Here is a 57,671-nt window from a genome sequence, read left to right on the forward strand (position 1 = left end):
CCAGCGTTCGTCCTGAGCCAAGATCAAACTCTCCATAAAAGTTTGGTTATAATGGACACCAATCCATTATTTATTTCTTAGCTTCAAAAATTGACCTCAGGAGGATAAGTCTTCCTCGTTCAGAACCTAGTCTGACTCAGACTTCTTACCTCTGACATCTTCATATTACATACTGGTTGTTTTGTTCAGTTTTCAAAGAGCAAATTTATCACGTCGCTTTTTTCCGCGACAAGATTCAATTATATCACCTTAAGCAATCCATGTCAACAGCTTTTATCTTTCGACATTTCGTCTGCTCAAATTGGCGACTTTATTATAATACCACAGTCACTAACTGAAAGTCAATAAAAATAATTCAGTTTATGTCGGTAGTTCGTGACGCATCTTTTTGCGACGTTTTTTACTTTATCATGGTTCTATAGCAAAGTCAACGGTAAATATACCGAATCTGAACATACTGCTGTCCTGCATTATCAGCTATTTATATATACCCCGCAGCTTTATCAGAACATTATTTTCCTGTTTATGACTAAAGGAAACAATAAATCTTATAAGCTCATTCCTTCTCGCTTTTTTCGTTTCAGCATAATAACTTATCTAACTCCAGCCCTAAAGGCAGCTGTTTTGGGCAGTGGTAGTTTACCCCCCCCCGCCCAAAAACAGTGCCAACATCAGCCTACTATATAGTAATTATGCAAAACCCCAGCTTAATGTTACTGCTCACCAAGGGAATATTTTTGTTCATAGAGACCAGTAACTTTCGATTTCTCTTTTACAGATCGAATTATTTTTTTATCCAGTAAGTACGAGAAAATAGCTGCTAGATCCAGCGAATAGGATTCCACCATAGGCACTGATTTTAATTCTGCGTAGGACCATCCACTATCCCTTGTTCGTAAAATATTTAATAAATGCTTTACTGAAGACGCCGATCTGGAGCTAATTATAAAATCCATCGCAATCAGCATAAGTTTAACTCGTTTTTCCATCTCTTCTTTACTATCAATAAACTCTTCATATAATTTATATACTTCCAGATCAATTTGTCTTACCTGCCTCCATACCGTTACCTCCGGGTAGTACCCTTGTTCAATAACAGCAAGCCTGGCCAGGTAGTGGAGTGAGTAAAGAATTTTACTGTACGTATCCTTATATTCACTCAGTTCAAATAAATACTTTGCTTCATGATAACTTTTGACCAGTTTGCCAAATTCAATGGTTTTGCGTAATTCCCTTTTATTTACAGGAAAATCACGTAGCTGGTTTTTCAGTTGGAAGACATACCCATCTTTATCCAATACTGCTTTTCCGTAAATAATCCACTCCACCGCCCGGCGATAACCACTTGTATCAATCCAGTTCATCAGCAATCCTTCATTTACAACGTGCAATGCAATTGATTTTCCTTCCATGTTATAATGCTTTGTATACCAGCTTTTATTTATATTTTTTACGATGATTAAAAGTATGACGTCAAAACTGTCTGTAACAGGACTATTCGGTTCTGTTTTTTCCATAATTAATATACCCAATGTATTTAAATCACTCGCATATTCCTCATATAAAGGCTGCAGATGATGATCCATTATAGAACTCCTCCAAATTATCGGTCAATTTCCTACTAAATATCTTGTCTTTAATATATTTCGTTACAATTAGATGAAATCCTGTTTATGTAACAAAATTTTAATAAAAATATGCTATACTACATAATGAAATAGGTAAGGAGGGCCAATATGGCACAACTAGTTTATTCCAGTAAAATTAATAAAATAAGAACCTTTGCCCTGCTGCTGATTTTTGGCGGAATTCTGCTAATGTACGGTGGGCTGCTAAGCCGCGGCACTGACTGGTTAATGTTTACGCTCTTTGCACTTGGAGTTTTAATGGTGCTACTCAGCTGTGTTGTATATTTATTTATTGGTACGCTTTCTCTTAAAGCCGTGCCCATCGTTTGTCCAAGCTGTGAAAAACCGACCAAAATGCTCGGACGTGTCGATGCCTGTATGCACTGCAAGCAGACATTAACACTTGATAAAGACCTGGAAGGCAAAGAGTTCGATGAAAAATATAATAAACGGCGTTACAGCAAAGAAAAAAAGAACAGTGAGAAGCAATAGAAAATCAAGATTCCTCACGACTATGGTTCACTTATTCATCCGATCAAAAAATCCGTATCATTCAGTACGGATTTTTTGATTTATTATTTGTAATGATAAAGTATTACTACCTGCCAAAAAAGAGGGATGAAAATGATATTAGTAATCGACAATTATGATTCCTTCACCTATAACCTCGTCCAATATATTCGGCAATTAGACAAAGAGGTGTTCATCAAGCGAAATACGGAAGTAACCATGGAAAAAATCGAACAAATGAAGCCGTCCCATATTCTGCTTTCACCGGGGCCTGGTCACCCTAATGGAGCAGGATTTAGCTTGAAAGTTGTAGAACATTTCCACAAAAGCATTCCAATACTTGGTGTTTGCCTTGGCCATCAAATCATTGCCCAATACTTCGGTGCGGATATTATAAAAGCAAAACAGCCAATGCACGGGATTGTTTCTGCCATTCAGCACGATGGAAAAGGCATTTTCCAATCCATTAAAAGTCCGTTGTCCGTTACTAGGTATCATTCGCTGATTGCAGATACGAAAACTTTTCCCGATTGTTTAGAAATCAGTGCTGTGTCTGTTGATGGTGAAATAATGGGCTTTCGGCATAAAGCGTACCCTGTAGAAGGGATTCAGGCTCACCCGGAAGCCATTTTAACGGAGCATGGTCTTGATTTATTAATGAATTTTTTTATGCAGAAAGGGATGAATAAAAATGCATCCGATGCTACATTTTGATTTCGTTGATGAAAAGGGAGAGAAACGACCTTTCTTATTTAAAAACCCGGCAGCTATTATAATTGCAGAAACAACAGAGGAAGTACTGCCAGCCTTAAAAAAGGTTCAGGATGCCGTTGATCAAGGGTATTATGCTGCTGGCTATCTTTCCTATGAAGCTGCTCCTGCGTTCGATCCGGCCTTTAACGTACATAAGGCTAAATTCATGCCGCTATTATGGTTTGGTATTTTTAAACAGCCTTCCCCTGAAATGATTGAAGGTGGGAAAAGCTTCCACACAACAGACTGGATTGCACAAACAAGAATTGATGAATATTACCAGCATATAAACCGTATTAAACAAGCAATTGAAACGGGAGATACATACCAGGTTAATTATACGATTCGCATGCTGTCCAATTTTAGCGGTGACCCAAAATCGTATTATAGCCAACTGGCAAAGAAACAGGCAGCAAATTACAGTGCCTATCTTGATATCGGCGATTTTTCCATATTATCTGCGTCTCCCGAACTGTTCTTTCATTTAAAGGATCAAAAGTTGATGACAAAGCCGATGAAAGGCACGGCAGGAAGGGGCGCAACACTGGAAGCTGACAGGGACAACGCAGCATGGCTTTATCATTCGGAAAAAAACCGGGCAGAAAATGTAATGATTGTAGATATGCTTCGAAATGACTTAGGGATGATCGCTAAGCCCGGAACAGTAGAAGTACCAAAGCTGTTTTCCATTGAAGCATATCCAACCGTATATCAAATGACATCCACTGTAACTGCAGAAATTCCTGATAAAATAGATTTAGCCGCTATCTTCAAGGCTTTGTTTCCGTGCGCTTCCATTACCGGCGCCCCGAAAATAAGTACAATGAACATCATTCACCAGCTGGAAAATAGTCCGCGCGAAGTATACTGCGGGGCGATAGGATTTATTACTCCTGAACAGGAAGCAATTTTCAACGTCCCAATTCGCACTGTCGTGATTAATCATAAAACGAATATTGCTCAGTACGGTGTAGGTGGTGGTATTACCTGGAATTCCGATAACGAAGAGGAATATGAGGAAATTTTAACAAAAGCCAAAGTACTGCAGGGAAGGTGTTCTGATTTCCATTTATTGGAAACCATTGGCTGTTACGATGGAAAATACCTTCTTTTAAAGGAGCATATGGAAAGATTAAAACAATCGGCCAGGTACTTTCAATTTCCAGTTAATATAGAAGAAATAGAAAAAAAGCTGTTTAATTTCAGAAAGAACCATAAAGTTGGCAGCTGGAGAGTTCGTTTGCTGCTGGCAAAGGACGGAAAAATAACGATTGAAGGACAGGGAATCACATCACATCAGACTGTCGCAAAAACAGCGCTTGCAAGAACTCCAGTCAATAGAAATGATATTTTTCTTTATCATAAAACAACCAATCGGGACATGTATAAGGAAAAATTACAGGAGCATGAAGATAAATTTGATGTTTTGCTATGGAATGAGGATGAGGAATTAACCGAATTTACGATGGGCAATGTGGTAGTTGAGGTGGATGGAGCACTTTTCACTCCTCCGCTTTCCTGTGGTTTATTGGATGGAACCTATAGACGCGCCTTATTGGAAAAAGGAATGATCAGAGAAGAAATCATTAAAGTCAGCCAGCTGCCCGCATGCTCGAAGGTCTGGTTTATTAACAGTGTTCGTGAATGGATACCTGTAGAAGTAGAATAAAAATCAAAAATCCAAATGTCTTAAGCATTTGGATTTTTGATGGCAAATAAAGTGAAACTTCATTCAGTGGGGATTTTCTTTTTATCCCCACTGAATGTTAGTTGAACGAATCGGGCCGTTACTGGCTGTTGGATCTCCCACTTAAAATTTTCATGTTTCCTTCATTACTTGAAGTGGGAGTCTTACGACGCACAGGACGTGCTAGTGCCGACAACGCCACAATTCTTTATGATGGGACGAGGAACTACTGTCCCGTAGTCCCAGGACGTGGCGTTTTTGTCGGCCAGCCAGTTACACTGCGATAAATTAATTATTGCGTTGGTGTTGCTGCCAGCTGGCATTCCTCGCATTTCCCGTAAACTTCCATACGGTGATAACTGACATCAAACCCTGTTACCTGTTCAGCCAAGGACTCCACCTCATCAAGCGGGGGATAATGAAAATCCACAACCTTGCCGCATAAATCACAAATAATATGATAATGTTGTTCTGTATTGCAATCAAACCGGCTGGAGGAATCTCCATAGGTCAATTCTCTTACAAGTCCGATTTCACGAAGTACACGCAAATTATTATATACTGTCGCCACACTCATATTCGGGAATTTCCCCTCAAGTGCTTTATATATTTCATCGGCTGTTGGATGTACCATAGAATTCAAAAGATATTCAAGTACCGCATGGCGCTGTGGTGTAATCCGGACGCCTGATTCTTTTAAGGTGTCCATGGCTTCCTGTAAACTTTTTTCAGACATCGTCATCCACCTCTCTTCCCAGATTTTATACTATATCATTAAAGTTATTATTTTATAATATTTATAATTAGTGTACGTCCTATATGTGATGTATGTCAAATAAAGTATTTTATCCAGAAAGGAAGAACGGGAACGGTTTGCCGGGCTTGAGTAAATGAGCAGATAGATTGGAAGTCATTTACATAACCTCAGATATCCGCTATCAATGGTCGTTCTTCCTGACCCAACTGCTTATTGACAAATCTTGCGGCAACAAATAAAAAGTCGGACAACCGGTTTAAATAAGAAACAACCAGCGGATTCACCTCCTCCACACCTAACGCGGTACGCTCTGCCCGTCTTGCCACAGTTCTTGAAGCATGCAGTGCACTTGCAGCACTGTGCCCGGATGGCAGAATAAATTGTTTTAACGGTTCCAGTTCTTGATCCCATTCATCAATCTGGCTTTCCAATTCCTCAATATGCTCTTTTTTTAGTTTCCAGGCAACCTCTTTATCCGTTGGTGTAGCAAGCTCTGCACCTACATGAAAAAGTATCGTCTGTACACGGTGCATTTTTTCGAGAAAATTATCCTTTCCTTCAAAAATTTCGTTGTTTAAAAAGCTGAGCCCCCAGCCTATCATGGAGTTCACTTCATCACATGTCCCGTAAGCCTCCACGCGAACATCATTTTTTGCAACCCTTCTGCCATAAACGAGTGATGTTTGTCCTTTATCTCCTGCTCTTGTATAAATTCTTGCCATAATTAGTACCCCCTCGATGTATTAATTTTATTGATAAAATCATCTTTTCCTGAATGGTATACTTGCAGGTTTTTCTCAAAAATAGCTAGCGCCCGTCTGACATAATGTTTGGACATCCCTGATAAATGAGGTGTAATCGTGATATTTACTTCCTTCCAAAATGGATGATCTTCAGAGAGTGGTTCTTCTTCAAACACATCCAATATGGCATGTGCTATTTCACCCTCTTGTATCGCCTTTAACAGATCACCGCTTTTCACCAAGTCCCCTCTTCCCATGTTTAGAAAGATTGCATGGTTCGGCATCTGCTCGAAATATCCATATTTAAATAACCCTTCCGTTTCTTTCGTGCTCGGCAACACAGAAACAACAAGATCAGCATGCGGCACGAGACTTTCCAAATCTTTTGTCTGGTGATTTTCATCAAAATGAGTGACAGGTTTTCCGCTTTTAGAGACGCCTACTGTTGTAACGCCAAAAGCCTGGGCAAGCCGTGCTGTCTCCTGGCCGATCGCACCTGTCCCAAGCACAAGCATTGTTTTCCCTTTCAGTTCCTGCATGCGTATGCTTCGATCCCAAATTTGTTCCTGCTGATTATTTAATAATGTTTTTGTCTCGCGAAGCACTTGAAGCAGCATAGAAATCGCATATTCAGCCATCGGTGTTTTATGAATCCCGCGTGCATTAGTCACATATATTCCTCTTTCAGCAATCTCTTTAAACGGCATTGTTTCCATTCCTGCCGATAAAACCATAATCCATTTCAGCTTTGCTGCATTCGTTATAAGTTCAGCGTGAAGGTCCTCTCCATATGTAACAAGCACTTCCGTTTGATGTATATAGGCTTTGGCTGCATCCATATTATTGCAAAAAACAAATTGCTTATCCGGATATTTTTCTTGTAAAGCATTTTTATGTTTTTGTGAAATCCTTGCAGAAAAAAGTATCACGATGATCCCCTCCCTGTTTACTCTCTTTTTTCTATCATAAAGGTTTTTCTCCTGAATGAACAATAGGAAGGTATATTAAAATTGATATTATGCACTTTAATTATTTGCACGCTTACTGAGGCTTTGAATATTCACTATGATTTTCTCCTGTCTTTAAGTCAGTGAAACTCAAATCTCCTATGAGGATGTTGATTAGTAATGGAATTCTTTCAAATTTATACTTCTTCAGTGATCTTCCGGTAGCTGTTATTGTTCTGGCTGTTCTCCTTCCCGATGGCTCAGGATATGGATAAGGAGGGAGTGAAGTTATTAACCGAGAAGGATTTGACAATGTCCGGAACTTCCACATAGTGAATGAACGATTTTTCCTGCCCGTACAGATTTCTCGATGAAAAATCGGCCTTCCTTCTTTTTTTAAAATCAATATAGAAATGTATAGAAACAAAGGTGACAGGAGCAAAATCAGTAGAATACCAAGCAATATATCTGATAGTCTTCTCATAGATGGTCTCCATTTATGCTGTGCAGTCGAGCGGTACTCTCTTTCATATTTGTTTTCCAGTAAATCCATTTCTCACTCTCCACTTCCAGTTGTCCCTTTTTACTAAAACTTATTCAACAGAAGCGAATATATTACCCCAGATGTTAAAACCTTACATCTCAGTCAGACAATTAATATAACGGGAGATGATAAACTATATTGAAAGGTAAATCTTTTTAATCTAAACTGATAAGAAGCATCTGCAGTGAAACTAACTAGTAACTACGTGCACTTCCGATTTTCTTAGATAGTCTATTTATGGAAAGTACGGCAACGGGTAACAATATCAAAAACAGACGCTTAAGGAGTGAAGGCAATTGAGTAAAACAGCAATCATTGACTGGCTAGAGAAAAATAAACATACTTACACTGCCATGGCACAGGATATTTGGGATAACCCGCAACTCGCTTATGAGGAAGAGTATGCAAGCGGGAAACAGAAGATTGCTTTGAAAGAAGCGGGGTTTTCCATTCAAGAGAAGATAAACGGCCTCGATACCGCCTTTATCGCTGAATACGGACAAGGTGCGCCAATCATTGGGATCCTTGGTGAATTTGATGCACTTCCAGGTCTTTCTCAAAAACCGAGACCGGAAAAACAGGAATTGATAAAAGACGGTCCCGGACACGGCTGCGGCCATAACTTGCTTGGAACTGCAGGTGTGGAAGCAGTTATCGCACTGAAGGAAAAAATGGAGGCCGATCACATGGAGGGAACGATCCGGTATTACGGTTGTCCCGCCGAGGAGGTACTATCCGGAAAAACCTTCATGGCCAAGGCAGGCGTTTTTAATGACCTTGATTGTGCCTTAACCTGGCATCCGATGACAGGCAATGCTGCCATGTATAAGCGCATGCAGTCCATGGTTTCAGTCAAGTTCCATTTTAAAGGAAAACCGGCCCATGCCGCTGCCTCACCGGAAGCAGGAAGAAGTGCCCTTGATAGTGTGGAAATTATGAACATTGGCGTAAACTATTTGCGTGAGCATGTACCCGATGGCACGCGCATGCATTACACGATTACCGATGGAGGACAGGCTCCTAACATCGTACCGGAAACATCAACTGTGTGGTATTTCCTGCGGGCGAGCTCGAAGGAAGAAGTGGAAAAGATTTTCCGAAGAGTAAAAGACATCGCCAAAGGGTCTGCCCTGATCAATGACACTGAAGTGGAATCAGAGATGTTGGCATTCCCTTATGAGACCCTGCCAAATGACCCGTTAAATGAATTAATGTACCAAAACATGCTAGAAAGCAAGCCGCTTGTTTATACAGAAGAAGAACAACGTTTTGCAGAGGAACTTGCCAAAACATTGCCGAGTGCTGGTAAACCTGTGGAAGAATTGCTGCGAACTTCCATTTCCTTTAAACCTTATAAGGCAGCTTCTATGCCAGGATCGAGCGATGTAGGAGATGTGAGCTGGATTGCACCGATGGGAATGATTACCACAACATGCGCACCTAAAGGGACAGCCTTACACTCCTGGCAGGCAACCGCTTCATTCGGCACGGAAATTGGTTACAAAGGAATGCACCTTGCCGCAAGCAGCATGGCACTATCTGCTTATGATGTGCTTATAAATACAGATAACATTCTGGAAAAAGCACAGGAAACTTTTGATGAATTGCGTGACGGGAAGGTATATGAGGCTGGGATTTAACAGTATTCTTTTTATATGTATTTAGGGTTCACGCAGATAGGCAAGAAGACAGCCTTCCAAAGACTGTCTTCTCACCCACTCACCTTAAACTCCCGATAATTGCTCCCGAATATATTCAAGTGCTTCTTCCACATGACCTTTCACTCGGACTTTGCGGAACTCTTTTTGCAGTTTACCTTCTTTATCAATAATAAACGTGGAACGCTCAATGCCATAATACTCTTTACCGAAGTTCTTTTTCAGCTTCCAAACACCAAAGTCTTCCGCCACCTTATGATCCTCATCCGCTAACAGCAGAAACGGCAGATCATGTTTATCAATAAATTTCTGATGACTTTCCACCGGGTCCGGGCTGATACCAATAATTACGGCATCCACTTCCCCGAATTTTTCATGGGAATCACGGAAATCACATGCCTCTGTTGTACATCCTGGTGTCATATCTTTTGGGTAAAAATAGAGAACAACATGCTTTCCTTTAAAATCAGACAAGCTCACGTCTTCCCCATCCTGGTTTTTAAGTGTAAAGTCTTTTACTTCTTTCCCTGGTTCAACTGTCATCTTGATCCCTCCAAAAAATCTTTACAATTACTATAGCATATAGCGTGAGTTGAATCATTCATTTCCGCTTTGCCGTCCACGCTGTACTATACGTAATACAAAGGCTGTCGGCAAAATATATCCAATTAGCGCCTGAATCACAGCAATAAATCTGCCGATTCCGATGGGTGTTATATCGCCGTAGCCAATCGTCAACATGGTTACACCACTGAAATACATGGAATGAATGATGGATCCCAAAATATTGACCTGTCTCAATTCACCATGTTCGACGAGAATGATACCCTGAAAAGAAAGTATAAAATAAATGAGTCCGAAGCCGACAATAACAATAACAAAAATGATCACAAGTGAATAAAACAGTTCCAATGAAAATCGGCTGTCCCGCATTTCCACCCGGAATTTCCCACCGCGAATAAATTCAATAAGACTTTTTATTACGACAAAAGCTATTCCAATAAGGATAAGCCAAGGAATGATAAGCATAATATCCCCTTCATTTTTATTCTCTTAATTAACTATATGCCGAATGTAGTACAAGCTTGTCATTTATTTTTTTATTCTTTACGATAAAATAGATACGCATGGGAATAAAATGAGGGAGGCATTATTTAAATGGATTTTACGAAATCAGAGGCATTACATAAAGAAGCATTGGATCATATAGTCGGTGGTGTTAATTCTCCTTCACGATCTTATAAAGCAGTGGGCGGCGGAGCACCTGTATATATGGAGCGCGGTCAAGGTGCTTACTTTTGGGATGTGGACGGACATAAATATATTGATTACCTGGCAGCATACGGACCAATCATTACCGGGCATGCCCACCCGCATATTGCCAAGGCGATTGCCGGGGCGGCTGAAACAGGCGTATTATATGGAGCGCCAACCAGATTGGAAAATAAATTTGCGAAAATGTTAAAGGAGGCCATCCCTTCTTTAGAAAAGGTTCGCTTTGTAAATTCCGGCACGGAAGCGGTAATGACAACGGTACGTGTAGCAAGAGCCTATACGGATCGAACGAAAATCATCAAATTTTCCGGATCCTACCACGGTCATTTTGATGCTGTGCTGGTTGAAGCTGGGTCAGGGCCAGCGACTTTGGGAACGCCTGATTCAGCCGGGATCCCACGTTCCGTTGCCGAGGATGCAATTACGGTACCATTTAATAATATCGAAGCTTTCAAAGTTGCCATGGATAAATGGGGAGATCAGATTGCTGCAGTATTAGTAGAACCAATTGTTGGAAACTTTGGCATCGTCACACCAACAGAAGGTTTTTTACAGGCGGTAAATGATATTACACATGATGCCGGAGCACTCGTTATTTACGATGAAGTGATTAGTGCATTTCGATTTACCTACGGGAGTGCACAGCAGGTGTATGGAGTTGAACCAGACATGACTGCAATGGGGAAAATTATTGGTGGTGGCCTACCGATTGGCGCCTATGGCGGACGTAAAGATATTATGGAACAAGTTGCACCACTTGGACCGGCATACCAGGCCGGAACCATGGCCGGAAACCCAGCTTCCATGGCAGCTGGCATTGCTTGTCTGGAAGTTTTAAAGGAAGATGGTGTTTACGAAAAACTGGATCAGCTTGGGGAACAGCTTGAAAAAGGTATTTTGGAAAAAGCAGATAAATATGATGTTCCAATTATAGTAAATCGTTTATGCGGTGCTTTAACAGTGTATTTTGCCTCAGGCACGATAAGTAATTATGAAGATGCCGAAGCAAGTGATGGCCAAACTTTTGCTGTATTTTTTAAAAACATGCTGAACCAGGGAATTAATTTAGCACCATCCAAATATGAGGCATGGTTTTTAACGACGGAACATACCGAAGCGGATATCAATCAGACGATTGAAGCTGTTGGGCAGGCTTTTGAAACGATAAATTAGTGGATTAAACTAAAATAGGTCTCTGTACATTCTTCATAAATGTGCAGAGACCTTATTCTTGCTTTGCTATTAGTCATCATCCAAATGCTGAACCTGGTATAAATCGTAATAATTCCCTCTCTGTTTCATCAATTCATCGTGTGTTCCTAATTCCACGATTTCTCCGTTTTCAATCAAAACGATCCGGTCTGCATGTGTAATTGTGGCAAGCCGGTGTGCTACGATAAATGTTGTGCGTGTGGAAGCTAGTTTCTCAAGTGCTTCCTGAATCATATGCTCACTCTCCAGATCCAGCGCAGAGGTAGCTTCATCAAAAATCAATATCGGCGGATTTTTTAAGAAGACTCTTGCTATAGCAATCCGCTGTTTTTGACCACCGGATAACTTTACCCCGCGCTCTCCAACAAGTGTGTCATAGCCATCCGACATTTCCTGAATAAAGTCATGGGCATTCGCTAGCTTGGCTGCTTCTACCACTTCCTGATCTGTAGCATCCGGGTTCCCCATCCGAATATTCATGGCAACTGATTCACTGAACAGAATATTATCCTGCAGAACCATTCCAATATTATTGCGGAGCGACCTTGCTTTTATATTTCGAATATCCTGCCCATCCACTTTTATCGATCCGCCGCTCACATCATAAAAACGTGGTATAAGACTGATTAATGTGGATTTTCCTCCGCCACTCATCCCGACAAAAGCAATCGTCTCCCCTTCTTTTACATCCAGATTGACATTTTTTAATACCTGTTTTTCTTCATCATAACGGAACGAAACATTTTGCATCGAGATAGAGCCATTCACTCGCTTTAACTCTTTAGCATCTTCTTTATCTGTCACATCATATTTTTCATTAGCGAATTCAAACACACGGTCAATAGAAGCAATTGACTGCACAAGTACTGTCGAAGAGTTGATCAGTCTGCGGAGCGGGCTGTACACCCTTTCCATATAACCGACAAATGCAACCATTGTACCCAATGTGAGATTTTCATTAATAACATGATAGCCTGCAAATGCAATTACAAGTAATGGGGCAAGATCTGTAATTGTATTTGTAACTGCAAAAGTTTTTGCATTCCAACTTGTATGATCAAGTGCCTTTGTTAAAAAGTTACTATTCCTTCCCTCAAATTGTTCCTGTTCGTAATCCTCTAATGCAAAGCTTCTTGTCACCGGCACTCCTTGAACCCGCTCATGTAAATGGCCTTGCACTTCAGCCAGCGCTTGAGAACGCTGCCTTGTCAAATCTCGCAGCCTTCCATAGAAATATTTTATGGAAAAACCGTAGAAAGGAAATAAAATAATAGCTACAATGGTCAGCCAAAAGTCCATCGTCAGCATAATAATGATTGCAATTACTATCGTTACCAGATCCAACCACACATTCATGAGACCGGTTATTACAAAATTCTTCGTTTGTTCGACATCATGTATTACCCGGGAAATAATTTCGCCGGTTTTTGTCCTCGAATAAAAATTCAAGCTTAATTTTTGAATATGATCAAACAGCCGGTCTCTTATATCATAAAGAATTGTATTTCCAACCCATTGTGCCAGGTATTGTCGAAAGTATTCAATGGGCGGACGTAATAAAAGAAAGACAACAAATGCACTTCCCATCAGCCAAAACAGCTGGGAAATCTTTTCGTCATTTGTCATTCCTTCTGCTCCAATGATGTTATCGATGACAAATTTCAAAATTAATGGCATCATCAATGGAATACCAAATTTTAAAACACCTATCATCACTGTCCAAAATATTTTCCATTTATACGGTTTTACAAATTGCATATACTGTCTAATACTGCTCATAATTGATCTTCCTTAAATTATATTTAAAAAGAAAACCCCTGCTGCACTATCATGCAACAAGGCGATTTCTCTGTACATTACTTGTAAAATACGCATTAGCGATAGGTTAAATATCGTTCATACCATTGATCTACAAAGTCCGGGGAAAATGGCCCCTGTCTTTGCCGGATCCATCTCATCAAATAATCGACGTTATTATGCAAAATACGGTCCAGTATTTTTGGATAATTCATCATAATTTTATGTTCTTCATACTCATCCTCGTCCAATAATTCAAACGTCATATCAGGAAAAACCTTTACGTCAAGATCGTAATCAATATATTTTAAGGCTTCCTCGTCATAAACAAATGGTGAACTGATATTACAGTAATAATAAATTCCGTCATTCCGGAGCATTCCAATGATGTTAAACCAGTGTTTCGCATGAAAATAACAAATGGAAGGCTCCCTGGTTACCCATGATCTTTTATCACTTTCCAGTACCAATGTTTTGTCATTTGCTCCGATAACTACTGTTTCCGTACCTTTTAACACAAGCGTCTCCTTCCACAGGCGATGGAACTTTCCATTGTGTTTGTAGCTTTGTATTTGAATTCTTGACCCTGCTTTCGGAGCAGCCATACTATCTTCCTTTCTATAAAATCCGCCAGCAAATTCACTAACCATTATAATGCTAATCCTAAAAAACATAAAGTATTACGAAAATAATGTGCAAGTTTTGCCCTATTTTGGTCTAACACATGCGTTATTTATCCACGACTCACAGCAATTAAAAAAGAGCTTCCTGGAAGACAGGAAACTCTTTTTGTATTTGGGGTTAAAGATGTTACTTTTTGTTTTGCTGTGATTTTTGATTTTGCTTTCTAACTTCCTGAGCGTTAGTTTGTTCAGCTCCAAACTCAGTACCATACTGTCCTTGGCCTTGGGCCGCTTGTTGGTTTTGCTGTCTTACTTTTTGAGCATCCGTTTTCGAAGCTGGATTTTGGTTTTGGTTTTGTTGCTTAGCCATCAATATCACCTCCGCAGTAGTTAATTTGTCCACTTTGCTCATTGTTATCCCGACTTGTTAAAGTAATTGTCAGGCAATTTATTCCATATTCGAATAAAAAACCGGGATTCAACACAAATTATGAACGTAATATTTTTTTGGAGGTTGAAAATAATGAAGACAGCAAGAAGGGATTTCACCGAGTTGTCCATGATGAGCAAAACCGATTGGAACAAAGAGGAATTGGATTATTTTCAACATGCCCTATCCCAGTTATTACCATATGTGAACCCAGAAGGATTAAGCATATTGCATGAAATTAATGAAGAAAGACAAAACCGGAGATGAAAATCTTCCATTAACTGATAACTCCTGACTGCACCAAAAAAGCTCCCATTTTAAAGGGAGCCCTATACATTATTCCTGGATGTACTTCATCATCTTCTGATGGGAGACAGGAAAAGGATATTCTTCCAGTTTTTCCTTATCCACAAAAAATACACTATCCTTTTTTACTGCTGTTTCTTCCGTGGTCGCTTCATAAATATCCAATTGCCAGATCAGATGGGTAAAAACATGATTCAACTTTCCGAGCTTTTTTTTCATCTGAGCTCGTATACCATAATTTTTATATATCCAGTCATCCGCCTGTTTCAGATCCACCTCTGAATCAGGAATCATCGGAAATTGCCACAGATTGGCGAGCAATCCTTTTTCCGGCCGTTTTTCAATCAGGTATTCATTTTTTTCGTTTCCAATTAGCAATACAGCATAGGATATTTCCCGCTGTTTCTTTGCTTTTGCTTTCACAGGCAGTTCTTCTTCCCTGCCTTGAGCAAATGCTTCACAATGAGCTTGTACCGGACAGAGCAGACAGCCAGGGGAACGCGGTGTACAGACTAAGGCACCCAATTCCATTACAGCCTGATTAAAGGAAGCTGGATCTTCCTTGCTTATTACTTCCCGGACTTTTTCATCAAATAGCTTTTTCGTTTTTGTCAGGGATATATCTTCCTCGATCAGCAACAGACGGGAGAAAACACGCATGACATTCCCATCAATTGCTGGTACAGGCTGGTTATAGGCAATGGATAAAATGGCTCCTTTCGTATAGGGACCAATTCCTTTTAAATCTCCCAGTTCTTTTTCATTTTCAGGCACATTTCCGCCATAGGAAGAAACTACCTCACGTATCGCGTTTTGCAGATTTCTAGCGCGGGAATAGTACCCAAGGCCTTCCCAGGCTTTCAAAACATCCTGTTCCTCTGCTTCTGCCAGTACTTCTGGCGTCGGGAACTTTTCAATAAATCGCTGAAAATACGGGATGACTGTATCAACCTTTGTTTGCTGAAGCATAATTTCAGAGACCCAGATTTTATACGGATCTTGATCTTCACGCCAAGGCAATTCCCGTTTATTTTCATGATACCATTCGAGTAAATCCTGCTGGAAAGCGAAAGTGTTCATATTATCTAAACTTTTATATCTGATAAAATCACATCCTGTATGGTACAATAAAGTAACAATAAAATACTTTTGATAACCCAGTTTTTATTCATATAATTTCAAATATCTTTATATACACTGTAACTTGAAACTAAGGAGGACCTTAATTTATGGATACTGGTACCCACATTGTCATGGGTGTTGCCCTCGGAGGTTTGGCAACATTGGATCCAGTAGTGCACCAGGACCCTACCCTCTTCCACGCTGTTTTAGTCGGAACAATTGTAGGTTCTCACGCACCGGACTTTGATACGGTGATGAAATTAAAAAATAATGCAACTTATATCCGTCACCATCGCGGCATAAGCCATTCTATACCTGCAGTTATATTTTGGGGGATTTTCATTGCAAGCATCATTTATATGTTTGTACCCCAAGTCAATTTTCTGCATTTATGGCTGTGGACTGCATTGGCAGTGATTATACATGTGTTTGTTGATATATTTAACGCATACGGCACACAGGCATATCGGCCTTTTACCCATAAGTGGATAGCCCATGGTTTTATTAACACGTTTGACCCATATATATTTATTCTGCATATCGCAGGAATTGGCGCTTGGGTGCTTGGTGCAAGCCCTGGATATACCTGGCTGACCATATATACGGTTATTGCATTATACTATATTAAACGGTATATGGATAAAAGAGAAATCACGAAAAAAATTATAGATTTTTTTCCCAATACGAAACAAATTGCAACATCCCCGACGATTAAGCAAAACTACTGGCGGGTTGCAATCACCACCGGGGAAAAATTTTATGTAGGCACAGTGGCAAATGGCCATATTGAAATTGTTGACGAATTTAATAGGGTGCCTTTACCCGATTCAGAAATAATGGAGGTAGCAAAAACAGACAAAAATATTAAAGCATTTTTAGCTTTTTCTCCTGTTTACCGTTGGGAAATAAATGATTTTGACGATTTCACAGAAGTTCGTTTCATTGATTTACGCTATCGCTCCAAAGGACATTACCCATTTGTTGCCGTAGTTCAAATTGATGATAATATGCGCATCATGAGTTCCTACACAGGCTGGATTTTCTCCGAACAAAAACTGCAAAATAAATTGTATGTTGAAGAAAGTCCCGTATAAGGCGATAAGTAAACGCGCGTGTTAAAAGAGCCTGGGACAAAACCTGAGGAAACACTGAAAAGACGGAAAATCTACTATGGTAGCTCCGGAAATATACGTAGACTCCGGCGGGAGAAAAGGCATCGGTGAGACCCCGGAGTGCGACAGCACAAGGAGGCTCACCAGCCGCCCGCGGCAAAGAAGACACACTGAAAGCCACCAAAGGGAGTTTGAAGTGATGTCGTACTTGTTCCCGTGGTGAAAGCGCAGTATATTTCCGGAGCGGTTTTTAAGTTCCAGTTTAGTGATACTCGGATTTTTGTTTACTTCAATTGTCCTGTCCCGGCCTCTTTTCGGGGTGCTGTAAGCAATACTGCGCTGATTCAGTTATTTGTAAAGTTCCATCCTGCAGATTTCGGGGCAGCGGCTGATTTCAGGATTCAAGTATTGATTCAGCGTTTCCGGAAATAACACGGTTCCTGCATTTCATTGGTCGAACTGTTCGTTGTTTCCAAAATATGGAACAATAAAAGAAGCGTCCCTTTGTTTCACTTTTTGTCTCCAAGCAGGGAGATGGGGATGGCTTCTGTTTTTTCGTATTGTTCGTTTAATAGGTTGATGCGGTTGCCCCAGGCAAAGACGCCGTTGATATAATCTATTTTGAAGTTCATACCGGGTTCCATTTTGAGTTCATATGTTTCGCCGGCTTTAAAGTCATCCGGGTTTAATGTATATGCAATGGCGACTTGCATTTTGCGTTCATTTACTGCTACTTCGGATATGTTGCCCACCCGTTCCGCTTTCATGGCCTTGTCTTTGAGTATGCTAATTTCTTCATGAAGCTGCTCAATGGAGTAGTCGCTATATCGAAAATAATTACTGTTATTATTCATCATGGTCCCTCTCTTTCCTATTCATTTTACCAATTGTTTCGGGAAATGAAAATGATGAAAATCATAGATGCTCATCAAGAAATTTTTCAATGACTTCAAATGAAAATCCTTTTCTGTAAAGTCCCTCTTTTATTTTCTGGCGCAATTCAAATCCTTCCAGCTTCTGCCCGTGCTTCCTTAGCAACTTTTCGCCTTGATACACCGTATTTTCCCATTCTGAGTCATCGTCTTTTTCCTCTTCTATATTCATGAACACATCTTTCACCACATCCTGGGTAAACCCTTTTTGCATCAAATTCGCCCGTAGCTTGTCCACTCGCTGTCTGAATGAGTCTTTTTTACTTTGGCTGAGCTTTTTCTCCACCCAATTGGCAGCTTTTTCATATTGATCCCCATAGCTGAATAGCTGAATGGCTTCACTAGCAATAGATTCGGAAACACCTTTATCAATAAGTTCTTTTTTAATCAGCAGCGGCCCCTTTGCTGCTGTATTTATTCTTGATGTAACAAACAAATTGGCAAACTGCTTATCATCAATTAATTTTTCCTTTATTAATTTCTCTATAATTACCGGAATTTGTTCCTCATCTACTTCTTTTTTCAACAAATAATCATGTATTTCTTTTTTTGTACGCATTCGGTAGCTTAAAAATGTGATAGCAAGGGTATACGACTTATGTAATGTATCTTTTTGGATGAGTGTGGAAACCATCGTGTCATCGAGCTCAAGGTTCTTCCTTAGTCTGTATTCAACGAGAACCGCTTCATCTACACTGAAGCCATACTTTTCACCTTGACCATCATCTAAAAAGATATTATAACGATTCTTATATTTCTTTTGTGTAGTGATCCTGGTTATTCGAGCCAAAGTTTCTCACCCCTTTCCCTTATAACTATAGCTTAAAAATAACCAGGACACTACTATAAGAATCGTTTTGCTGCATATAATAAATAGGATATAATTGTATTTATGAACATTCACAATAACTATGGACGGTAAGGAGGCAAGTGCAGGAAAAGATAACCTGCGCGAATAAGATGAATATATTAATAACCGGCGGCACGGGTTTTGTCGGCAAAAACCTCACTAAAGTGCTTCATGAAAATAATCACCATACGTACGTGCTCACAAGATCACCAGCGTCTCAAACAAATACGGAAAATTCCACTTTTATCAGTTATGATTACCCTGTCGATAAACTCCCCAAAATTAATGCAATTGTTAACTTGGCCGGGGAATCCATTTTTGGCTATTGGACAAAAAAGAAAAAAGAAGCGATTATCACGAGTCGGATTACCATTACGCGTAAGCTCATCAAAATGGTTGAGCGGATGGATGAAAAGCCCGAAGTATTTATAAATGGCTCTGCAGTAGGCTATTATGGCGTGGCAGAGGATATGGTTTTTACAGAGGAGACGAAGCAGGCTGGAAATGATTTTCTAGCTAAAGTAGCTGTAGAATGGGAACGTATCGCAAAGCAGGTGGAGAAATTTGGGGTTCGTACTGTTTTTACCCGATTTGGTGTCATTTTAGGTGACGGAGGTGCCTTGCCCCTCATGCGACTTCCCGTCAAAATGTTTGCTGGCGGAAAAATCGGAAACGGGCAGCAATGGCTGACTTGGGTGTATGTAAAAGATGTGGTCGACCTCATTCAATTTTGTATTGAAAATGATCACATCGAAGGTCCGGTAAATGTGACTGCACCAAATCCAAAAAGGAATAAGGATTTTATGAAAACCATGGCAAAGGTGCTCCGCCGCCCTTACTGGTTTACCACCCCTTCCATGTTTATTACACTGGCAACCGGCGAGATGAGTCAGCTTATTACAAAAGGGCAATATGTGCTGCCGCAAAAAGCATTGGATCATAACTTTACATTTGCTTATCCCGAATTGAGAGGTGCCTTGGAGGATATTGAAGACCAGTGGTGATTAGGTAAAAAAAATTATCCTGATTTAATTGTATAAATCTTAATCCTTGGTAAAAACTATGTGAAAAAGAAAAGGGTGAGATTTTTTGAAAAAAGACCAGCGAGAAAAATTTTTATCCAAGACACAGGAAGTTCTCTATCAAAAAGAATTTAAGCATGCAGATCGTGTTTATAATAAACTTTCCACGAAAGGAAACCGCAGTTAACTACTTCGGTTTCTTTTTTCTGGTAATGAATCAGCTTATTTCTCTCCATTTTTCCAGCATGTCTTTCGCATCTGTTTTTGCCTCTATTTTATAAGCTCCAAATCCATAACCAAGCTGTATATCAACTGATTCCAATAATACTGCGACCTGCCATATATCTATTTTTTTTACGTTCCACAAATAAATGATCATGGTGCGGTGATCCAGCACCTCGATTTCAAACGCATCTTTATAAAAAATAGAACGGAGAAGTCTGCTTTTCGTTAAGCTTGAAATGGTTGGATGATACAACATCATGCAACTTACCATATGCTTGTTCCTCGCTTTCTGTTCTTTATAGGTACATTTTACTATATGTTCGTATAAAGAACAATCAGTCCCCCCTTTCCCCATGATGTCGTGTTAGGATTAATTGTACTTAAATAAGGAATTCAATCCTAATCTTTCTATAAGAGTGTGATCATAAATGAGTTTGGAGAAATTATCATATAATATTAAATTTTTTCGTGATCAGCTTGGGTTAACCCAACAGGAACTCGCCGATGAAATAAATGTTTCCCGATCAAACGTTGCAAAATGGGAAAGTAACACTGCCCTTCCTGATGCGAAGTCCTTACTCAATTTGAGCCGCTTATTTCATGTATCTATTGATCACCTTACCGGAAACTATTCATTCCGCGAAGATCTGCTGAAAGACTTCAAACGAATTTATAGTTCAGAAACCATTTCCTTTGAAGACGAAGTAGCAGAACTTATTGAATATATTATGATGCACCCGCACTTCAAAGAAGACATCCATCGTTTGAAAAATCTACCGATGAAGAAACAGCTATACATACATAAGGTGCTGGAAAATATGATTGATCCGTTAGATCATTTATAATCCATCAGGGAATTATTAATATATTCTACTGATGGATTTTATTTTGTCCATTAAACCTCTTCCCCAATAATGCAATAAGATAAATTTATACCATTAATCGAAAACCGGCTATCGACCAGATTTTTTTGGTTATATGAAACATATCCACTCGCTTATCCGTATATTTTTTAAATGTTAAAAAGGAGGCGGTCACAATGGAAACCCTGCAGGAAATTAACTGGCAGCTTATTGCCCCATTATTTGTCATTCAGGCAATTCTTTTGCTTGTTGCCATCATCGACTGGGCAAAAACAGATGAATTCCGCGGACCAAAATGGATGTGGTTTTTCATTATTGTATTTGGAACAGTGATTGGTCCGATTATCTATTTTATTTTTGGAAGGGGGCAACGCTAACATGGCTTTATTATCCGTTACAAATCTATCAAAAAAATATGACAAGCATCTTGCTGTGAACAATGTGAGCTTTGAATTTCAATCCGGGTCTTGTATTGCGTTAATTGGACCAAATGGCGCTGGGAAAACAACGATATTACGTATATTAGCAGGTTTGCTGCAGCCTAGTTCAGGAAGTGTGAAATTGAATCAAATAAATGGGAATAGGGATATACGTCAGCACATTGGTTATCTTCCGCAGTACCCTGTTTTTTTTACATGGATGACAGGTAGGGAGTTTCTGCTCTACAGTGGTCAGCTGGCTAATTTATCAAAAGAAAAAGCGGCGGCTGAAGCGGATAAACTACTTGAAAAAGTTAGTATTGCGGAGGCTGGAAATAAGCGGATTGCTAAATATTCAGGGGGGATGAAACAGCGGCTCGGCATTGCTCAGGCTATCATACATAAACCAAAACTATTAATATTGGATGAACCGGTTTCTTCCCTTGATCCAATTGGACGACGAGAAGTACTTACTTTAATGGAGGAATTGAAGGCGGAAATGACCATTCTTTTTTCCACCCATATTTTAACGGATGCAGATGAAGTAAGTGATGAACTCCTGTTACTCCACGAGGGTGAAATAGTGGAAGCTGGTTCGATAGATAAACTACGCCAAAAATATCAGACAGCAGCAATTGAACTGGCGTTTACACATAATACAGCATTTTATCAGGATAAGATTTTGCGTCTGGATTCCATCACGAATTGCTATACAGAACGGGAAACTTTACATATAACAGCAACAGATATTTCCGCAGCTCGTCAGGAAATATTAAAAGCTGCAGCGGAAGAAAATTGGCCTTTAACAAGCTTTACACTGCATCGCGCTTCCCTGGAAGACATGTTTATGAAGGCGGTGAAACAGTAATGCAATGGACAACACTTTTTAACAAAGAAATAATGGAAAACTGGAGAAATAAGAAGTGGTTATGGGTACCGCTCGTGTTTATTTTATTTGCTATTATTGATCCGCTCTCCAACTATTATATGCCGCTGATCATCGAATCTATTGGCGGAATGCCGGATGGCACCGTTATTGAACTGCCGGAATTCGCTCCGGCTGAAGTGATATTAATGATACTCGGACAGCTTAGCAGTTTAGGGGTGCTGGTGGTCGTTCTTATGTCAATGGGTGTGATTGCCGGGGAAAGAAAAAGCGGGGTAATCGAATTAATTTTGGTTAAACCGGTATCCCACGCTCATTATATTACTGCCAAATGGGCTGCACTGCTTGCACTTGTCTGGGCAGCGCTAATTATCGGAATTACAGCTGGCTGGTATTATACTGTCATTTTATTCGGGGGGCTTCCGGTTATTTCTCTATTGCAAGTTATCTTCTTTTATGGACTGTGGCTCACATTGGTTGTAACGATCGTGACTTTTTATAATGCCGTGGTGAAAACCCCTGGTCTTGTCGCTTTTTTATCCATTGCAACGATCATGGTTATGAGTGTTTTAACGCAAGTTTTTGGACGTTATCTGGAATGGAGCCCAAATAATTTATCCAGCCATATTTTTGAATCACTAATGATGGAGCAGGTCACCGGCGATTTGATCGCAACAGGGTTTGTCACAATTGGATTAATTACTATTTTATTGATGGGATCTATCATTTTATTTAGAAGAAATTCGCTTGTAGAGTAGATGAAAAAGGGTTAGAGAATAAAATGACTTCTCCAACCCTATTTTCTTACCTTACCTCTATCCGTTTTATAAACAAGAAAGAAAGCAAGTAAAGAATCAAACCGATACCGAACACTTGATAAAATATTCCGATCTCAAATGCAGCAAATAGCTCCTGGAAAAAATCAAAGATCCAGCCTCTGGCTACAGCAACAAGCAATAAAACTGCCAGAACACCGAGCACACTTCCGGACCCAAGAAGCCCAAAGCGATGGATAAGCAGCCTGATCAAAAGCATGACCATAAAAGCAAAGAACATCATTGTTGTATCAATAATCATTCTCGTATACCAATTGTTTTCCAGGAAATGGGCGAAATGGAGAAAAGTAAAAATATCAATTCCGGCAAATGCATTAAATGCCTCTACAAGCTCCTGCAGTACTGTTCCAAACAACGATTTCGCCACGGATATAACAAAGATAAAAATTCCGATGGCAATGAACATATTTTTTCGTGTTGCACCCATTTTTATAGAAAACGGCATGAAGTCTCTAACCGTTAAATAGCCTACGATTGCTGCATAAACATACATCGGGATGTTCAGGAAAAAAATAAAATTTGTCTCTCCATCTACTCCGGTTAAAAAATAGGCAAATGCAAGCGCTGAAACCAAAATCCCTAATAAAATTGTCCAGAAAATCATTAAAGAATAACGAAGATCCATAATAAAAAAGTATAATAGCCCTTTAAGTTGTCTGCCCATTAATTATGCCCCCTCCTTTTGAGTTAAATGAATCATCAGTTCCTGGATTGGTATTCCTTCAGCCTGTAGTCCATGGACTTCCGCTTCCTGCTGATTGCCATAAACATATGCTGTCATCATACCGGCCAGCTCTTTTTTATCAATCACTTCTTTGTTTTTAATAAATTCCTCGACCGCTTCTTTCTTCCCGCTTACTGCGCACGTATTATTCCGTAAATTTTCCGCTTCTTCCTGTAAAACAAGATGGCCCTCCTGCAAAATCAGAACCTCTTCAAACATCAGACTCACTTCATCAATTAAATGTGTGGATAAAATAATCATCCTGTTTTCTTCTTCATATTCTTCCAATAATATTTCATAGAATTTTTTACGGGCAGCTGCGTCCAATCCGATATATGGTTCATCAAAAATAGTAATCGGAGCTTTGCTTGCAAGTCCTGCGATAATGCCAAGCGACGACTCCATCCCTTTGGAGAGTGTTTTCACCTTCGCATTCATATTCAGGTTGTATACTTTGATTAAATGCTCTGCAAGCTTTTGGTCCCATGTCGGATAAAAATAAGAATAGATTTTTAATACATTCTTTACCTTCAAATCCCTTTTAAAGTTATGACCTTCTTTAATCAGGCAAATGGACTCGGTAAGTTTTTGGTTATCAAATGGTTTTTCGTCATTGATTAAAATGTCTCCTTCTGAACCTAAGATGTTCCCAGCTAAAATGTCCATAAAGGTCGTTTTTCCGGCACCATTCCGGCCAAGAAGCCCAAATATTTTTTTCCCTTCCAATGTGAAAGATACATTTTGCAATGCGTAATTTTGCCCATATTTCCTCGTCAGGTTTTTTACTTCAATTTTCATTTGGTTCATCCTCCCTCTCCACCATTTCCAGCAGTTCCGTTTTACTGATGTACAGCTTTCCCGCTTCTTCTTTTAACGGCAATACATAGTTTTGATAAAAGCTTTCTTTTCTCTTTTCAATTAAAATGTCCTTCGCATCCTCCGTAACAAACATGCCAACACCCCTTCGTTTCATAAGAATAGATTCTGCAACAAGCTCGTTAATTCCTTTAGCCGCTGTAGCAGGATTGATTTTGTAGTAAGCAGCAAGTTCATTAGTCGATGGCACCCGGTCATCAGGTTTGAGCGAGTCATTGATGATCTGGTCCTCGATCTGTTCTTTAATTTGAAGGAAGATGGGCTTACTTTCATCAAGCATATTTTTCATGAAATCACCTTTATCAATTAGTTGGTTAATCACTTATGTAACTAACCATATAACAAGTGAACATTTAAGTCAATATATTTTGGAAAAAATGTTTATACATTTTTGCCCTAAAAAATAACGGCCTCCCCATTAAGAGAAACCGATATTTTTAACTAGCAGTTTTTTTCATACGGTGAAGCGGATTTTCATTCGGTAGAACAACATAGTTCTTCCCGTCCGTTTTAATGACAACATCCCCGAATGCTGCTGTGGAATAAATCGTGGTATTTATTTTATCTAAATTATCAATAACACGATCAACCGGGTGGCCGAAAACATTTTCCTGACTGTAGGTAAGCAAGGCAATTTCCGGATTTACTGCCTGCAATAAAGGGAGGGATGTGCTTGTATTGGAACCATGATGTGCTACTTTGATAATTTCCGCTTCCACATCATGCTCTTCTATTAGCTCTTTTTCCTGTTCCATCTCGATATCACTCATCAGTAGAAAATCAACTTCTTTATAGGTAATCTTTAATGCGATGGAGGACTGGTTATTCGTTTTGGTTGCTCCATACGTATTTAATACAAGAATTTTAATTTCTGGGTCAAGTCTTATTTCTTCATTTTTCATAGCAATTTGCACCGGTATATTTTGCTTCCGAATTTCATACAGGTATGCTGCATATGTTCTCGTGGAATGCAGTTTTCCAGAGTCAAGAATATTTTTCACTTGTATTTCCTGCATTACATGAGGCAGGCCGCCAATATGATCCATATCCGGATGGGTGGCTACGAGGAGATCAATCGATTCAATTTGATGTTCTTTCAGGTAGGAAGCTACTTTTTCACCAGATTCAGGCGGACCGCCATCAATAAGAATCGTTTTATCTGATGGTGTTTGAATCAGCATACTGTCTCCTTGCCCTACATCAATAAAATGTACTTGCATATCTTCAATATAGCTACCGTACGTTTGTACTGGTATTAATGTGATAAGCAGAAGGGTGAATGTTAAGGTAATAATTTGTTTAGAATGGCGCATAGGAACATCCTTTGTCTGATGAATGTACTTCTTATTGTGGTTTATATTTGATTGAATTATGAGTAGGAGAAGGAGTTTGTTTATTAATATTTATTAAAAAAGGGAAGTTTGCTCGGGAATGGGTGAACGCGCGATTTCGGACTGGAGACGCGCGATTAAAAAAAAGCTGCTGAGCAGTGCTCAGCAGCTTTTTTTATCTTTTTAAACTTTTGCTACAATGATTTCTTCATTTTCTACGTCAACATTTACTTTATTAATATCTTCGCCTTCCAGAATCAGATCTGTCAATTGATCTTCAAGTTTATCCTGGATGACTCTGCGTAAAGGCCTTGCACCGAATCGGCGATCATAGCCAAGTCGAACCAATTCTTGTTTTGCTGCTTCTGTAATCGTAATTTCGATATCGTTATCCTCAATGGTTTCTTGAACGTCTTTGAGCAGTAGGTCAACGATTTCCAGTAAATTATCTTCTGTTAATTCGTTGAAGTTGATAATCGCATCGAAACGGTTCAGGAACTCCGGCTTAAAGTACGCACTCAAGTTTTCCAGCGTAGTTACGGATTCATGTTGAGGATTGAATCCTACATTGATTGTTTTATCCCCGCTTCCTGCGTTACTTGTCATGATGATCACAGCCTCTTTAAAGCTGACAGTTCGTCCATGGGAGTCTGTCAGATGGCCATCTTCCATGATCTGCAGGAACATATTTTGTACATCGGGATGCGCTTTTTCAATTTCATCCAACAGAATAATGGAGTAAGGATTATGGCGCACACGTTCCGTTAATTGCCCGGCATTCTCATGCCCTACATACCCTGGAGGAGAACCGATTATTTTGGAGACAGTGTGTTTTTCCATATATTCACTCATGTCCAGTCGGATTAAAGATTCGCGAGAGCCAAACAGTTCCTCCGCAAGTGCTCTTGTTAATTCTGTTTTCCCGACCCCGGTCGGACCGACAAACAGGAAGGATCCAATCGGACGATGTTTGGACTTCAGACCTGCACGGCTTCTGCGGATTGCCTTCGCAACCTTATTTACTGCCTCGGTCTGTCCAATTACTTTTGCACTTAGATTCCCTCCGATGTTTTTCATTTTTTTCTGTTCATCTGCCTGTAATTTTGTAACGGGGATGCCCGTTTTCTCTTCTACAATTAATTGAATATCTGAGACATCTACATCAATATCCTGTTTTTCGTCCTTTGCTTTTTCCAGTTGTTTTTGCAGCTGTATTTCCTGATATCGCAGGTTTGCAGCTAATTCGTATTCCTCTTTTTCAGCTGCTGCTTCTTTTTCTTTTTTAATTTCCTCAAGACGCTGTTCAATGGAATTAGAATCCTTTTCTGCATTCGACAGATTTAAACGGGAACCTACCTCATCCATCAGGTCAATAGCTTTGTCCGGCAGGAACCTATCCTGAATATATTGGTTGGACAATGTGACAAATGCCTGGATTACATCATCAGCATAGCGAACCTCATGGAATTTTTCATAGCGATCTTTAATTCCGTTTAGAATTTTCACCGCATCTTCCTCGGATGGCTCTTTCACGGTAATTGGCTGCAAACGGCGTTCCAAGGCGGCATCTTTTTCAATTTGTCTGTATTCTTTCAGCGTAGTTGCACCGATCAATTGCAGTTCTCCACGTGCCAATGCCGGTTTTAAAATGTTGCCTGCATCCATTTGTGAGCCTTCTGTTGTTCCGGATCCAACAAGAAGATGAACCTCATCTACGAATAGAATGATATCATCTCTTCCCTGCAGTTCCTGAATCAATTGTTTCATACGTTCTTCAAATTGACCTCGGATACCTGTATTGGCAACCAGCGAAGCTACATCTAGCACATAAACTTGTTTATTCACCAGCTTTGCAGGTACATTTCCCTCAATCATTTTCAAGGCTAAGCCTTCAGCAATAGCTGTCTTACCAACACCGGGTTCTCCGATGAGTACCGGGTTATTTTTATTTCTTCTGTTCAAAGTTTCAATGACACGTTTTACTTCATTTTCACGGCCGATCACAGGATCAACTTTTCCTGATCTTGCTTTATCTGTCACATTCGTGCCGAGCTGATCAATGAGACCATTACCGCGATTTCCTTGGGCTTGTCTTGTTTTTGTTCCTGCTTTTTGTGCCCCATTTCCTTGGAAGAAGTTATTGGAAAATGCTTCTTGTTCTCCACCAGTGAAAAAATCATTGGAATTCATCATTTTACCTTGGATTTCATGAAAACAGTTATTACATAGATGCATCTGCATTCTTTCATTGTTCATTTGAAAGCTTAAATTTACGTTTGCGTCATTAACTCCACAATGCTGACATTTCATCGATACATTCCTCCTAAAATTATTTTTTCAACTTTATATATCAACTTTGACTTTGACTATATTTGACCTTTGATTATCATTATACTCTGACCTTCTTTGACTTTCAAGTCCTTTGATTCATTTTTTTAAACTTGTATTAACAAGCTCGAAAGGAGTTATGCCATTACAAAGCTATTGCTTAGAGCATTAAATTCTATAATTTCATGGAGTATAAGTAAACAATCAAAATGTGCAAGTCCTTTTCTTTTCCCTGATTAGAGATTCAAAACAAGATTGGGGAAATGGTTTTATAATGATGTTTAAGATCAAACTTAAACGGAGCTGCCGGAAAAGTGAACTTCATAATGCTAATGAAGTTCACGTTCAGACGGTTTTTGGCGAAAATAATCTTCATACAGCCGCTGAAGGTCAAATTCTCACGTAATTGCCGGGAAAATGATCTTCATAAAGATAATGAAGTTTCACTTTATGTGGAGTTGCTCATGAAATGATTTTCATAAAGTCTCAACGGAAAAGTTATAATGAACTTCTTTTTATTGGTATGAAATATATAATTTCACAACTCCCCAGACGATAAAAAAACAGGCCCACCAATATGGCAGAACCTGTTTTCACTATGATTTCTATGCTTTCTGTTGTTCTTTATGCCGTAGCTCCACACGTCTGATCTTTCCTGAAGTTGTCTTTGGAAGCTCTGCCATAAACTCAATTTGCCTTGGGTACTTATATGGTGCAGTCATTTCTTTCACATGATCCTGCAGTTCATTGATCAAATCCGGATTGCTGCTGTCCACTCCCTCTCTTACAACAACAAATGCTTTTACAATACTTCCGCGAACTTCATCAGGGCTTGCAACCACTGCACATTCCTGCACGGCAGGGTGTTTGACCAATGCATCTTCTACTTCAAATGGCCCAATTGTATAACCGGAGCTAATGATAATATCGTCGCTTCTTCCTTCAAACCAGAAATAGCCATCTTCATCCTTGGATGCCTGGTCGCCTGTAATATAGTAATCGCCTCGCTGGGACATTTTCGTTCTTTCCATATCCTTGTAATACTCCCGGAAAAGTGCGGGCGAATCAAGTTTTAATGCGATATCCCCTACTTCACCCACTGCTACAGGATTCCCGGATTCATCAACAATTTCTACTTCATTTCCAGGTGTTGGTATACCCATTGATCCGGGCTTTACTTCCATATTTTTCATCACACCTAGGAGAAGTGTGTTTTCGGTTTGCCCATATCCGTCACGTACCGTAATATCAAAGTATCGCTGGAATGTATCTATTACTTCCACATTCAATGGTTCACCCGCGGATACAGCACTATGTAAGGCAGGCAATTTGTAATCACTTAAATTGTCTATCTTTGCCATAATGCGGTATTCTGTCGGTGTACAGCATAATACGTTGATTTCATTATCCTGAAGCAGTTGCAAATACGTTTTTGGATCAAATTTTCCGTTATAAATAAAACCTGTCGCACCCGAACCGAGTACAGATAAAAATGGGCTCCAAATCCATTTTTGCCAGCCCGGCCCGGCGGTTGCCCAAACTTTATCCCCTTCATTGATGCCTAACCAGTTTTCCGGAGCGGTTCTCAGGTGTGCATAGCCCCAGCCTTGTGTATGTACAACCCCTTTTGGATTTCCTGTGGTACCGGATGTATATGGTAAAAAGGCTATATCATCTTTTGTTGTTTCTGCCATTTTCAGTTCATCTGAAGCTGCTTCCTTTAAGCTGTCCAAGTGAAACCAGCCATCTGCTTCTTCTCCTATTACAAATTTCTGTAATTCACCATACTCCTTTATTTCCTTGTATTGATCCACATGCGGGTAATAACTTATTACTCCGCTCACTTCTCCATGGGAAACACGATATTGCAAATCCTTTGTTTTCAACATTTCCGAACTCGGAATAATAATCAATCCTGTTTTCAAACAGGCAAGGTACGATTCATATGCATCGATCAAGCGAGGAATCATGATGATTACTTTATCTCCTTGCTTCAGCCCATTCTCTAAGAGAGCGTTTCCAATTTTGTTCACATTTTTCATTAGCTGGGAATATGTAATTTCTTTCGTTTCTCCATTGTCATTTTTCCAAATCAGTGCTTTTTTTGTTGAATCATTCGCATAACGCTCCACTTCCATCACAATATTATAGTCGTTTGGCGCAATTAACTCTTCGCTGTTCATGTTATCCTCCCCCAATGCTAGTATACTTAACAGTATAGCAAAGAATTGGAAACCATAAAATAAAAACTATTATTACTCTATAAGTTTCATAGTATGTAAAAAATTCCTGTATTTTATCATGTGCCGGTTCGATGGTGCTTTAAAGATAAGAAGAATGGGACAAGGTTCCTGTCCCTCTGTCCCATTCAGTAAATTCCTTCTGGCAGCTGATCTTTTAATACAAGGTCATCTAAACTTTTAAAGGAGTATCCTTCTTTTTTTAATTCGGTAATTAGATGCTGCAGTGCTTCGGCATTATCGGATGATACGGTATGCAGCAGCATGATTGCTCCAGAATGGATCTGCGCCATTATTTGATCAAATGAATATTCCCACCCTTTTTGTTTATTGGTTTCCCAATCAATGAATGCCAATGACCAGAATATATGCATATAACCTAATTCACTTGCCCATTGCAATGTTTCTTCATTAAACATTCCTCTTGGCGGTCTGAGGTATTTTAAGTCGTCCTGATCTGATACCTCCGCTACTGCTTCTTCCAATGTTTCCAACTCTTCCTTCACTGCTTTCTTCGTAATAACCGAAAAATCAGGGTGATGGTAGGAATGGTTACCAACAATGTGCCCTTCATCCACCATTCTTTTTACCAGGTCAGGTTCACTTTCCACATAATGGCCAGTAACAAAAAATGTTGCTGGTACTTCCTCTTTTTCCAGCACATCCAATATGTCACCTGTATAACCTTCCTCATACCCATTATCAAATGTTAAGTAGACATTCTTTTCGCCTGATTCATCAGCATAATATGCGCCATATTCCTCGAGAAGATCCTTATATTTCCCAATGTCCGGAATTTCATGGTTACTGTTTTTTTTAAAGCCCCAGCCATAGCCTCCTGCAGCTTCAGCCTGCAATATATTCAAAAAAAAGCTGATAAAAATAGTCATTGATACTGCCGCAAATATTCTCATAACAACACAACCCACCTATTTTTCTGTTATCTTTTCCCGAGGAATATTTTTTATTCAACTTGAAGATATCGGCAATTTTTCTAAATAGTACAAAATACCCTTGTTAACCATATAGGCTGCCGGTACCCTAATAGTATATTGGGATGAAGTCGAGACTCGAAAACAAAATAAATCGTTTATATACTTTTAACTCCACAACAGACTGGAAGAGGATTAATTTATTTGACATGAAGTGAATCATTTCTATTACAGGAAGAAAGTTGTTTTATCCAAATAATTGCAGCTCCCCCTCAAAAACAATGAATTTCAAGCTATCTTAATGAAGGTGATAACAAATGAAAAAACTGCTCCAGTATTTTTTAATATTAATTGCTTGTTCGTTATTATTCGGTTGCCAAACATCTGCAAATCAAGAGAAAGATGAACAAAATGGTAATGAAAATATTATTGAAGGTAAGGACATTTTTGAATTTAAACATATTGATAAAGCTCCAGAGGCAACTGAGAAACACCCTATTGAAGAAGTGATTAAAGTATATTTTAATGATTGGTCTATTGACAAACTTCATGAGGGAGTAGCCATAGATATTGAAAATAACGAGTATTACGTTAATCCCATCATCAGTGGTCGTGGGTTTCGGGCAGACTATAACTATCAAATAAGCGGTGCGGAAGAAGTTTTAAAGATATTAGAAAAATATGAGGTGCAAAGCTGGAAAAGGGATTATACTTTTGAAGATCCCGACTCCTATCAGGATGGCTACAGCTGGAGTCTTAGGCTGCAGTACGAGAATGGATCAGTAAGCAAGCACTTTGGAGAAGGTACTTCCGCGGCAGAAATCACGCCAGACGACTTCGAACCTTTTGTTTCAGAATTGAGAAACTTTGTTGATGAGAAAATGGAAAAGAATTAAAATCACTTCCTCCCTAATTAAAACAGGGAGAAAGTGATTTTTTATTACAATATAATCGCAGCCACCCAGCCAAATATAATTAATGGAATATTATAATGAATAAATGTTGGAACCACCGTATCCCAAATATGATGATGTTTTCCATCTGCGTTCAATCCGGCTGTAGGTCCGAGTGTACTGTCTGAGGCGGGCGATCCCGCATCCCCTAGTGCACCTGCTGTACCGATGAGGGCAGCTGTGGCCATTGGTGAAAAGCCTGCAGCCATACATAACGGAACATACAATGCTGCGAGTATTGGAATGGTACCGAATGACGAACCAATTCCCATTGTTATAACTAAACCAACAAGCAATAATATCAAAGCAATAATCACTTGATTATCTCCTAAAAATCCGGAAGACATTTCGACTAGGGCATTTACGGCACCTGTTTCAGTTAAAATATTGCCGTAACCATTTGCTACAAGCATAACAAATGCAATCATACCCATCATGGCAATACCGTCTGTCATTACTTTATCCCCGCGCTTAAATGGTACAACCAATAATAAGAACATAAGAATTAATCCGGTTAATGCACCTGCGATCAAGTCATCCGTAATAATTTGTACAACCAACGCTGCGACTATTGCTATTAAAGTGAAAACGTGTTTTAGGTTAAACGTTACTTTTTCCTCTTCACTCGTTTTTATTGCATCGGCTGTACCACCTGCTCCTGGTACGGCATCTCGATCTTTTCTATACGTGAAAAATACAGCGATCAGTAAGCCAACAACCATCCCAAGTCCCGGAATCAACATAGCCAGCGCTGTTTCATTAACAGTTATCGCGACACCATTATTTTCCATTCCTTCTACAATAATTCCATGAAATATCAGTCCGAAACCTGCAGGAATCATGACATATGGTGCTTTCAAACCAAAAGTCAGTGCTGCAGCAACAGCTCGGCGATCCATTCGCATCTGATCAAAAACTTTTAATAACGGCGGTATTAATATTGGTATAAATGCAATATGCACCGGTACAAGGTTCTGCGATAATGAAGCAACACCGGCGATCACCAGCAGCATCATTGTCTTTTTACCTGTCAGAATACGAATTAAGTATCTGACCAGAATTCCCGTGATTCCTGTGTAGCTGATCGCTACAGCAAAAGCACCAAGTAAAATGTAGCTTAGAGCGGTATTTGCCCCGCCGCCCATACCTCCTACAAGCATTTCAATAGATTCAATAATCGAAAGTCCAGCCATAATACCAGCGGTTAATGCAGCAATAATAATGGCCATAATCACATTCACACGCAATAAACTTAATATGGTCATCACTAATACAGATACAACGACAACCCATTCCATCTTTTCTTCCTCCTCTAATTCCCTGTTATCTATTTATTATATTATTAATACTTTATTATGATAAAGTATTAAAGCAAGAAAATCAACCCTTCTATACTATTTTTATGCATAAGAAAAATCCTGTATGCAGCTACAGGATTTATCACACTTCGAATAGTTTCTCGCAAAATCCGAGGATTGATATATCTTTCTGGTGGGACGAGCATTTAGCGCAATCCCAGACACCGTTCAATTGATATTATAGGAAAATCCTACATGATCCTGAACTGGGATCCAGGCGCCTACACTTTGTTTGGTAACATTTTTGATTTCAATGGATTTATTCGAGCCTTTCAGCTTTATATAAACCTCGCCAAAAGTGACTTCTCCTTTTTCACTAACAGCTGGCGCATATGCTTCCAATATGCCATATTTTTCAGCTGGAACCTGGTAGGAATGATCCTTTTTCGTATTATGGCCAATGACAGTGTTGAAAGAGAGCGGAAGTTCTACCTTATTCTTTGTATGCAGAAGCATCATCTTCTTTACTTCTTCCGGTCTGGATATTTTATTCGTTAAGGCCCCTTTAATTTCTTTCTGTTCCTGCTGCGTATAGGTTAATTGCTGATTGGCATTCCCGCCAAGATTATTAATTTCGTTTTTGTTAACCGATTGGTATTCCCAATTAATCACTGTATCTTTGGAGGTGTAGTTCAAAGGCCATCTCCCTATAAAAACTTCTCCACGGTAACCAATCGCAATAGGAGAAGGATTAAGCGTGGTTTCATTCAGTGTTTTAATTAAATCGGGATTTTCTATCGGTATGTCCATATCCTTCACCAGTTCGCTGGTTAATTCACTTGGTTCAATCACTTCCTGGTCTTCTGCTGAATTGTTATACGTGTTTTCATTTTCAATACTCAACACATGACTTGGGATCTCAAACTCATTATTTTCTTCCTCAGCCTTCTCTTTTTCCGCAAATGCGTTGAGTGGAAACATGAGTGAAAGCATCAGGAAGAAAATAAGGATGGTGCTATAACTTCTTGCATTCATTTGTCCAAATCCCTTCTTTTTCCCTTAGTTTTTTCAGACAAATGATTTTTATACCCTTTTTACATAGTTAAAGGGACGATTTCAAGATTTTCCTCAATTTCTATACTATCTTCCACGGAACGCACCATTGAGCAATTTTTTCTGCTGATCTCCAGGTTTTTATACAATTTATCAGGGTCAAGCTGTTTCCCTTTGATCATAAAGTTCAATTGGATTTTTTCTATTCTATTAGCTTCTTTTTCATTGCGCCATACCTTGGCATCTACTTGGAGGTCATGGATTTCCGTCCGTTGCTTTTCCATAATTTTCATAAATACGGAGCTGCTGCAGCCGACAATTGAAGCAACCATTAACTGATACGGTCGATAGCCAAATTCCTCATTTCCGGATATATTTAATTGTCCATAATCTAATTCAGTTCGCACACCATTTTCTTTTAATGTAAATTTCATATTGTTCCCTCCACTACTATTTTCTGTTACTATTACTATTTCCTTTTATACTAATAAGATAACGTATTTTTCTTAGTATACCTACTGAGAAAGCTTGACCTTTTGTTTAAAAGAAGATTAAATTGAAAAGGGATAAACACGGATACTTATTTTAGGAGGCGAGCAATGATGGTATCTGTTCAAACAAGATTCTGGATATTAATTGCACTCGTTGGGATTTCCGGATTTTCTCAAGGAATGCTACTGCCACTTTTGGCCATTATACTCGAACAAAATGGGGTGCCTTCCTCTGTGAACGGACTCCATGCCACAGGTTTATATATTGGTATCATCTTAGCTTCTCCATTTATGGAAAAACCATTACGAAAATTCGGTTTCAAGCCAATCATTCTTATTGGTGGAATGCTCGTTTTTATTTCCTTGGCTTTGTTCCCGTTTTGGCAGGCTCTTTGGTTTTGGTTTATATTGCGCATGTTAATCGGTATCGGTGATCAGATGCTTCATTTTGGTACACAGACCTGGATTACTTCCACTGTTTCAGCGCATACGCGGGGGAAAAGCATTGCCTATTACGGTTTATCTTTTGGCCTTGGATTTGCTTTAGGGCCACTGATGACCCGCCTGCTGTCTGTGAATGAAGCTTTGCCTTTTCTCGTATCGGCAGTGATTAGTATGCTCGTCTGGTCAAGTATGCTTTTTGTGAAAAATATGATTCCGGAGCACGCGTTTGAAACTGGCAAGCAAACCAGCACTGTAAAAAGGTTTGTCCAAACGGCGAAAATAGCCTGGATTGCATTGCTTCCCGGCTTTGGCTTTGGATTTTTGGAAGCTTCCCTGCATAGTATTTTTCCGATTTATGGTTTGCGGTTAGGTCATACCGTAGACATTTTAGCATTTATCATCCCGTTTTTTGCTTTAGGGAGCCTGGTTACCCAAATCCCCTTAGGTGTTTTGAGTGACCGTTATGGGCGAAAAAGGATCCTTTTATTTATTATATCAGCAGGGGCAGTCTGTTTTTTCCTCGCTGCTTTATTCGAAGCCTCCACGATTGCCTTATTTATATTATTTGCCTTGTCAGGGATGCTTGTCGGTTCATTATTTTCTTTGGGGATTGCCTATATGACCGATTTATTGCCGCAAAACCTGCTGCCGGCTGGTAATTTAATGGTCGGCATCACGTTCAGCATAGGAAGCATCAGCGGCCCTTTTATCGGCGGCATTTATGTAGATTTATTTCCAAATGTCTCCTTTTTCTATTTACTAAGTGCTATATTAATGCTTGTTGCTGCCGCTCTTTATTTTAGAAAAGAGCCGGCAGCAGTTTAAGAGAGAGCGGTACTTGCTGTGATATGCTCTCTCTTTGCGTTTGATTTTATTTTTCCACATACTTACTAAATCGTGTTTCCAGTCTATCTTGCATAAAAGAGATAATAACGCAGATCGGCCAGTAGATAAAAGCAACAAGTACATACATTGTCATGGCATCAAATTCTCGTCCGGCAACAATTTGCGTTTTCTGGAAGAGTTCAGGTACCGTAATAACTGCCGCTAAAGAAGTTGCTTTTACAATATCCATGAAAACATTCGTCAGCGGCGGGATCGCAATTCTGGTTGCTTGCGGCAGAATGATTTTCCTTAATGATTGGAAATAACTTAAATTAAGTGCTTTTGCTGATTCCCACTGACCTCTATCCACACTATTCAGTGCAGAACGGTCTATTTCCGCAATATACGCAGCACTATTTAAACCAAAACCGAGTGATGCCGCCACGACCGCAGTAAATTCTATCCCAACGACAGGCAAACCGTAATATAAGAGAAATAGGAAAACTAACATAGGTGTCCCTCGCATGAAGGAAATATATACGCGCGCAGGCCACCTTAGTATAAATTTGGATGAACTTCTGCCGAGTGCTAGCATTAATCCTAGAACCAGCCCCATCACCATACCAACAATGGAAATCAATAATGTCACAGGAAGACCACCAAGCACAAACGGCAAATTCTCCAATGCAAGTTCTATATCAAACAATCCCCCAAAATCAAACCCTTGAAAATCCATTGTTTTTCCCCTTTAATACAAATTTGCCAAAACCTCTATTTCTTATCATACAGGTTTCTTGTTTAAAGTAATACCGGTTAACACAGCTGGCCTCAAAGTTTCAAGGCTAAAATCAAAGCTCAAACTAAGTAAACCAACCAATTTAATCAGCTATATGCACATACGAAACAGACTACCCGTTGGAAGTGTCCCATCAATAAATGCAGTTATAAGTCAAGCCCTTCAATTTCTATAAATTCACCTTCAAGCTCCTGGGAAGCATCTTCCTCGTAAAATGTTTCAGCAAGCTCGGTTAACGTACCATCTTCGCGCATTTCAGCCAGTGCATTATTAATTTGTTCTGTTAATTCATCTGCACCTTTTTCCATAATAGCCGCCTGTGCATTTGGATGGAACCTGAGATCAGGATGCAAGTGAATATCAAAATCCGGAAATCCTGCAACACCAAATTTGGATAAGTAATAATCATTTACGACAACATCGGTTCTGCCATTATGAACATCACGTAAATATGCTTCATTCGGTGCATTTCCATACGTGATTACCTCTGCCCCAAAATGTTCTGCAATCTGACTGTAAATAGTTGTTGCTCCACCGCCTGCATCTTTTCCTTCCAAATCCTCCAATGATTCGATGCCTGAATTATCTTCTTCTCTCACTACCATAGTGGAATAAGAATATTTATATGGCTCACTGAAATTAAATTCTTCTTGTCTCTTGTCGGTAGCTTCAATATCATTGGCTGCTACATCAATTCTTCCGCTGTTAATGGCAGGAAGCATACTGTCAATTCCCATAATTTCAAAAGAAATATCAATATCTAACCGTTCTGCAACTTCTCGCATGACTTCTACATCATAACCTGTTAGCTGGTCCTCACTTTCTTCATCCCCATCATAAAATGAGGCCGCTAGTAAAGTTCCGGAAGTTCCCACAACAATTTCTCCGGCTTCTTGAATTTCTCCCCATTTATCATCTGTTACACTATCTTCATCGTCGCTGTTGTCATTCTCCCCTCCATCGCCGCACGCTGATACAATCAATGCTAACACTGTCATAAAAAGTAATAATTTTATCTGTTTCATCTTCTTCACCCCTATTGTTATATTAAAACCATAGTTTAGATTGTAACAACTTTATGACCTAAATTCAAAAGTTATACAAGCAATGTTTTACAACTCTTTTTTTTATTGATTATATTTCGTAGTGTGCCACGCTTATAAAATATTTTATAATCATTATAAATGAGCGCATTGCCGCTGTAAGTACGTTCCCTAACATCGAAAGCGGGGATTACCACCCTTTTCAGTGGTTTACTTATTTCGATTACCTGGTACTCGGTTCCGTTTTCACAACCCTTATGGGTTCTCCATCATTTGATTGAACTTACTGCGGGAGACTATGCAAAGGCAAAAAAAGGAATTACAGAAACCATTCGGTGTAAAGAGCTGAACGTGGAGACGCTTTTGATTATTACACCCATCCGGCAGTATCTATCGACTATTAGACAGAAGGTGCTATTCACTAAGTGATAAACTAAAATGCACCCCCACTTTTTATACAAGAGGAGGTGCATTATTCGTTAATATAATTCAATTGAAAATTCGTAAGTGCACGTTAAATGCCAGGTTATGATGATTTCACCCAATAAGCTGCTTCATTTTAAGATTGGGACGGCGGAAACTGATCTCCTTCATTCAGATTAATTTCTGTATTGTCCTGACTGCTATTGCCATATTGCAGCTTGTCCACTTTAACTTACCGCTTTCTGGTGCCTTTTCACCTGTTTAAACTATTGATTGTTAGCCATCTTATACAGCCTTCCTTTAAATTAGCTGACACAACCAAGGATACCCTGTAGACATTCAAACAAACATTTTAACTGATTACAATCAGGCTAAAAACAAATTTCACCTGCAATATTGTTTTTAAAGGGCTGCTCGTAAGTTTATCAGACAGACTTAACTAACTAATCAGCCAAATTGTTCTGTACTGGCCTTTTTCCTGATGAACGCGTTAAGCACTCCTCCAAGCATAATTATAATCCCGGAAATATACAACCAAAGCATGAGCACAATGATAGTACCAAGACTTCCATATGTAGCTGAATAATTGCCCAATGTATTCACATAAAAAGAAAATCCTAAAGACGTGAGCTGCCAGAACACGGTAGCGAATATCGCTCCCCATATCGCATTTTTAAAGTATATCCGTTTGCTTGGAGCCAGGACATACAGCGCAAGAAATACGATAAAAAACACAACGGACGAAATGACATACCTGAAGGATTCCCATATCGAAATGAATCCTTCCGACAATCCAAATAAGGAAAAAATATAAACACCTATCATTCTTCCAAAAACCGGGAGAAGTAAAGCTGTTATAATAACGATAATCATACCAATAGTAAGTACGATGGCAATCAGTCTCGACAAAATAAAGGAACGGTTCTCCTCCACCTCATATGCCCGGTTAAATCCCCGCATGAGCGCGTTTACACCATTGGATGCCGACCACAATGTAGCGATAATTCCAATAGACAATAATCCGCCGCTTTGCTGATGCATGAGCTGCTGGACGTTCGTCTCGAGTAATTCGCTAATCTGATCAGGAGCATACGTATTGATAAACGCAACTACAGCTATTTCGTCAAACGGGAGAAAACCGATGAGCGTAACCAATACCATTAAAAACGGAAAAAGAGAAAGGAGAAAAAAATAGGCCAACTGTGCCGCCAGACCAAAGACATCTGCCTTTTCTATTCTTTCATAAAGCTGTGTTCCCAAGGTTATTATTCTTTTCAATCATCCCACTCCCCAAAATTGAATACGCTGCATTTACTTAAAACCTGGTGTATACAGCAGGTAAAAGGAGTATTTTTAATTTTTCTTCATTAGGTTTTGGAGTTTAGTAAATGAAATCAGCTCTTTTTACCGATTACGACCAATTCGACTTCTGACTTCTAACCTACGGAGTGGCCGCCGAGATTTTCTTATACCGTGCTTCCCTCTCCCCATGCCAAATTATTCTATTCGGTCTGTCCTATTTTTATTAGTTAATTTATCCAAGGAATTTTCGACCTGCTCTAGCGCATTAATCGTATTTTCCGCACCGCTGGCGAAGTTTTTGTTAAATGTATCGAATGCAGTCCGAACGTTATGCACCGCTTCCGACGGGTTTTTCAGCATATAGCTTGAGCTTCGTTTCACAGAGCCTAATTTATGTTTTGAATACGTTCTTGTCTCTTTGTCAAATAAAGCAACTAATCCTCCAACAACTGCACCTGCTGCAATACTTAATACCAATTTTCTTTTACCCATTCTCATTCTCTCCTTTATGAAATGTATGTTTTTCCTTTATAAAATCCAATAACCTGCTACACCCTTCGGAAACAAGCTCATACGTATAATCAAAATTACCTGTATAGTATGGATCAGGAACATTTACATCACTGGGTTCATCCACAAAATCCATTAATTTGGCAATATAAGCTTCTTCTGTCTCTCTGTTTACCTTTCTCAAATCTGTTATATTATGCTCATCCATGGCAATAATATAATCAAATTCATTCCAGTCACCATAGTCCACCTGTCTTGCCAGCATGCCCTCAGAAGTGATGTTATACTTGTCCAGCAATTTTCTTGTTTCATCATGCGGCCTCTTTCCAATATGATAGTCACCGGTTCCCGCTGAATCAACGGATATTTTTACAGATAACCCCTCTTTTTCAAGCAGATCTCGAAATACTGCTTCTGCCATTGGAGAGCGACAAATATTTCCTAAACAGACAAACAATACGCGTACCATTTTAACACCTGCATTCCATTTTATCTCTATTATAAGCATTATTCAGCAAAATTCGCAAAGGTTACCTAAACAGGGAACTCCTAATGGTGTCTCACATTTTACAATTTTAATAAAATTTTATTAATGGCCTTGACAGCGGCGTGATTTTTTGGAATATTAGTACATACATATAACTATATCACTATAAAAAGGAGGAAAAGCATGCAGGGTTTTATTGATAGCATAGGAGCTTTTGTCTGGGGTCCGATTACATTGATTCTCCTGGTAGGAACAGGGGTTTACTTAACAATTCGGCTTGGTTTTCTGCAGGTAAGATCATTGCCGTATGCACTGAAATTGGCATTCAGCCCTGCCAGACAAGATAAGAAGTCAAAAGGGGACATCAGCCATTATCAAGCACTCTCTACCCAGATGGCAGCAACGATTGGTACAGGGAACATCGTAGGGGTGGCAACAGCTGTTATTCTGGGTGGACCGGGCGCAGTATTTTGGATGTGGGTGACAGCAGTTGTCGGGATGGCAACCAAATATGCCGAGGCGATTCTTGCTGTTAAATACAGGGTTGTTAACAGCAAAGGAGAGATGTCCGGGGGACCAATGTATTACCTGGATAAGGGGCTGAAGCAGAAATGGCTTGCCGTACTCTTCGCCATATTCGGGGCGATTGCTGCATTTGGAATAGGAAATACAGTTCAGTCAAAAGCTGTATCGGATGCATTAAACGATTCCTTTAATGTGCCAGCTATAGCTACAGGTCTTGTATTGACCATTTTAACCGGTTTGGTCATTATTGGAGGAATTAAAAGTATTGGGAGGGTTACTTCCTTTTTTGTACCCATCATGGCTTTGTTTTATATCACTGGCGGATTAATTATTATCTTTATGAATATCGATATCGTACCTGCAGCCTTCAATTTGATTTTCACGGATGCATTTACCGCACAGGCTGCTGGTGGTGGTGTATTGGGTACAGCTATCAGATACGGGGTAGCACGAGGTGTATTCTCCAACGAGGCTGGTCTCGGGTCAGCTCCGATTGCTGCCGCAGCTGCAAAAACAGACTATCCCGGCAGACAGGCACTTGTTTCCATGACCCAAGTTTTTATTGATACGATTCTCGTTTGTACCATCACAGGTGTTACGATCGTTATGGCAGGTCAATATGGAGGTGGCATTGAGGGCGGTTCATTAACGAATGCTTCTTTCCAATTTTTCTTAGGTGATACCGGTGGTATGATCGTTACGCTGGCCATTGCATTTTTTGCTTTCTCTACACTCATAAGCTGGTCTTATTACGGGGAGAAGTGCTTTGGATATTTATTCAAAAATGAAAACTTAATTCCTTATTACCGAATTTTCTTTGTGATCGTTGTATTTTTTGGAGCTATCGCCGAGCTGGCACTTGTATGGGGTGTCGCGGATATCTTTAACGCACTCATGGCAATACCAAACTTAATCGGACTATTGGGACTTTCCGGTGTAGTTGTCTATGAGACTAGAAGATTTATGAAGATAGCCAAAGAAGAAAAAGATGAGGAGCGGGCTAAAAAAGCAAGTGGAGCTTAATTTATCATTAAAATAAAAATCGAGGCTTCTGGTCCGTTGTAAAGGTTCGCTACCGTCGGAGAAACGGAGCCTACTATGACTATTCATATATGAATAATCATTTACAGTTCCTAAATTTGATAACACACAAAAAGGGGTACAAAATCGCAATGGTTTTGGTCCCCTTATTTTTGTTGTTAAATCACCGTTTCAGATGGAATTAACTCAATTTCCACATAACAATTAGCACTGAATTTGGTCGCATTACAATAGATGGTGTAAGTATACCAATGGGGGGGGTGTGAATTTATCCCCTTTTGGATTTTTCTTCTGTTAAATGGCCTTTATGCGTATTTGGTACTATTTCTTATTAAGGAATAGCACCATATAGTGCAATAAGAGAGGTGCTTCTATTAGCTGGTTCGTATTATAAGGTCAGCCGGTCATTGAACTGGTTGACCTTATTTTAATGGGTTTTTATGCTTAAGGTAGCCGGGGTAGGACGCTCGCGCCCGTGGGACATTGATCCCGTCCGTAATACTGTCCACCCCCTCCTTGTAGAAACATGTTTGAGGCTGGCTGGGACACGATCCCGCATAACAAGCGAAGCTATGACACTACAAGTGATGTAGGGGAGCACCGGCGAATCTATTAAAGGAGTTGTGATTCATATGGATCCTGTTATTGGTCTGGATGTCGCAAAAGGCGAAAGCCAGGTCCAAGCTTTTTTACAAAGGAAACAAACTTATAAGCAAAGCTTTAAATTTGCTCACGACCTACAGGGGCTTCACGTATTTCATCGTTTTTATCAAGAAGTGGAACGGGTTTCGGGTCAGCCTCCGGCTATCATCTTTGAATCTACCGGACACTATCATGAGCCTGTGCTTCAATTTCTTGAAAATCATGGTATAACGTATTATTTAATCAATCCAGTGGTTTCCTTTGAGGCCCAGAAAGACGAGCCTGCGTAAGGTGAAAACGGACAAAATCGATGCGTTTCATTTGGGAGAGCTGTACTACAAAGAGGACCTTGAGGTCTATCAAAGGAAAACAGAGTCGGCCTTGAATCTGCGTCTCTTGACAAGACAGCACAGCGCGTTAACAGACAGCTATGTTGAAATCAAGCTTCAATTTCAGGCTGCTCTGGATCAGATTTTCCCAGAATATCATGGCGTTTTTAGTGATCTTTGTGGCAACCTCTCGTTGAACATCTTACTGCACTATCCAACGTCAACAGATATTTACAAGGTTTCTCAAGAGACGTTGGCTGATGAAATGCGTCAATTCGGAGCGAGACGTTCCCAAACATGGTTTTTGGATAAAGCTTCTCAATTAAAAGATGCGGCAGAACGTAATCCTTTTCAATCTCCTGTTTGCCATGGTCATCTAGTCAGCTTGCGTATGTATATTCAAATGCTTTTTCAATATCAAGAGCACCTATCCAAGTTAAAAAAAGAGATAGATGCCCTGGCACAGACCTTTGAAGACTACAGATTGATCCAATCCATTCCTGGAATCGGAGATAAAATTGCAGCAACAATCATTTCCGAAATTGGGGACATCAATCAATTTCATTATGCCAAGCAATTGACTGCCAATGCAGGACTTGACCCAAGTGTTTTTGAGTCAGGCAAATTTAGATCCTCGATCAACCGCATCACGAAAAGGGGATCATCAAGATTACGTCAGTCCCTTTATACGGCTGTGCAATGCGGTCTAGCAAAAGAACGAAACAAGAAGCTTATCAGCTTTTATGATCGCAAACGAAACGAGGGCAAGCCCCATAAAGTAGCAGTGATTGCTTGTGCCAATAAACTCGTTCATTGGATTCATGCCATGTTAAAGTATCAGGAAGTTTTTGTAGATCAATCATAAAGTATTTTTTTTGCTAACATTCTGTAATCTTCTTGTTTTAGCATGAAGGCTATTTGGTGTGCTCAATTTTAGTGTAACATGTTTTTTTGAACTTCTTCACCCTTAAATGTTGACAGTTATTAGCTGGTATTCTTGAATCACGATAAATGGTTAGGCTGCACAAAAATAGCATAGAACTTGGTTATCACATTCTGAGCTACCAGTTATCTATAAGAATACTATCGAGTATTATACCTTTAGTGTTTTGTATGCCTTTCTTATTATTACAAGATTGAGCCAAAAAATTAAAAAAGGAATCACTACATGTAAGGATGCAAGAAATCCATGGGCAGTATAATATTGAATATTGGCAATGGCGAATATTGCAAGTGATAGCCAGGTTAGGTTCTTCGATAATTTCCCTACAAGACCAACTATAAACATAACAAGGTAAATGTATTTAAAAAGGGCAAAAGATTTATGTATCTCCCAATAAGTATAGTCTTGAAATACAGCAACTCCTGCCAAGTATACCTGAATTAATATACTTAATAATGCCAACCCAGATAAAACTAAATATAATTTTAAAAAGTTCTTTCTCATTTAAATCCTCCTACCATTTATTTGTAATTTCGATGCATTAAATCTCTTTTGATTGTACATCCCGAATACTGTATGTTTAGAAGGACGCACTATTCGATTAGCGCGCCTCTTTAGTTGAAGAACGAATTCTTTCAATACCCGTATCCCTGACGATTCATGGTATTAATAGTAGCTCTTAAAAATGGTTAGATTAATTGGTTAATGCATCTTTCAAAGCATCAGCCCACTCATTAGAAGAATCGAAATAGGATAGATGATGACCAGGGAATAAAGCCAACTCTGTCTGAAACTCTTTAGATAAAATTAGGGATGTGCGTGCAAAATATTTTTCTTTATGAAGTGATAAATCACCTGCTGCAAAAACCAAATGTACTTTACTGTCTATCAATTTTTGGATGTCAGGTTGATATTGGATAAATGGTTGCATTTCATCTTGCATTAGTATATCTGTGTTTTCAGCGTTTCTTTCCTGAAAATCCTCAGGAATATATGAAAAAGCACTTAAAGGAACGCCAACGGAGAAAGTAAATTTTGTATTTGCTATTTCAGGTCCTAGCCGGGTAGTTGTAGAATGAATATTGGCGAAAAAGGCTAACCATTTATCTTTATCCGGCAATACTTTAACTAAGGGAGGTTCATGAATCACAACCGTATTGACCATCTCAGGAAATACAGTTGCTAATTCCATAGCAATGATGGCCCCAGAACTATTTCCATAAATATCTGCTATTTCAGTATTTGTTGCTTCTAAAACAGCTGCGGCATCACGTCCTTGTTGAGCTACGTCAACATTATGAGGAGCACCCCAAACACTTCTTGAATTTCCTCTACGATCATATGTAATGACTTTATAGTCGTCAGCTAATTCATCTGCCACATACTTATAAAAGTCTGCATCACCGCCACCACCTGATACCAGGAGCAGGGGAGGGCCATCACCTCGTATTTCATAGTAAAGGCTTGCATCTTCATTTTCGACGAAGCCAGTTTGCACATCATGTCGGTCTGATTGAATCTGTTCTGGATAAAAGTTCGCAGTCATAATGATTGCGCCAAAAAAATATCCAAGAGCCATTGAAGCTGTGATAGCAATTGTAAGAATTGCTGAAACAATTTTTGTATAGCTGGTATGAGCTGCATTTTTTTTATTTAAGAAAACATTTCTGGTCCACGTAATAACAAGAGAAAGAACCAAAACACCCAATAACAGGGCATAGTCATTGCTTGTTAAGTATCCGTAGGGGAACAGATAAAAGATGACATCGATGAAAAGTACAATAATACCCCATTGTAAAATGACTGTGCCAATTGAATTACGAATTGACATTTTTTGTTCAGATAAAAAACGGGGTTGAATAAATCTTAATAAATAGAAAATCCCCCATAAAATTGTAGGCATGAGCATTAGTGATACATGAATCATATTTCGAGGGGGCTCTGCATAAAAACTGAAATTAAAAAGAACTAGAAACACTATTATTAAGTTTACTAGAATTATCAAATATGTAAAAATTAATACAGACCGATGTTTGTTAAAATCAATGATTGTAGTATTTTTGGTGACCTTTGAATACATAAACATAAGGGAGATCCACAGTACTATATTCAAAGCAATTAATGGTGAATCCATGCCATATAAGGAGTTCATATAACCACCCGCCTTCTTCTCGTTTAATGGTACTCCATCATTATAAACATTCTTTCTCCACTTAAACATAATCTCAGGGAGTATTTTCAATCAGACTGAGGACTGAGAATATTCTTTCGCTACTTGTGTTTTATTCAACAATCTGGCCTCAAGTGAATAAATTCACAATATCCTATATCTTCTTACTTAAATCATATCAGAAAATAAACAATTATTGTTCCTGTTTCCCACAATTATGGAAATAGTTTGTTGCGCAGTAAGCGTCTACTACGCTTCAAACAAATGTAGATTTTCTCTTATTCCACATTTCTGCCCCCTAAGTAAAAAGAAGACCATCACACTGACGCTCCCCTTGTTAAAGCAACGCACCCGTTAGCTTAATATTGGTATAACATTAATTACAGGTTCTTCATAAGGATGAATCCTTTTAATTAGTTCTTTCACTTCAGCAATGTTCTTCATTAAACACTTGAATTCCATTTTACATTCAGTCCCAAAGGAAATTTCACCTTTACTACCATTAAAAGGATTTGCTTCTTCTAAAGGTCTCCAGTATCCTTTTACGACAGAATACGAAACAACATTATCGTAAGCTCCCACAGTTAAAACGCCAATATCATTTAACTTATTTCTTAACTCCTCTATATATTCTTCTGGTAACAGCACTTCTACTTTTACAAATTCAAACTCCATTTAATCCCTCTATTTCGTTTTTAATATTTCACTAAAGCACCCAGTTAATGTAATTAGAAATTCTATTTAATAAGTGTTTTTACCATAGTATAATAACTGCTACCAGGAGGGTAATCTTTAATTTCACCTACAACTTGATACCCTTTGATTTCATAAAAAGAACGAGCTTGAAATTCAAAAGTGGTTAAAAGTGCTTTCTTTGCACCCTTCTCTTTGGCAAATTTTTCAGCCTTATCAAGAAGTTGTCCTCCCAAACCCTTACCTCTGTATTCCTCACGAAACCAAAAATCGTTAATCTCTATCCAATCCCAATAAACATCTGCACTTAAACCACCAATCCAATTTTTATTGGCATCCGATACAATAATATTTATTGGCTGTACAGCTTCTTTTTCCCTTACTTCTTTATGTTGTAAGGAATGCTTATTATTAAATTCTCTAATTTCCTTATGTAAAAAGGTTGAAAATTTTTCGTTAGTTTCCAATAAAACCTCTATATTATAGTTCATCTTCCTTCTCCCCATAGTTGATTTATAAATCGTTATTCCACAATCCTGCGTCGTTAGTTTAAGAACAATGCTTCACAAACTCTATATTTATTTTAACATAAATATTCTGAATACCTTATTATATCGATTGAAAATAAAATCAAATTATAATAAATATAAAAAGCACTGCAAATTGCAGTGCTGATTTGTTGTTATTAAAAGTGCTAGACACTATGTTATTTACTTGTTTGCTCCTCTGAAGAGAACCCGTTACCGTTATTCGGGTGCAGCCCTTTTTGATTCTGCTGCTTAAGCAATCGGCTTAATACAGGCAGCATCGTTATTTTTTGCCGAATTTACATAGGTATCCACATCATATGCGCTGAAATCTTCATCTTCCATTTCCTGCAAAAATTGATGGGCTTCTATTGGGTTTGCAAAATACTGTGCCACCCATTCATCTGCTTTTACTTTTGGAAGGACGATCGGCATCCGGTGGTGAATATCCTGCATAAAAGTATTGGCATTTTTCGTTAATATAGTACAGGTGAATAATGAATTGCCACCCTGTTCCCACTTGTCCCATAACCCCGCAAAGGCAAACAGCTCCCTGTTTTCAATCTGGATTCTTTTTGGCTGTTTACTAACATCTGTCTTTTGCCATTCATAAAAACTGTCAGCAATAATGAGGCATCTTTTTCTCGCCATTAATTTTTTAAAGGTCGGTTTCTCATGAGCTGTTTCACTCCGGGCATTAATCATTTTATATCCAATTTTTTCATCTTTTGCCCATGATGGTACAAGCCCCCATCGCAAATAACCTGCCCGCTTCTTTTTTCCGTCATAAATAATAGCCAGTACTTGCTGACCTGGTGCAACATTATAATTTGGCTCATACCCCTCTATACTTTCCTGCTGCAGGTCAAAAGCCTTTATAATGTCCAACTCATCGGCAAGGAGTGTGTATCTTCCGCACATGATTCAAACCCTCCTCATTTAAAATATACTTAAATCCCATTGATTGGCAATATGTCTTAGCAATCGCATACCTGCGATACTGTTTCCTTTATCATCAAGCGCAGGTCCATATACCCCAATACCGCAGCCATTTTTAAACGGCAGGTTTTCTGCCCGTACTCTCGGCGGGCTTACTGCAATGATCCCGCCAGAAACCCCGCTTTTTGCGGGGACACCAACATAGGCAGCGAATTTTCCTGATGCATCATACATTCCACATGTCAGCATTAGCGCTTTTGCCAGCCTTGCTACCTGCCGAGGGATAATTTCTTCCCCTGTCAGCGGATCCTCACCATCATTTGCAAGTACTGTACCAATTTTTGCTAGATCATCAATCGTAACCTCGATCGAACACTGTTTAAAATAAGTTTCCAAAGTAATATTTAAATCTGATTCCAGAAAACCTGTTTCCAATAGATAATACCCAATAGCGCGATTTCTCATGGATGAATCTCTTTCTGACTCATATACATCTATATCAATTTCGGGCCGATATCCCAGGATCCGTTCAAGCAAATCGAATAGCGGCTTTAATTTTTCATCTGATGTATTTCCTTCAAGCAGCGAGCTAACTGTGATTGCCCCCGCATTAATAAGTGGGTTAAAAGGTTTTTCCAGTTGCTGCCTCATCTCCAAATGCATGATCGAATTAAATGCCTGCCCGGTCGGCTCCACGTCCACCCTGTCCAATACGTAAGAAATACCGAGTTCCTTACAGGCAACAATATAGCTGAACACCTTTGAAATGCTTTGAATTGTAAAAGATATATCTGCATCACCGGAACGAATGGCCAAGCCATCACTGCCGAGTATGGAAATCCCCAAATGATTTTTATTTGCCTCTTCCAATATCGGAATATAAGAGGCAACATTGCCATCTTCCGTGTGTTTCCGGTAAAAAGAAACCCAGTCATCAACATAATTTTGCAGCCATTCTGTGGTCGTTTCCGTATTCCAATTAGCTACACCTTGAACCATTAGATCACCTCGAGTAGTCTGTGTATTTATTCTGTTATCATCATTATAGCCGAGAGTCTTAAATTATAAAGTAAAGTATTCCCAACATCTTTTTGACTCTTATTAATATTACCCTATATAGAAAAAGAATTACCTCACACTTAAAAGCTGTTAAAATATGTGACTTGTTCTTTTGTCCTACTAATAAACATGCACTCCAGCATATGTTATACGAGGATTCAGTGTAAATAAAAACGGCCATGATTCTATAAAAGAATCATGGCCGTTTTTATTTGCAGCAGGCTATGAACCCATCTGCATTTACCAGTTATTTTTATTTTCCAATAAACATTTGTGTCCAGTGGCTACCCTGTTCTACAAAGCCTACCCCAATATGGGTGAAATCACCATTCAGGATATTGGCGCGATGGCCTTCACTGTTCATCCAGGCATCTACAACATCTTGTGGGCTCTGTTGCCCTTTTGCAATGTTCTCTCCTGCTGTCTGATAAGAAACACCAAACTGCTGCATCATATCAAATGGCGAGCCATAATTTGGACTATTATGGTCGAAGTAATTACTTGTTGCCATATCACGTGATTTTTCACGAGCAACTTTGCTTAATTCAACATCTGCTTCCAGTGCTTGCAAGCCGTGCTTGCTTCTTTCTGCGTTTGTTAAATCGACAACTTCCTGCTCAAATTGACTTAGTTCAGAAGCCGCACTTTCAGCACTTTCCTCTTTTTCCTCTGTTGCAGTCTGCTCTGCAGGTGCTGCATCTTGCTGTTGGTTCTCTTCACCCTGGTGTTGATTCTCTTCATCATTCTGCCATTGAGGCTGCTGGTACTGGGTTATAAAGTTTTCACACAACTCATTTCCAGATAGATCCTTCTGCCCCCCATTAATAGAATAATAAGTTTTATATGAATTTTGCTGTCCCTGTTCTGAAGCAGATGCAGATACAGTGGAAGCAAAAATGCCACCTAATAAAATAGTAAATAATGCTGTGATGATGCTTAATTTTTTCATCATGCTTTTGCTCACTCCTTTTTTTGTATTGCATCATCATCATAGCATACGTTTTTTTGTCATATTTATGGCAAGGCTTGCCAATAGTTAAGGCTGGAAAGTGAAATAATTAAATTCCTACTCGCGCAAGTGGTTTATCAACACCATCTAACGGGAAAATAGGAAAAAGCTAAGTATAATGGTAATTATTACATATATCAGCCTGTTGACACCATTCAAACTAGCTACTTATATTACAAAACCCAAATATTTGTAACTAAAATGTTACTTGATTTCCCCCTTCATCATCCTTTAATTTATAATATAGTACCATTTTGTAAAAGCATTATTGTCAAAATGTGTCACTTATAATCACGCTTAAAAATAAGTACAACAAGAAGAAAATCTTTTGAAAACTTGGCTTATACTAAAAAGATTGTTGTAAACGTATTTTGCTTTCCTGGAAGCTTTTATACTTGAAGTATAACCCTTAGGCAAGATAATTTCACACCAAAAAATATAAACAATGGAGGATCAGATCATGTTATCCACGGCTGAAATAGGAATTGACCTTGGAACTGCTAATATACTTATTTACTCAAAATCAAAAGGAATTGTGTTGAATGAACCATCCGTTGTAGCTATTGATGTAAACACAAAAGACGTCGTAGCAGTTGGCAGTGAAGCAAAAGAGATGGTAGGAAAAACACCACAAAATATTATACCAATACGCCCATTAAAAGACGGTGTTATTGCTGATTATGATGTTACGGCACAAATGCTGAAGGAATTTCTGAAAAAAGTAAGTAAAAAAGTCGGCTTGTCCATGAGAAAACCCATTGTCGTTGTGTGCACCCCTACCGGCAGCACGACGGTAGAGCGTCGTGCCATCCATAATGCAATTACAGGATATGGAGCTAAGCAGGTCCATTTGATCGAGGAACCTGTGGCCGCAGCCATTGGTTCAGATCTTCCGGTGGATGAGCCATTTGCCAATGTGGTTGTCGATATCGGCGGCGGCACTTGTGAGGTAGGGATTATTTCCTTTGGCGGTGTTGTTTCATCCAATTCCCTGAGAATCGGTGGAGACAAAATGGACGAAGAAATCATCCACCATATCCGGAAGAATTATAATATTTTAATCGGAGAACGGACTGCCGAAAATATTAAAATTGAAATTGGCTATGCTCACCCGAACCATGCGGAAACAACAATGGAAATACGCGGAAGGGATATGGTAAGTGGGCTGCCGAAAACGGTAACTATTACTTCCACTGAAATCCACCATGCTTTAAAAGAATCACTCGAACAGATTCTGGAAACCATCCGGGCTACATTGGAAAACTGTCCGCCCGAGTTAAGCGGCGATATTGTCGATCACGGAATCGTGCTTACAGGCGGCGGAGCTCTTTTAAACGGCGTGCAGGAATGGCTTGCCAATGAAATATTCGTTCCTGTCCATATTGCACCAAACCCACTTGAATCTGTAGCAATTGGCACAGGGCGTTCATTGAAAATGATTACCAAACTGCAGAAAGCTGCAAAATAAATCAACTGCTGGACAAACTCGGTCGAATCGTGACAAAGTGCTTAAAACTTTTTCGAGCAACTTTAGACGTCTCGCGAGCAACTTTAGACGTCTCGCGAGCAACTTTAGACGTCTCGCGAGCAACTTTCAACGTTTGGCGGGACTAAACAGAAGAACGCATTATCCATTATTTACTTTAATAATGCGCTCAAACTGTTTACAAATCTTTCAGACAATTATATAATAGATTATAATAAATCATGTCTTAGAATTATTCCCATTCAAAAACACATGATGTAAGTTAGCAACAGGGGATCGTGATCCTTAAGAATCCCAACCACAGGAAACTGCCTAATCTGCTTCCAGTCCCATCTTAGGGCTGAACCGGCAGATGTAAGCCAGTTCAAATCATTGTTACAGCCTTTTTGACTGTAATTGGTTTGAATTGGCTTTTTTATTTATTTTAAAAGAAAAAGAGGTGAATACAACCATGTCTGGTGCATTAGAGCATATTCGGATTTTAGATTTATCCCGCGTGCTTGCCGGCCCTTATTGTACAATGATATTAGGGGATCTGGGTGCAGAAGTGATTAAAGTGGAAGCTCCGGGCGGGAGTGACGAAACAAGGAGATGGGGTCCTCCCTTCAAGAATGAAGTAAGTGCTTATTATTTAAGTGCAAACCGGAATAAAAAAAGCATAACTGCCGATTTAAAATCTGAAGAAGGCGTTGCGCTTATAAAAGAGCTGGCAAAGGAAAGCGATGTTATTATCAATAATTTTAAAACTGGTACGATGGAGCGCTTCGGTCTAGATTACGAAACCCTTGCAGCAATTAATCCCGGCATCGTTTTCTGCTCTATTACAGGGTTTGGGGAAACAGGACCAAACAAGGATATGCCCGGGTATGATTTTATTATCCAGGCGATGAGTGGATTTATGAGTATTACGGGGGATAAAAACACCGGTCAGCAAAAGGTTGGTGTGGCTATTACGGATGTTTTAACCGGTTTGTATGCTTGTATCGGAATTCAGGGAGCACTCCTGGAAAGAACGCAATCAGGCAAAGGTCAGAAACTTGATATTTCTCTATATGATTCTGCTGTAAGTGCACTTGTTAACGTAGGAAGCAATTATTTAATGTCAGGTGAAATCCCGCAAGCACTCGGCAATCATCATGCAAATATTGTCCCCTATCAGACGTTTATAACAGCCGACGGGGAAATGGTCATCGCGGTGGGGAATGACAATCAATTCAGCATGCTTTGCAAATTGATAGGAAAGCCGGCGCTTGCTGCCGACCCAAGATTTAAAACAAATCCAGACCGGGTGGAAAATCGGGAGACAATCGTTCCGTTACTACAGGAGGAATTTTTGAAGAAACCCACTTCATACTGGAAGGACCAATGCAAAATTAATAATATCCCCTGTGGACCCATTCAAAATTTAGCGGAGGTTGCGGAAGACCCTCAACTTCAGGCAAGGGATATGTTTATTGATTACGAACACCCTGCTGCCGGTGATATAAAAATGATTGGTAGCCCATTAAAGTTATCAAGAACACCTGTCAGTATAAGGCAGCACCCGCCGGATGCAGGTGAACATAATGAAGAAATATATTCAAAAATAAAAATGAATAAGGAGAGAATTTGACATGAATTTTGAATTTACTGAAGAACAAAAAATGCTGCGTAAGACGGTGAGAAACTTTACGGATAAGGAGATCATGCCGCATATTACCCAGTGGGACCGTGACGGCAAATTTGATCCCGAGATTATTCCAAAGCTTGCAGAACTCGGTTTAATGGGAGTATGTATTCCTGAAGAATATGGGGGCAGCGGCATGGATTATAACTCCCTGGCCATTGTTTGTGAAGAGCTTGAGCGCGGGGACACTGCATTCCGAACTGCTGTATCCGTGCATACAGGACTTAACAGTATGACCCTCCTGCAGTGGGGAAATGAAGATCAAAAACAAAAATATTTAGTACCTCAGGCGAAGGGTAAAAAAATTGCCGCTTTTGGACTGACTGAGCCAGGAGCAGGATCAGACGTTGCTGCCATGGAAACGAACGCTGTGAAAGAAGGCGATCATTATATTCTTAATGGACAGAAAACCTGGATCTCGCTTTGCGATACAGCTGATAACTTTCTCGTTTTTGTCTATACTACAGATCGCTCAAAAAAACATAAAGGTATTTCTGCTTTTATTGTGGAACGAACATGGGAAGGCTTTTCATCAAAAGCCACTAAAGGAAAACTTGGAATCAGAGCAGGAAACACCGGTGAAATATTCTTTGACAATGTAAAAGTACCTAAGGAAAACCTCCTTGGGGAAGAGGGTGAAGGTTTTAAAATTGCCATGTCTGCTTTGGATAATGGAAGATTTACTGTTGCATCCGGTGCAGTAGGACAAATCATGGCGTGCCTTGAAGAAAGCGTGAAATACTGTCATGAGCGTGAAACCTTTGGAAAGGAAATCGGTAAACATCAGCTTGTGCAAAAAATGATTGCTGACATGGAAGCCGGTCTGCACATGAGCCGCCTCCTTGTTTATCGTGCAGGAGAGCTAAAGAATCAAGGAAAACGAAACACAAGAGAAACATCTCTCGCTAAATGGCAGGCATGTGATTTTGCTAATAAAGCAGCAGATGATGCCGTGCAAATCCATGGAGCATACGGATTTTCCGATGAGTATCCGGTAGAACGCTTCCTCCGTAACTCGAAAGCGCCAGTCATTTACGAAGGCACCCGAGAAATTCACACGGTGATGCAGGCAGAGTACGTACTAGGCTATCGCGAAGATAAAGCATTGAATAAAATGCTGCCGGCTTGGAAAGAAACCGAATACGTAAAATAAATGGGGTATTCGGAATATAGTGTGGAAAGAGGGCTAAAAGGAACCCTCCTCCATTGCCTTAGTTAGTGTGGAAAAATCAGCACCATAGATTTCTTCATACACCCATTCATATCCAGATTGTGTCCAGTTTGGTAATTGATCAGGTAACATTTTTCCGAAAGTAACATCAACTTCTTTGAATTTCCTTTTAACAGAACGATTGACATCCATATCAGACAAAGTTTCAAAAAACGTTTCATTGCACGCTCGACATTTATAACGCTGCCGTTTTATATAAATTCCAACACGTTGAGCGTGCATTGGTAGGTAGAAAAATAACTGCTTCTTTTTACCGTGCTTATATAAGTTTGCAACAGTACCACATTTTGGGCAGTACGATGGAAGTGAAGATATTGTTTCTACAAGTAATCGATAATCATCCTCACTTTCCGTCACGTCGAGAATATTTAGTTTTGGCAGGTTGAGCATATTTGATTGTCATTCATACTGTTCCTTTCTTAGTAATCCAATGATTTACGTTTACTGTTGCTTTGAAATAAAGTTTGATCATTTTCTGCTTGAGTTATTTTATTTAAACACCCGACTCTTGCATATACGGATGTTTTTGACAATCGAAAAGTGCCAAGTTTTGCAGCGATGAAATTTGCCTATATACAGCAAAAAGGTTTATGCATAGGTTTGACACGGAGCCTCTATGGGCATGATTCCTTGCGAAAGGGCAAAGGCACAGGCTTCGCAGAGGCTGGTAAGCCTATCATACCCACCTCTCCATGTCAAACCAGTTTCTTTTTGCTGCATAAAATGTGGCTGCAAAACTGAGCACTTCTACTTTGCAACAAACATACGGGTTGTTCGTTTAATTATCAGGCATTGAAAAAGTTGTGTTACGACCATTACTATTTTCTATTTTGAAAATCACAACTAAAACCACGCCTTTTTTCCAGCTTCTTTCTGTTCGTCAGGAGTCATTTCTTTAACTGTTTGTGTAATCTGCCACTCGTAGTCAAACGGATCTATAGCTGTAAACAATCGATCACCCCAAAACTCTTCCATTGGCTCAGTTGTGATTACACAATCTCTTTCTTTAAAAAATTCATAGATAGAATCTAAATCTGGAACGGCAAGCCCAATCTTTACACCAAGCCCTCTAGGACCCTTTTTAATATTTCTTTCTCGTACTGTATCTGGATTAGGAAGTCCTTCTAAAATACCTACTTCTATAACGCTAGAACCATAAGAGAGAATGCACATAAGTAAATTGCCATCCTCATCTGGGATACACATATGCTCTTTAAAACCAATACCTTGATAAAAATGAATCGCCTCTTCAATCCTATGCACTCGAATACCTATCATAAGTGGGGCATCGGGCATTTCTTCATTATTAGAAGACGTGCTTTGGTGATAGACATTTTTCATAATAAATCCCTCATTTCACTTTGATTAACAGAGCACTTCCACAGTAAAACCTCCAGGGGCTTCGACATAAAAGGTATAGCCATGGGAGTGTTGTGGAGGCTCTACATCAAAACCATCCTCCTTCAGTTGTCGATTGATCTTGTCCACCTGCGCTTCATTTTCCTGATGGAATCCAATATGGAACGTTTTTGGATAGCGTACCTCGCGCCCCTGCATTAAAGTGAGTATGAAACCATCCTCATCAAACACTACATCAAAGCCCTTTCCTCGCTCGGCATCCCCCATCATACCAAAATAGGTCTCTAAAAATTTCCGCGTAGCCGGGACATCTGTTACCGTAAGGTTGAGGTGATTGAGTTTCATATTACCATCCTTTCATTGATTTTTTAAGAATCCTTCTTCCTCATTATATGTCATTGATGCAAGTGATAATGTTTTGGTATAATCGGGTTAATATTTATGTATTTTAATTAAACTATCCGTCACATAACTTTAATGTTTTAGTTAAATCTATGGGAATGAAGGAATGAGTGAAGTATGTATTATAAACCGAAGGAGATCGCAAATTCGCTTAATATAAGCACAAGCGCTCTCCGCCATTACGAATCGTGGGGCATTGTTCCAACTCCAGAACGGGCAGAAAACGGCTATCGGTTGTATACTGAAATTCACTTTGCTTACTTTCGTTTTATCCGCGCAATGTTTCCAACTCTTAGCATGCGCGTAATATCAAATGTACTTTCTTATATACAACAAGAGGAGGTAGATGCAGCATTTTGGATTTTAAATGAGGAGCAAGCAAATCTGCATCAAGAGAAAAGGATTGCTGAGCATACGCTTGAGATCCTGAATAACCCTGATATGATAAAGTTAGATA

General features: G+C 39.4%; 60 protein-coding genes and 1 pseudogene (1 of these 61 running past the window's edge). 21 read left to right on the forward strand and 40 right to left on the reverse strand.

The annotated features are described in order from the left end of the window. Positions 1 to 713 precede the first annotated feature (713 nt). Complete coding sequence (locus ACDX78_RS17950) at positions 714 to 1,586, reverse strand: nucleotidyltransferase-like protein (protein WP_486029541.1); 873 nt, start codon at positions 1,584 to 1,586, stop codon at positions 714 to 716. A gap of 150 nt (positions 1,587 to 1,736) precedes the next feature. Here ACDX78_RS17950 and ACDX78_RS17955 point away from each other — a divergent pair, with 150 nt between their 5' ends. The 3 genes from ACDX78_RS17955 to pabB all read left to right on the forward strand — a co-directional run bounded on the left by ACDX78_RS17955 (position 1,737) and on the right by pabB (position 4,560). Further along, complete coding sequence (locus ACDX78_RS17955; protein WP_486029542.1) at positions 1,737 to 2,120, forward strand: DUF2614 family zinc ribbon-containing protein; 384 nt, start codon at positions 1,737 to 1,739, stop codon at positions 2,118 to 2,120. A gap of 132 nt (positions 2,121 to 2,252) precedes the next feature. Continuing rightward, entirely contained in the window at positions 2,253 to 2,852 is a 600-nt protein-coding gene (locus ACDX78_RS17960) for an anthranilate synthase component II (RefSeq protein ID WP_486029543.1), read from the forward strand. Further along, a complete protein-coding gene (pabB, locus tag ACDX78_RS17965) occupies positions 2,830 to 4,560 on the forward strand; it encodes an aminodeoxychorismate synthase component I (RefSeq protein ID WP_486029544.1) in 1,731 nt (576 codons plus the stop codon). Before ACDX78_RS17960 ends, pabB begins: the two co-directional genes overlap by 23 nt. A 310-nt stretch (positions 4,561 to 4,870) precedes the next feature. Here pabB and perR read toward each other — a convergent pair whose 3' ends face one another. The 4 genes from perR to ACDX78_RS17985 form a co-directional block, all read right to left on the reverse strand. Further along, on the reverse strand, positions 4,871 to 5,314 hold the full coding sequence (perR, locus tag ACDX78_RS17970; protein WP_486029545.1) for a peroxide-responsive transcriptional repressor PerR: 444 nt from the start codon (positions 5,312 to 5,314) through the stop codon (positions 4,871 to 4,873). Positions 5,315 to 5,502: 188 nt separating this feature from the next. Further along, a complete protein-coding gene (locus ACDX78_RS17975; RefSeq protein ID WP_486029546.1) occupies positions 5,503 to 6,057 on the reverse strand; it encodes a cob(I)yrinic acid a,c-diamide adenosyltransferase in 555 nt (184 codons plus the stop codon). A gap of 2 nt (positions 6,058 to 6,059) precedes the next feature. Then, positions 6,060 to 7,007, reverse strand: a complete 948-nt coding sequence (locus tag ACDX78_RS17980; RefSeq protein ID WP_486029547.1) for a D-2-hydroxyacid dehydrogenase — start codon at positions 7,005 to 7,007, stop codon at positions 6,060 to 6,062. 112 nt (positions 7,008 to 7,119) lie between these two features. Further along, the gene (locus ACDX78_RS17985; protein ID WP_486029548.1) at positions 7,120 to 7,578 is read right to left on the reverse strand and encodes a sugar transferase; all 459 of its coding nucleotides are present in this window, start codon (positions 7,576 to 7,578) and stop codon (positions 7,120 to 7,122) included. 287 nt (positions 7,579 to 7,865) lie between these two features. Between ACDX78_RS17985 and ACDX78_RS17990 the strand changes: the two genes are divergently transcribed. Next, entirely contained in the window at positions 7,866 to 9,209 is a 1,344-nt protein-coding gene (locus tag ACDX78_RS17990) for an amidohydrolase (RefSeq protein WP_486029549.1), read from the forward strand. 84 nt (positions 9,210 to 9,293) lie between these two features. Here the strand turns inward: ACDX78_RS17990 and bcp are convergent, their stop codons facing one another. Next, on the reverse strand, positions 9,294 to 9,770 hold the full coding sequence (gene bcp, locus ACDX78_RS17995) for a thioredoxin-dependent thiol peroxidase (protein WP_486029550.1): 477 nt from the start codon (positions 9,768 to 9,770) through the stop codon (positions 9,294 to 9,296). A 54-nt stretch (positions 9,771 to 9,824) separates the two neighbouring features. Next, positions 9,825 to 10,256, reverse strand: coding sequence for a potassium channel family protein (locus ACDX78_RS18000; RefSeq protein WP_486029551.1), 432 nt, complete (start codon positions 10,254 to 10,256; stop codon positions 9,825 to 9,827). A gap of 129 nt (positions 10,257 to 10,385) precedes the next feature. On the opposite strand from ACDX78_RS18000, the gene ACDX78_RS18005 reads away from it, so the two are divergent. After that, on the forward strand, positions 10,386 to 11,675 hold the full coding sequence (locus ACDX78_RS18005; protein WP_486029552.1) for a glutamate-1-semialdehyde 2,1-aminomutase: 1,290 nt from the start codon (positions 10,386 to 10,388) through the stop codon (positions 11,673 to 11,675). 69 nt (positions 11,676 to 11,744) lie between these two features. Here ACDX78_RS18005 and ACDX78_RS18010 read toward each other — a convergent pair whose 3' ends face one another. From ACDX78_RS18010 to ACDX78_RS18020, 3 genes are all read right to left on the reverse strand, one after another. Continuing rightward, positions 11,745 to 13,493, reverse strand: a complete 1,749-nt coding sequence (locus tag ACDX78_RS18010) for an ABC transporter ATP-binding protein (RefSeq protein ID WP_486029553.1) — start codon at positions 13,491 to 13,493, stop codon at positions 11,745 to 11,747. A gap of 95 nt (positions 13,494 to 13,588) precedes the next feature. Then, a complete protein-coding gene (gene ntdP, locus ACDX78_RS18015) occupies positions 13,589 to 14,116 on the reverse strand; it encodes a nucleoside tri-diphosphate phosphatase (protein WP_486029600.1) in 528 nt (175 codons plus the stop codon). 205 nt (positions 14,117 to 14,321) lie between these two features. Further along, positions 14,322 to 14,504 (reverse strand): gamma-type small acid-soluble spore protein, encoded by a 183-nt coding sequence (locus ACDX78_RS18020; RefSeq protein ID WP_486029554.1) that lies wholly within the window; start codon positions 14,502 to 14,504, stop codon positions 14,322 to 14,324. A 153-nt stretch (positions 14,505 to 14,657) separates the two neighbouring features. Between ACDX78_RS18020 and ACDX78_RS18025 the strand changes: the two genes are divergently transcribed. Next, positions 14,658 to 14,831 carry a hypothetical protein gene (locus ACDX78_RS18025; RefSeq protein WP_486029555.1) on the forward strand — a complete coding sequence of 58 codons (174 nt, stop codon included), beginning with the start codon at positions 14,658 to 14,660 and terminating at the stop codon, positions 14,829 to 14,831. Between the two features lie 69 nt (positions 14,832 to 14,900). Here ACDX78_RS18025 and mutY read toward each other — a convergent pair whose 3' ends face one another. Further along, positions 14,901 to 15,950, reverse strand: a complete 1,050-nt coding sequence (gene mutY / locus ACDX78_RS18030) for an A/G-specific adenine glycosylase (RefSeq protein ID WP_486029556.1) — start codon at positions 15,948 to 15,950, stop codon at positions 14,901 to 14,903. A gap of 149 nt (positions 15,951 to 16,099) precedes the next feature. On the opposite strand from mutY, the gene ACDX78_RS18035 reads away from it, so the two are divergent. Then, positions 16,100 to 17,086, forward strand: coding sequence for a metal-dependent hydrolase (locus tag ACDX78_RS18035; protein ID WP_486029557.1), 987 nt, complete (start codon positions 16,100 to 16,102; stop codon positions 17,084 to 17,086). Between the two features lie 527 nt (positions 17,087 to 17,613). On the opposite strand, the gene ACDX78_RS18040 is transcribed toward ACDX78_RS18035, so the two are convergent. Together ACDX78_RS18040 and recX are read right to left on the reverse strand one after the other, a co-directional pair. Then, positions 17,614 to 17,958 carry a YfhH family protein gene (locus ACDX78_RS18040; RefSeq protein ID WP_486029558.1) on the reverse strand — a complete coding sequence of 115 codons (345 nt, stop codon included), beginning with the start codon at positions 17,956 to 17,958 and terminating at the stop codon, positions 17,614 to 17,616. Positions 17,959 to 18,019: 61 nt separating this feature from the next. Beyond that, on the reverse strand, positions 18,020 to 18,826 hold the full coding sequence (gene recX / locus ACDX78_RS18045; RefSeq protein ID WP_486029559.1) for a recombination regulator RecX: 807 nt from the start codon (positions 18,824 to 18,826) through the stop codon (positions 18,020 to 18,022). Between the two features lie 140 nt (positions 18,827 to 18,966). On the opposite strand from recX, the gene ACDX78_RS18050 reads away from it, so the two are divergent. Further along, positions 18,967 to 19,890, forward strand: coding sequence for a TIGR01777 family oxidoreductase (locus ACDX78_RS18050; RefSeq protein WP_486029560.1), 924 nt, complete (start codon positions 18,967 to 18,969; stop codon positions 19,888 to 19,890). Positions 19,891 to 19,975: 85 nt separating this feature from the next. After that, the gene (locus ACDX78_RS18055) at positions 19,976 to 20,095 is read left to right on the forward strand and encodes a YfhE family protein (protein WP_486029561.1); all 120 of its coding nucleotides are present in this window, start codon (positions 19,976 to 19,978) and stop codon (positions 20,093 to 20,095) included. A 30-nt stretch (positions 20,096 to 20,125) separates the two neighbouring features. Here ACDX78_RS18055 and ACDX78_RS18060 read toward each other — a convergent pair whose 3' ends face one another. Next, positions 20,126 to 20,404 (reverse strand): hypothetical protein, encoded by a 279-nt coding sequence (locus ACDX78_RS18060; protein WP_486029562.1) that lies wholly within the window; start codon positions 20,402 to 20,404, stop codon positions 20,126 to 20,128. A gap of 157 nt (positions 20,405 to 20,561) precedes the next feature. Here ACDX78_RS18060 and ACDX78_RS18065 point away from each other — a divergent pair, with 157 nt between their 5' ends. The 4 genes from ACDX78_RS18065 to ACDX78_RS18080 all read left to right on the forward strand — a co-directional run bounded on the left by ACDX78_RS18065 (position 20,562) and on the right by ACDX78_RS18080 (position 23,059). Beyond that, positions 20,562 to 20,978, forward strand: a complete 417-nt coding sequence (locus ACDX78_RS18065) for a helix-turn-helix domain-containing protein (RefSeq protein ID WP_486029563.1) — start codon at positions 20,562 to 20,564, stop codon at positions 20,976 to 20,978. Positions 20,979 to 21,172: 194 nt separating this feature from the next. After that, complete coding sequence (locus ACDX78_RS18070) at positions 21,173 to 21,373, forward strand: PLD nuclease N-terminal domain-containing protein (RefSeq protein WP_486029564.1); 201 nt, start codon at positions 21,173 to 21,175, stop codon at positions 21,371 to 21,373. Position 21,374: 1 nt separating this feature from the next. Beyond that, complete coding sequence (locus ACDX78_RS18075) at positions 21,375 to 22,283, forward strand: ABC transporter ATP-binding protein (RefSeq protein WP_486029565.1); 909 nt, start codon at positions 21,375 to 21,377, stop codon at positions 22,281 to 22,283. Next, entirely contained in the window at positions 22,283 to 23,059 is a 777-nt protein-coding gene (locus tag ACDX78_RS18080) for an ABC transporter permease (protein ID WP_486029566.1), read from the forward strand. Before ACDX78_RS18075 ends, ACDX78_RS18080 begins: the two co-directional genes overlap by 1 nt. A 46-nt stretch (positions 23,060 to 23,105) precedes the next feature. Here ACDX78_RS18080 and ACDX78_RS18085 read toward each other — a convergent pair whose 3' ends face one another. The 7 genes from ACDX78_RS18085 to pdaA form a co-directional block, all read right to left on the reverse strand. Then, positions 23,106 to 23,801 carry a hypothetical protein gene (locus ACDX78_RS18085; protein WP_486029567.1) on the reverse strand — a complete coding sequence of 232 codons (696 nt, stop codon included), beginning with the start codon at positions 23,799 to 23,801 and terminating at the stop codon, positions 23,106 to 23,108. Between the two features lie 3 nt (positions 23,802 to 23,804). Continuing rightward, positions 23,805 to 24,659 (reverse strand): ATP-binding cassette domain-containing protein, encoded by an 855-nt coding sequence (locus ACDX78_RS18090; protein WP_486029568.1) that lies wholly within the window; start codon positions 24,657 to 24,659, stop codon positions 23,805 to 23,807. After that, on the reverse strand, positions 24,649 to 25,026 hold the full coding sequence (locus ACDX78_RS18095; protein ID WP_486029601.1) for a GntR family transcriptional regulator: 378 nt from the start codon (positions 25,024 to 25,026) through the stop codon (positions 24,649 to 24,651). Before ACDX78_RS18095 ends, ACDX78_RS18090 begins: the two co-directional genes overlap by 11 nt. A 148-nt stretch (positions 25,027 to 25,174) precedes the next feature. Continuing rightward, positions 25,175 to 26,050 (reverse strand): ComEC/Rec2 family competence protein, encoded by an 876-nt coding sequence (locus ACDX78_RS18100; RefSeq protein ID WP_486029569.1) that lies wholly within the window; start codon positions 26,048 to 26,050, stop codon positions 25,175 to 25,177. Between the two features lie 201 nt (positions 26,051 to 26,251). Beyond that, positions 26,252 to 28,378, reverse strand: coding sequence for an ATP-dependent Clp protease ATP-binding subunit (locus tag ACDX78_RS18105; RefSeq protein ID WP_486029570.1), 2,127 nt, complete (start codon positions 28,376 to 28,378; stop codon positions 26,252 to 26,254). A gap of 623 nt (positions 28,379 to 29,001) precedes the next feature. Continuing rightward, complete coding sequence (mbcS, locus tag ACDX78_RS18110; RefSeq protein ID WP_486029571.1) at positions 29,002 to 30,579, reverse strand: acyl-CoA synthetase MbcS; 1,578 nt, start codon at positions 30,577 to 30,579, stop codon at positions 29,002 to 29,004. A 185-nt stretch (positions 30,580 to 30,764) separates the two neighbouring features. Beyond that, the gene (pdaA, locus tag ACDX78_RS18115; RefSeq protein ID WP_486029572.1) at positions 30,765 to 31,550 is read right to left on the reverse strand and encodes a delta-lactam-biosynthetic de-N-acetylase; all 786 of its coding nucleotides are present in this window, start codon (positions 31,548 to 31,550) and stop codon (positions 30,765 to 30,767) included. Between the two features lie 335 nt (positions 31,551 to 31,885). On the opposite strand from pdaA, the gene ACDX78_RS18120 reads away from it, so the two are divergent. Next, entirely contained in the window at positions 31,886 to 32,464 is a 579-nt protein-coding gene (locus tag ACDX78_RS18120; protein ID WP_486029573.1) for a hypothetical protein, read from the forward strand. Positions 32,465 to 32,508: 44 nt separating this feature from the next. On the opposite strand, the gene ACDX78_RS18125 is transcribed toward ACDX78_RS18120, so the two are convergent. From ACDX78_RS18125 to ACDX78_RS18135, 3 genes are all read right to left on the reverse strand, one after another. Further along, positions 32,509 to 33,819, reverse strand: a complete 1,311-nt coding sequence (locus tag ACDX78_RS18125; RefSeq protein WP_486029574.1) for a Na+/H+ antiporter family protein — start codon at positions 33,817 to 33,819, stop codon at positions 32,509 to 32,511. A 228-nt stretch (positions 33,820 to 34,047) separates the two neighbouring features. After that, entirely contained in the window at positions 34,048 to 34,854 is an 807-nt protein-coding gene (locus tag ACDX78_RS18130; protein ID WP_486029575.1) for a YfkD family protein, read from the reverse strand. Positions 34,855 to 34,913: 59 nt separating this feature from the next. Next, positions 34,914 to 35,306: an OsmC family protein gene (locus ACDX78_RS18135; RefSeq protein WP_486029576.1), complete on the reverse strand. Its 393-nt coding sequence runs from the start codon at positions 35,304 to 35,306 to the stop codon at positions 34,914 to 34,916. A 168-nt stretch (positions 35,307 to 35,474) separates the two neighbouring features. Here ACDX78_RS18135 and ACDX78_RS18140 point away from each other — a divergent pair, with 168 nt between their 5' ends. Next, positions 35,475 to 36,632: an MFS transporter gene (locus ACDX78_RS18140; RefSeq protein WP_486029602.1), complete on the forward strand. Its 1,158-nt coding sequence runs from the start codon at positions 35,475 to 35,477 to the stop codon at positions 36,630 to 36,632. Positions 36,633 to 36,678: 46 nt separating this feature from the next. On the opposite strand, the gene ACDX78_RS18145 is transcribed toward ACDX78_RS18140, so the two are convergent. From ACDX78_RS18145 to ACDX78_RS18170, 6 genes are all read right to left on the reverse strand, one after another. Then, complete coding sequence (locus ACDX78_RS18145) at positions 36,679 to 37,368, reverse strand: amino acid ABC transporter permease (protein ID WP_486029577.1); 690 nt, start codon at positions 37,366 to 37,368, stop codon at positions 36,679 to 36,681. A gap of 206 nt (positions 37,369 to 37,574) precedes the next feature. Next, positions 37,575 to 38,453, reverse strand: a complete 879-nt coding sequence (locus tag ACDX78_RS18150; protein WP_486029578.1) for a transporter substrate-binding domain-containing protein — start codon at positions 38,451 to 38,453, stop codon at positions 37,575 to 37,577. A gap of 577 nt (positions 38,454 to 39,030) precedes the next feature. Continuing rightward, complete coding sequence (locus ACDX78_RS18155; RefSeq protein WP_486029579.1) at positions 39,031 to 39,120, reverse strand: YjzC family protein; 90 nt, start codon at positions 39,118 to 39,120, stop codon at positions 39,031 to 39,033. Between the two features lie 221 nt (positions 39,121 to 39,341). Continuing rightward, a complete protein-coding gene (locus tag ACDX78_RS18160; protein WP_486029580.1) occupies positions 39,342 to 40,172 on the reverse strand; it encodes a YihY/virulence factor BrkB family protein in 831 nt (276 codons plus the stop codon). A 219-nt stretch (positions 40,173 to 40,391) separates the two neighbouring features. Further along, complete coding sequence (locus ACDX78_RS18165; RefSeq protein ID WP_486029581.1) at positions 40,392 to 40,688, reverse strand: YtxH domain-containing protein; 297 nt, start codon at positions 40,686 to 40,688, stop codon at positions 40,392 to 40,394. Next, on the reverse strand, positions 40,681 to 41,175 hold the full coding sequence (locus ACDX78_RS18170; protein ID WP_486029582.1) for a low molecular weight protein-tyrosine-phosphatase: 495 nt from the start codon (positions 41,173 to 41,175) through the stop codon (positions 40,681 to 40,683). The genes ACDX78_RS18165 and ACDX78_RS18170 overlap by 8 nt, the downstream gene beginning before the upstream one ends. Positions 41,176 to 41,376: 201 nt before the next feature. On the opposite strand from ACDX78_RS18170, the gene ACDX78_RS18175 reads away from it, so the two are divergent. Further along, positions 41,377 to 42,741, forward strand: coding sequence for an alanine/glycine:cation symporter family protein (locus ACDX78_RS18175; RefSeq protein ID WP_486029583.1), 1,365 nt, complete (start codon positions 41,377 to 41,379; stop codon positions 42,739 to 42,741). A gap of 650 nt (positions 42,742 to 43,391) precedes the next feature. Then, positions 43,392 to 44,595: pseudogene (locus ACDX78_RS18180) on the forward strand (IS110 family RNA-guided transposase). A gap of 228 nt (positions 44,596 to 44,823) precedes the next feature. On the opposite strand, the gene ACDX78_RS18185 reads toward ACDX78_RS18180, so the two are convergent. The 7 genes from ACDX78_RS18185 to ACDX78_RS18215 form a co-directional block, all read right to left on the reverse strand. Beyond that, positions 44,824 to 45,177, reverse strand: a complete 354-nt coding sequence (locus ACDX78_RS18185) for a DUF6220 domain-containing protein (RefSeq protein ID WP_486029584.1) — start codon at positions 45,175 to 45,177, stop codon at positions 44,824 to 44,826. A 190-nt stretch (positions 45,178 to 45,367) separates the two neighbouring features. Further along, positions 45,368 to 46,825, reverse strand: a complete 1,458-nt coding sequence (locus ACDX78_RS18190; protein ID WP_486029585.1) for an alpha/beta fold hydrolase — start codon at positions 46,823 to 46,825, stop codon at positions 45,368 to 45,370. A gap of 372 nt (positions 46,826 to 47,197) precedes the next feature. After that, on the reverse strand, positions 47,198 to 47,518 hold the full coding sequence (cutA, locus tag ACDX78_RS18195; protein WP_486029586.1) for a divalent cation tolerance protein CutA: 321 nt from the start codon (positions 47,516 to 47,518) through the stop codon (positions 47,198 to 47,200). Between the two features lie 62 nt (positions 47,519 to 47,580). Then, positions 47,581 to 48,027, reverse strand: coding sequence for a GNAT family N-acetyltransferase (locus ACDX78_RS18200; RefSeq protein WP_486029587.1), 447 nt, complete (start codon positions 48,025 to 48,027; stop codon positions 47,581 to 47,583). Between the two features lie 288 nt (positions 48,028 to 48,315). Further along, the gene (locus ACDX78_RS18205) at positions 48,316 to 48,984 is read right to left on the reverse strand and encodes an SOS response-associated peptidase (protein WP_486029588.1); all 669 of its coding nucleotides are present in this window, start codon (positions 48,982 to 48,984) and stop codon (positions 48,316 to 48,318) included. Positions 48,985 to 49,002: 18 nt separating this feature from the next. Then, positions 49,003 to 50,001, reverse strand: a complete 999-nt coding sequence (locus ACDX78_RS18210) for a glutaminase (protein WP_486029589.1) — start codon at positions 49,999 to 50,001, stop codon at positions 49,003 to 49,005. A 313-nt stretch (positions 50,002 to 50,314) separates the two neighbouring features. Beyond that, a complete protein-coding gene (locus tag ACDX78_RS18215; protein ID WP_486029590.1) occupies positions 50,315 to 51,013 on the reverse strand; it encodes a CAP domain-containing protein in 699 nt (232 codons plus the stop codon). Positions 51,014 to 51,530: 517 nt separating this feature from the next. On the opposite strand from ACDX78_RS18215, the gene mreBH reads away from it, so the two are divergent. From mreBH to ACDX78_RS18230, 3 genes are all read left to right on the forward strand, one after another. Next, positions 51,531 to 52,538, forward strand: a complete 1,008-nt coding sequence (mreBH, locus tag ACDX78_RS18220) for a rod-share determining protein MreBH (RefSeq protein ID WP_486029591.1) — start codon at positions 51,531 to 51,533, stop codon at positions 52,536 to 52,538. Positions 52,539 to 53,007: 469 nt separating this feature from the next. Then, on the forward strand, positions 53,008 to 54,168 hold the full coding sequence (locus ACDX78_RS18225) for a CaiB/BaiF CoA transferase family protein (protein WP_486029592.1): 1,161 nt from the start codon (positions 53,008 to 53,010) through the stop codon (positions 54,166 to 54,168). A gap of 1 nt (position 54,169) precedes the next feature. Next, on the forward strand, positions 54,170 to 55,375 hold the full coding sequence (locus ACDX78_RS18230; RefSeq protein WP_486029593.1) for an acyl-CoA dehydrogenase family protein: 1,206 nt from the start codon (positions 54,170 to 54,172) through the stop codon (positions 55,373 to 55,375). A 33-nt stretch (positions 55,376 to 55,408) separates the two neighbouring features. Here the strand turns inward: ACDX78_RS18230 and ACDX78_RS18235 are convergent, their stop codons facing one another. The 3 genes from ACDX78_RS18235 to ACDX78_RS18245 all read right to left on the reverse strand — a co-directional run bounded on the left by ACDX78_RS18235 (position 55,409) and on the right by ACDX78_RS18245 (position 57,157). After that, entirely contained in the window at positions 55,409 to 55,843 is a 435-nt protein-coding gene (locus ACDX78_RS18235) for a transposase family protein (RefSeq protein WP_486029594.1), read from the reverse strand. A 453-nt stretch (positions 55,844 to 56,296) separates the two neighbouring features. Then, a complete protein-coding gene (locus ACDX78_RS18240) occupies positions 56,297 to 56,794 on the reverse strand; it encodes a VOC family protein (RefSeq protein ID WP_486029595.1) in 498 nt (165 codons plus the stop codon). Between the two features lie 24 nt (positions 56,795 to 56,818). After that, the gene (locus ACDX78_RS18245) at positions 56,819 to 57,157 is read right to left on the reverse strand and encodes a VOC family protein (protein WP_486029596.1); all 339 of its coding nucleotides are present in this window, start codon (positions 57,155 to 57,157) and stop codon (positions 56,819 to 56,821) included. Positions 57,158 to 57,331: 174 nt separating this feature from the next. Here ACDX78_RS18245 and ACDX78_RS18250 point away from each other — a divergent pair, with 174 nt between their 5' ends. Further along, on the forward strand, positions 57,332 to 57,671 hold the 5' end (the start) of the coding sequence (locus ACDX78_RS18250; protein ID WP_486029597.1) for a MerR family transcriptional regulator. It continues 362 nt past the right edge of the window; 340 of the gene's 702 nt are visible here — the first part of the coding sequence; its start codon is at positions 57,332 to 57,334; the stop codon falls past the right edge of the window.

The sequence above is a fragment of the Virgibacillus oceani genome (assembly GCF_041521345.1).
Classification (GTDB): domain Bacteria; phylum Bacillota; class Bacilli; order Bacillales; family Amphibacillaceae; genus Virgibacillus_N; species Virgibacillus_N oceani_A.

Excerpts from the sequence above, each read along its gene's own strand:
- ACDX78_RS18010 (WP_486029553.1), bottom strand. The coding sequence starts at position 13,493 with ATGAGCAGTATTAGACAGTATATGCAATTTGTAAAACCGTATAAATGG.
- ACDX78_RS18005 (WP_486029552.1), top strand. The coding sequence starts at position 10,386 with ATGGATTTTACGAAATCAGAGGCATTACATAAAGAAGCATTGGATCAT.
- ACDX78_RS18060 (WP_486029562.1), bottom strand. The coding sequence starts at position 20,404 with ATGGTAAGTTGCATGATGTTGTATCATCCAACCATTTCAAGCTTAACG.
- ACDX78_RS17955 (WP_486029542.1), top strand. The coding sequence starts at position 1,737 with ATGGCACAACTAGTTTATTCCAGTAAAATTAATAAAATAAGAACCTTT.
- ACDX78_RS18095 (WP_486029601.1), bottom strand. The coding sequence starts at position 25,026 with ATGAAAAATATGCTTGATGAAAGTAAGCCCATCTTCCTTCAAATTAAA.
- ntdP (WP_486029600.1), bottom strand. The coding sequence starts at position 14,116 with ATGGCTGCTCCGAAAGCAGGGTCAAGAATTCAAATACAAAGCTACAAA.
- ACDX78_RS18185 (WP_486029584.1), bottom strand. The coding sequence starts at position 45,177 with ATGAGAAAGAACTTTTTAAAATTATATTTAGTTTTATCTGGGTTGGCA.
- ACDX78_RS18210 (WP_486029589.1), bottom strand. The coding sequence starts at position 50,001 with ATGGTTCAAGGTGTAGCTAATTGGAATACGGAAACGACCACAGAATGG.
- ACDX78_RS18150 (WP_486029578.1), bottom strand. The coding sequence starts at position 38,453 with ATGAAACAGATAAAATTATTACTTTTTATGACAGTGTTAGCATTGATT.
- ACDX78_RS18020 (WP_486029554.1), bottom strand. The coding sequence starts at position 14,504 with ATGGCTAAGCAACAAAACCAAAACCAAAATCCAGCTTCGAAAACGGAT.
- ACDX78_RS18065 (WP_486029563.1), top strand. The coding sequence starts at position 20,562 with ATGAGTTTGGAGAAATTATCATATAATATTAAATTTTTTCGTGATCAG.
- perR (WP_486029545.1), bottom strand. The coding sequence starts at position 5,314 with ATGTCTGAAAAAAGTTTACAGGAAGCCATGGACACCTTAAAAGAATCA.
- ACDX78_RS18135 (WP_486029576.1), bottom strand. The coding sequence starts at position 35,306 with ATGAAATTTACATTAAAAGAAAATGGTGTGCGAACTGAATTAGATTAT.
- ACDX78_RS17960 (WP_486029543.1), top strand. The coding sequence starts at position 2,253 with ATGATATTAGTAATCGACAATTATGATTCCTTCACCTATAACCTCGTC.
- ACDX78_RS18225 (WP_486029592.1), top strand. The coding sequence starts at position 53,008 with ATGTCTGGTGCATTAGAGCATATTCGGATTTTAGATTTATCCCGCGTG.
- ACDX78_RS17950 (WP_486029541.1), bottom strand. The coding sequence starts at position 1,586 with ATGGATCATCATCTGCAGCCTTTATATGAGGAATATGCGAGTGATTTA.
- ACDX78_RS17985 (WP_486029548.1), bottom strand. The coding sequence starts at position 7,578 with ATGGATTTACTGGAAAACAAATATGAAAGAGAGTACCGCTCGACTGCA.
- ACDX78_RS18230 (WP_486029593.1), top strand. The coding sequence starts at position 54,170 with ATGAATTTTGAATTTACTGAAGAACAAAAAATGCTGCGTAAGACGGTG.
- ACDX78_RS18145 (WP_486029577.1), bottom strand. The coding sequence starts at position 37,368 with ATGGATTTTCAAGGGTTTGATTTTGGGGGATTGTTTGATATAGAACTT.
- ACDX78_RS18080 (WP_486029566.1), top strand. The coding sequence starts at position 22,283 with ATGCAATGGACAACACTTTTTAACAAAGAAATAATGGAAAACTGGAGA.
- ACDX78_RS18170 (WP_486029582.1), bottom strand. The coding sequence starts at position 41,175 with ATGGTACGCGTATTGTTTGTCTGTTTAGGAAATATTTGTCGCTCTCCA.
- ACDX78_RS18175 (WP_486029583.1), top strand. The coding sequence starts at position 41,377 with ATGCAGGGTTTTATTGATAGCATAGGAGCTTTTGTCTGGGGTCCGATT.
- ACDX78_RS18200 (WP_486029587.1), bottom strand. The coding sequence starts at position 48,027 with ATGAACTATAATATAGAGGTTTTATTGGAAACTAACGAAAAATTTTCA.
- ACDX78_RS18040 (WP_486029558.1), bottom strand. The coding sequence starts at position 17,958 with ATGAATAATAACAGTAATTATTTTCGATATAGCGACTACTCCATTGAG.
- pabB (WP_486029544.1), top strand. The coding sequence starts at position 2,830 with ATGCATCCGATGCTACATTTTGATTTCGTTGATGAAAAGGGAGAGAAA.
- ACDX78_RS18245 (WP_486029596.1), bottom strand. The coding sequence starts at position 57,157 with ATGAAACTCAATCACCTCAACCTTACGGTAACAGATGTCCCGGCTACG.
- cutA (WP_486029586.1), bottom strand. The coding sequence starts at position 47,518 with ATGGAGTTTGAATTTGTAAAAGTAGAAGTGCTGTTACCAGAAGAATAT.
- pdaA (WP_486029572.1), bottom strand. The coding sequence starts at position 31,550 with ATGAGAATATTTGCGGCAGTATCAATGACTATTTTTATCAGCTTTTTT.
- ACDX78_RS18120 (WP_486029573.1), top strand. The coding sequence starts at position 31,886 with ATGAAAAAACTGCTCCAGTATTTTTTAATATTAATTGCTTGTTCGTTA.
- ACDX78_RS18100 (WP_486029569.1), bottom strand. The coding sequence starts at position 26,050 with ATGCGCCATTCTAAACAAATTATTACCTTAACATTCACCCTTCTGCTT.
- mreBH (WP_486029591.1), top strand. The coding sequence starts at position 51,531 with ATGTTATCCACGGCTGAAATAGGAATTGACCTTGGAACTGCTAATATA.
- ACDX78_RS18125 (WP_486029574.1), bottom strand. The coding sequence starts at position 33,819 with ATGGAATGGGTTGTCGTTGTATCTGTATTAGTGATGACCATATTAAGT.
- ACDX78_RS18090 (WP_486029568.1), bottom strand. The coding sequence starts at position 24,659 with ATGAAAATTGAAGTAAAAAACCTGACGAGGAAATATGGGCAAAATTAC.
- mbcS (WP_486029571.1), bottom strand. The coding sequence starts at position 30,579 with ATGAACAGCGAAGAGTTAATTGCGCCAAACGACTATAATATTGTGATG.
- ACDX78_RS18035 (WP_486029557.1), top strand. The coding sequence starts at position 16,100 with ATGGATACTGGTACCCACATTGTCATGGGTGTTGCCCTCGGAGGTTTG.
- ACDX78_RS18140 (WP_486029602.1), top strand. The coding sequence starts at position 35,475 with ATGGTATCTGTTCAAACAAGATTCTGGATATTAATTGCACTCGTTGGG.
- ACDX78_RS18205 (WP_486029588.1), bottom strand. The coding sequence starts at position 48,984 with ATGTGCGGAAGATACACACTCCTTGCCGATGAGTTGGACATTATAAAG.
- ACDX78_RS18165 (WP_486029581.1), bottom strand. The coding sequence starts at position 40,688 with ATGGGTAAAAGAAAATTGGTATTAAGTATTGCAGCAGGTGCAGTTGTT.
- ACDX78_RS18240 (WP_486029595.1), bottom strand. The coding sequence starts at position 56,794 with ATGAAAAATGTCTATCACCAAAGCACGTCTTCTAATAATGAAGAAATG.
- ACDX78_RS18025 (WP_486029555.1), top strand. The coding sequence starts at position 14,658 with ATGAAGACAGCAAGAAGGGATTTCACCGAGTTGTCCATGATGAGCAAA.
- ACDX78_RS18070 (WP_486029564.1), top strand. The coding sequence starts at position 21,173 with ATGGAAACCCTGCAGGAAATTAACTGGCAGCTTATTGCCCCATTATTT.
- mutY (WP_486029556.1), bottom strand. The coding sequence starts at position 15,950 with ATGAACACTTTCGCTTTCCAGCAGGATTTACTCGAATGGTATCATGAA.
- ACDX78_RS18130 (WP_486029575.1), bottom strand. The coding sequence starts at position 34,854 with ATGAATGCAAGAAGTTATAGCACCATCCTTATTTTCTTCCTGATGCTT.
- ACDX78_RS18000 (WP_486029551.1), bottom strand. The coding sequence starts at position 10,256 with ATGCTTATCATTCCTTGGCTTATCCTTATTGGAATAGCTTTTGTCGTA.
- ACDX78_RS18215 (WP_486029590.1), bottom strand. The coding sequence starts at position 51,013 with ATGATGAAAAAATTAAGCATCATCACAGCATTATTTACTATTTTATTA.
- bcp (WP_486029550.1), bottom strand. The coding sequence starts at position 9,770 with ATGACAGTTGAACCAGGGAAAGAAGTAAAAGACTTTACACTTAAAAAC.
- ACDX78_RS18105 (WP_486029570.1), bottom strand. The coding sequence starts at position 28,378 with ATGAAATGTCAGCATTGTGGAGTTAATGACGCAAACGTAAATTTAAGC.
- ACDX78_RS18235 (WP_486029594.1), bottom strand. The coding sequence starts at position 55,843 with ATGCTCAACCTGCCAAAACTAAATATTCTCGACGTGACGGAAAGTGAG.
- ACDX78_RS18085 (WP_486029567.1), bottom strand. The coding sequence starts at position 23,801 with ATGGGCAGACAACTTAAAGGGCTATTATACTTTTTTATTATGGATCTT.
- ACDX78_RS17975 (WP_486029546.1), bottom strand. The coding sequence starts at position 6,057 with ATGGCAAGAATTTATACAAGAGCAGGAGATAAAGGACAAACATCACTC.
- ACDX78_RS18075 (WP_486029565.1), top strand. The coding sequence starts at position 21,375 with ATGGCTTTATTATCCGTTACAAATCTATCAAAAAAATATGACAAGCAT.
- ACDX78_RS18190 (WP_486029585.1), bottom strand. The coding sequence starts at position 46,825 with ATGAACTCCTTATATGGCATGGATTCACCATTAATTGCTTTGAATATA.